Source organism: Sphingopyxis microcysteis, assembly GCF_012274265.1.
Lineage (GTDB): Bacteria > Pseudomonadota > Alphaproteobacteria > Sphingomonadales > Sphingomonadaceae > Sphingopyxis > Sphingopyxis microcysteis.
Genome location: NZ_JAANYY010000005.1, coordinates 170,710 through 226,278, shown reverse-complemented (window position 1 = coordinate 226,278; position 55,569 = coordinate 170,710). Strand labels below are relative to the sequence as shown.

Sequence of the window (55,569 nt, the reverse complement as noted above, 5' to 3'; positions counted from 1 at the left end):
AAATCGGATTCGCGATCCTTGCGAATCGACAGGCGCGCCGCGGTGCCGTCGATCGAATCCACGACGATGTTGCCGCTGTCGAACGCGGCGTTGATGGTGATGGTCATGGGACGCTGATAGTGCGTCCCGATTCGCCGGGGAAGTCCTTGAATAAGGCCTCGGCCAATTTTGCCGCGGCGAGCGAGGGTTGCGCGGCCGGTGCCTTCACCGGAATCGCGGTAAGCGCGCGGCCTTCCCACAAAGCCTGCCCGGTCGCGGCATCGTCGATGCGCACCGAAAGCTGCAGATCGGCCATCCGCTTCGGACCGCCGCCCAGGTTGACCCCGATACCGAGCCCGACGCCCGACCCATAGCTGCCGGTCGAACCGCCAACCCCGACCGATACCGGCGAGCGCCGCGCCGCCATCGGCTGTTCGCTCCGCTCAAAGACGATACGGACAAGCAGCGGCGCGCGTTCGTTGCTGCCCGCAGCGACCAGCCCCAGCCGCTGCAACTGCTGGTCGACAGCGGCGCGGTAGCTGTTCCATTCGAGCGACGGCATGCCCGCCGCGGGACCATCGAGCGGCGCGGTCGCGATCGCGTAACGCGTTCCGGGCGCCCAGCCCGGCGCGGCATTGTGGAAGCGCGTGACCTCGACCGGCGGGACCGCGGTGGCACAGCCGCCGAGCGAAAGCGCCGCTGCGCAAAGCAGGGCGACAGAAATTTGACGCGTCATCCCGTCATCATGCGCCAGCAAATATGGCTTGGCAATGAATGGGATGCCGCCGCGGTGCGGCGGCGTCCGGTTCAGCGATAAAAGATGTGGTTGTCGATCTGCGCGATGCGCGTCTTGCGCCAGCCCGGCGAGACATAGCGGGCGTGAAAGAACAGTGCGCCCGGCGCATGATTCTTCCAGCTGCCGTCGCGCGCGATCTGTGCGATCGCAAGGGCGTTGTTCCACTGGGCGCCTTCGCGGACTGCCGGCATCTTGCCGCCGCGCACAAAGCTGAACTGGCTTTTCTGATGGACGACACCGCACAGGCTCTTGGGAAAGCGGCCCGACTGGGCGCGGTTGATCACGACATGCGCGACCGCAAGCTGGCCGGGAAGCGATTCGCCGCGCGATTCGAAATAGACCGCACCGGCGAGGCAGCGCAGTTCGGGGTCGATGTCGGCGGGGCGCGGGGTCGCGGCGACGAGCGCGGCGAGCGATTCGGCGGTCACCGGGGTCGGCTTCGCTTCCGGCGCGGGGGTCTGTTCGTCGTTCTTGCTGATGTCTGCCACCGGCGCATCGGCCTCGATCGACAGATCCGCCTGATCGGTCGCGACCGGCGCGGGTGCGCTCGGGGCGATCAGGGCGGGAAGATTGGCGTCGGCAGCAAGATCGCTCGCAAAACCGGGTTCCGCCAAAAGCAGCATGGTCGCGACCGTCATGCCGACGGCAGCCACGCTGGCTGTATTCAGGATGCGACTCATATTGTCCGTCAAAAGTGCGGCCGATGAACCGAACCTCTCAAAACAAGCGGGGGACTATGGTCCAGTATCGCCGCTTGCGGTCATCGTCCGACTGCGTGTCCAGCCCGTTCTGCCGGGGCATCGCCTTGACGATGCAACCCGCGGGCCGACCTACGCGTTATCGAATGCGCGCTACCTATTGTGCGCTGCAACAGAGTCAAGTTAACGCGGCCCACTCCGCGACGATTCGTGGCGCATCTGCGATATCCAGTTCGACGATCCACAGATCAGGATCGGCCTTTTGCCGCCGGTTCTGGTAGTTGGCGCGCGATTCACCATCTTTGGGGTCGGCGGGGCCGACCGCCTCCCATATATAGTCGCCAGACGGGGAAAAGCGCCGTTCAAGCAACGGCCCGGGCTGGCCGCGCTCGGCGCATTGGACAAGGATGATCCCCGAATGCTCGTCGCCCTTGACGAGGATCGTCGCAAATCCGCCCGCCGATTCGGTGCGGCGCAGCAGCAGGTCGACAAGGAAGCGGCTGGTCAGCCGCGTCATGCGCCAGTTCGCACCGCGGCGTCAGGCCGCGTCACGCGTTTCGGTATCGGCGAGCAGCGCATAGAGCGCTTCGTCGCTTTTGGCCCCGCGCAGCCGCTCGGCGATCGCTTCGTTGCGCAGCATCCGCGACACCCCGGCCAGCGCCTTGAGGTGATCGGCACCGGCGTCGAGCGGCGACAGCAGCACGAACAACAGATCGACCGGCAGGCCGTCGACCGCGTTGAAGTCGATCGGGCGCGACAATTGCAGAAACAGCCCGCGCACCCCGGTCAGATCGGCCATCTTGGCGTGCGGCAGCGCGATTCCGCGCCCGAAACCGGTCGAACCGAGGCGCTCGCGTTCGAGCAGAGCTTCGCTGACTTCGCCCGCGTCGAGCCCGAGCGAGCGGCTGGCGAGGTCGCCGACAAAGGGAAAAAGCGCCTTTTTCGAATCGAGCTGGACGTGCGCGCGCACGGTCGCGGGATAGAGAAGGGAAGAAAGGTTCATGGTTCTGGTCAAATCTGTGTAGCCGCCGGGCAATTGGGCCGGGCACTCCGCAAGGACGATCGCGGCGAGGTCATACCGGAGCCCCGCCATACCGGCATAGGACGTATTGGGCGCGGCCCTTATGCCGGTTGGCGAAGAAAATCCAGCCCTATCGTGGTTCGACCCAGCCGATCGTCCCGTCGTCGCGGCGATAGACCATATTGTGCGAACCCGTCTTGCTGTTGACGAACAGCAAGGCGTTGGTGTTGCGAAGGTCGAGCATCATCACCGCGTCGGAGACGCTGCTGTTGGGGATGTCGACGCGCGTTTCGGCGATGATCGCGGGCGCGTCGCCGGCATCTTCCTCGCCGCCGCCGTCGAAAACGATGTAGCTGGCATTGTCGTCGATCTCGTCGACCGTCGGTGAAGGCTGCGCCGGACCGTTGTTGCGATCCTTCAATCGTCGCATATAGCGGCGCAGCTGCTTTTCGATGCGCTCGGCCGCCCCCTCGAACGCGACATGCGCGTCCTGCGCCTGGCCATGCCCCTTGAGCACCAGCCCCTGCATCACATGCGCGACGATGTCGCACTGGAAACTGTCGTGCGGCCCTTTGCCAAAGGTCGCGTGCGCCCCGATCGCGCGCGAAAAATATTTGTCGGCAATCGCGTTCATCCGGTCCGACACATGCGCCTGCAGCGCTTCGCCGGTTTCGATCTGGTGGCCAGAGACGCGGATTTCCATTTTTCTTCTCCTTCTTGGCCGGTGCGATGGCTTATGCGATCGCCATCACACCGTATCGAGCCACAGCGGCTGGTTCAGCCCTGCGACAAATTCGGCATGGCGTGCCAGATCGGCGGCCGATGCCATATGGGGTCGGGGTTCGCGGAACGGACGATCGCCACCGCGCGGTACCGCGGGGGCCGCGGCGGCGAGCGTCGGGGCGGTCGTCGCCGACGCCGCGAGTCCCAGCCCGATCTGCCGACCGCCGGTCATTTCGATGTAGAGATGCGCGAGCAGTTCGGCATCGAGCAGCGCGCCATGCTTGACGCGGTGGCTGCGGTCGATGCCGTAGCGCGTGCACAGCGCGTCGAGGCTGTGCTTGGCGCCGGGATGGAGCTTGCGCGCCATCTGGACCGTGCAGCACATCCGCGCCATGTCGAGCGCGGGACGTCCCGCGCGCGCGAGTTCGGCGTTGACGAAACCGAAGTCGAACGCGGCATTGTGCGCGACCAGCGGCGCGTCGCCGAGAAATTCGAGCAGATCGTCGACGCGGGTCGCGAACAGCGGTTTGTCGGACAGGAACTGGATCGACAGGCCGTGCACCGCCTCGGCGGCGGCGGGCATGTCGCGTTCGGGATTGAAATAGGCGTGGAAGGTCTGGCCGGTTTCGCGGCGGTCGACCAGTTCGATGCACCCGATTTCGACCAGCCTGTCCCCGGTCTTGGGATCGAATCCCGTGGTTTCCGTATCGAAGATAATCTCGCGCATTGAGCAGTTAATCTGGACCCTATCGGGTGCGGAAACAAGAGGCGATGGCGCGAATCTGGCGATGCGTCTCGCTTTTCGGTCCGCCCGTTTCGATAATGAAATCGGCGCGCGCGCGCTTGACGCGGTCGGGAACCTGCAGACGGCGAATCGCCTTCAGACGGTCATAAGTCATCCCCGGGCGGCGCATGACGCGCTTGGTCTGCATCCAGGTCGGCGCCGACACCACCGCGATCGCACCGACGCGGCGCCAGCCGCCCTTTTCGAACAAGAGCGGGATGTCGAGGACCACGACGTCGCGCGCGCGGTGGCGGGCCAGGAATTTCTTCTGCGCCCGGAACACCGCAGGATGGACGATCGCCTCGAGCGCGGCGAGTTCATGGCGGTTACCGAGCACCAGCCCCCCCAGTTTCTGGCGATCGACGCCGCCGGGTCCGGTGGTGCCGGGAAAGCGCGCCTCGATCGCGGCGACGAGCGCGCCGCCCGGCCCCTGCAACCGGTGGACTTCGGCGTCGGCGTCGAACACCGGCACGCCTTCATGCTCGAACATCGCCGCCGCGGTCGATTTGCCCATGCCGATCGATCCGGTGAGGCCGAGGATGAAGGGTCGCCGCAGCCGCGAACCGGGGCGCGGATGGTGCCTCATGCGGTGAGCAGCCCGCGCAGTTCGTCGTCACGGCCTTCGGGCGGCGGAGCGCCAAAAAATAGCTCGAAGGCAAGCGCGGCCTGGCCGATCAGCATGTCGAGCCCGTCGACGGTGTCGAGCCCGCGCGCCTCGGCGGCCTTGAGCAACATGGTCTGAAGCGGCGCATAGACGAGGTCATAGACGATCGCATCGTCCGGGAGCGGCGAGAGATCGAGGTCGAGCGGCGGCTGGCCGGTCATCCCGAGGCTGCTCGAATTGACCAGCAGCGATACCGGCGGAAGCGATGAATCGAGCCCGACAACCTCGCCCTTGAGGCCAAAGGTCGCGAGCAGCCCCATGGCTTTCAATGGACTGCGATTGAGGATTGTCACATGTCCAACCCCCGCGCGCGCGAGCGCGAACAGCACGGCCCGCGCCGCGCCGCCCGCGCCCACCACGGCGACCGGCGCACCCTCCAGATCGAGGTCGGCCAGCGGCGCATAAAAACCCGCGGCATCGGTATTGGTACCGATGACCGACCCGTCGGGCTGGCGAACGATCGTGTTCATCGCGCCGATCGTCCCGCGGATATTGCCCGGATCATCGACCAGATCCATGACCGCCACCTTGTGCGGGATCGTGACATTGCAGCCGCGCCAATCGGGGTCGGCGCGGCGCTGTTCGACAAAGGCGGCGAGCGCGTCGGGCGTGACGTGGGAACGGCGATAATCGCCCGCGAGGCCCAAGGCGTCGAGCCAGAATTTGTGGATCAGCGGGGATTTCGATTGCGCGATCGGATCGCCGATCACCTCGGCATAGGATGGCCCGCTCATGACGGTGCCAGCCCGGTCGTGCGGAGCCACGACAAGAGCGGCAGCATCGGCATCCCGACGATGGTCCAGGGATCGCCTTCGACCCGGTCGAACAATTGCACGCCCGCTCCTTCAATCTCGTAACAGCCGACGGTCCAGCGGATGCTGTCCCAATGCTCCGCGACATAGGCGGTGATGAACGCGTCCGACAAGGGACGCATCCACAGCTTCGCCTCGCCCACCGCGCGCCACACCGGCGACCCATCGCGCGCCGCGACCACGGCGCTGAACAGGCGGTGGCGCGTCCCCGCCATACGGCGCAAATGGTCCGCGGCCTCTTCGGGACTGGCGGGTTTGGTCAGCATCGCGCCATCATCGAGGGCGAGCGTCGAGTCGGCGCCGATCACGGTGACGCCGGGCAGGCGCGACGAGATTTTGATCGCCTTGGCCTCGGCGAGCGCGTCGGCGATATTGCGCGCGGTCTGACCGGTGGCGAGCAGCGACGCGGTGAGCGCTTCTTCATCGACATGCGCGGCGGTGGTTTCAAATTCCAGCCCGGCGGCGCGGAGCATCGCCGCGCGGCCGCTGCTTTGCGAGGCGAGCAGCAACGTCATGCGCTCGCCCGATCTTCGACCAGCTTGATCACCGCCGCGGCGGTTTCCTCAATCGAACGCCGCGTGACGTCGATCACCGGCCAGCCGTTGTCGGCGAACATCCGCCGCGCATAGGCGAGCTCGGCCTTCACGCGTTCGTCGTCGACATAGGAGGTTTCGGGCGCCTGGTTGAGCGAGAGCAGCCGGTTGCGTCGGACCTGGACCAGCCGGTCGAGCCCGGTCGTCAGCCCGACGACCATCGGGCGCTTGAGCCGGTACAGGGCGTCGGGGGGCGGCGATTCGGGGACGATCGGGATGTTCGCGGTCTTGAAGCCGCGGTTGGCGAGATAGATGCTGGTCGGCGTCTTTGAAGTGCGCGACACCCCGGCGAGCACAATGTCGGCCTGTTCCCAATTTTCCCAGCCGATGCCATCGTCATGCGCGACGGTGAACTGGATCGCCTCGACCCGCGCGAAATAGGCGGCGTCGAGCTGATGCTGGCGGCCCGGCCGCGCCTTTGCTTCCTGACCCAGCATGCGCGACAAGGCGTCGGTCACCGCGTCGAGCGCGGGGACGAGCGGCAGATTGAGCGCGCCGGCGCGGCGTTCGAGGCTGGCGCGCAGCTCGCCGTTCACCAGCGTGAACAGGATCATCCCCGGACTCGCCTGCACCTCGGCCATGATGCGGTCGAGATGCGATTCCGATCGCACCATCGGCCAGAAATGGCGCACGACCTCGACATCGTCGAACTGCGCAATCGCCGCCTTGGCGATATTTTCGAGTGTCTCACCCGTGGAGTCGGATATGAGATGAAGGTGAAGCCGGCCCATCGCGTCACTTGGGCCAAAGGCGTGGAAAAAGGCAAGCAGGGAGGTGGAGGAGAAGACCGGGGATTTCCAGATCATCCCCATTTCCGTTCGTGTCGAGTGAGGTCGAGACACCCCGAAGCCGTGCGCTCTCCAAGCGTGTCTCGACGTCGCTCGACATGGACGGGATGTGGGGTGCGGCTCGTCGAAAACGCTCCACGGCACCGCCTGTGGATAAGTTTGGGGCAAGCGCCGGGAGCAAATCGGGACGATGGATTCATCCCCGACGCTGCCGATTCCGCTCCACCTGTTTTCCACAAGGGACGAATCTTATCCACAGGCTGTGAATTAGGGGGATCGTGCCTTGCGACTCTGGACGCCGACGTATCGATCGGGGAGTCAAGCTGTTGGCAAAAGGGACGCCCCGGCCTAAAGCCGCGCTTGTCCGGCGACCAACAAACCACCACAATCCTATTTAAATATTTATGAAGAGAGAAAGAGGGGCCGCGTGAAGGCGTCATCGAAAAACCTGCTCGCAACGCTGCGCGGAGCACGGCAGGAACGTCCAGCGCTCTGGCTGATGCGTCAGGCCGGGCGCTATCTGCCCGAATATCGCGCGCTGCGGGAAACCAAGGGCGGTTTTCTCGAGCTTTGCTACGATCCCGAAGCGGCGGCCGAAGTGACGTTGCAACCGATCCGGCGCTTTGGTTTCGACGGCTCGATTCTCTTTTCGGACATCCTCGTCGTCCCGCACGCGCTTGGTCAGCATTTGTGGTTCGAGGCGGGCGAGGGGCCGCGGCTCGCTCCGCCGCTGGTGGACGCAACCTTGGCATCGCTCGAAGCCGCGCCCGAGCGGCTTGATCCCATTTATGCAACCGTCGCGCGCGTCGCGTCGGCGCTTCCTCCCGAAACGACCTTTCTGGGCTTTGCAGGCAGTCCGTGGACGGTCGCTACCTATATGGTGGCGGGGCAGGGGTCGAAGGACCAGGCCGCCGCGCGGCGCATGGCATTCGGCGATCCGGAAGGCTTCCAGACCATCATCGACGCGATCGTCGATGTTACGGTAAATTACCTCGCGGGCCAGATCGAACATGGCGTCGAAGCCGTGCAATTGTTCGACAGCTGGGCGGGCAGCCTCAGCCCGGCGCAGTTCGAACGCTGGGTCATCGCGCCGAATGCCGAAATCGTCCGCCGTCTGAAGGCCATCCATCCCGACACCCCGGTGATCGGCTTTCCGAAGGGGGCGGGCGGGAAACTCCGCGCCTATGCCGACGAAACCCGCGTCGACGCGATCGGGCTCGACGAGACGGTCGATCCGGTGTGGGCCGACGCGGCGCTGCCGCCGCACCTTCCCGTGCAGGGCAATCTCGACCCGCTTGCGCTCGTCGCGGGCGGCGAAGCGCTCGACGCCGCGATCGACCGCATCCTTGTGGCCTTCCCGGCGCGTCCCCATATCTTCAATCTCGGCCACGGGATCGTGCCCGACACGCCGATCGCGCATGTCGAGCATCTGATCAGGCGCGTTCGCGGCGGGTAATTATGGCAGACTGGGCAGGATTTTTGGGGGCGACGATGCTTTGGGTCAAAGCCGCGCATATCATATTCGTGATTTTCCTGATGGCCGGCCTGTTCATGATGCCGCGCTTCTTCGTCTATCACCACCAATGCCCGGTCGGATCGGACGAAGATATAAAGTGGATCGAGCGCGAGGACCGGCTCCGCCGGATCATCCTGAACCCGTCGCTGACGATCGTCTGGCTGCTCGGGCTGCTGCTCGCCTTCAACGGCAATTATTGGGGTGAAACCTGGTTCATCGCCAAATTCATCCTGGTGCTTGCGCTGTCGGGCTATCACGGCTGGATGATCGGTTATTTCAAAAAGCTGCAACAGGGTTTGCGGCCGCTGACCGAAAAGCAGCTCCGGCTGCTCAACGAAGTCCCCGGCGTCGCCGCGGCGATCATCGTGATCCTCGCGGTCATTCGTCCCTGATCGCGCGCCGCTGGCGCGCGGATCGAGGCCAGCCCGATTGACTTGGCATGGCGCGAGGGATAGGGGCCATGGCAATCCCGCCAGTCGGGCGGCGCTTCCCCAGCGTCGGAGCTATCGCAAACGGTCGTCCCCCGGCCGGATAGGCACCCTTGCGGTGCAATGAAAAACAACGGCATTTTTTCCTGAATATCACCCGGAATCCATCCCATGCATCTTAAAGAACTCAAAACCAAAGCGCCCGCCCAGCTCGTCGAAATGGCGGAAGAACTGGGCGTCGAGGGCGCATCGACGCTGCGCAAGCAGGACCTGATGTTCTCGATCCTGAAAGAACTCGCCGAAGAGGGCGAAGAAATCATCGGTTCGGGTACGATCGAGGTTCTCCCCGACTCGTTCGGGTTCCTGCGCTCGTCGGATGCCAATTATCTTGCGGGTCCCGACGACATTTATGTCTCGCCGAACCAGGTCCGCAAATATGGCTTGCGCACCGGTGATACGGTTGAGGGCGAGATCCGCGCCCCGCGCGATGGCGAGCGTTACTTCGCGCTGACCAAGCTGATCAGCGTCAATTTCGACGATCCCGACGTTGTTCGCCACCGCGTCAATTTCGACAATCTGACGCCGCTCTATCCGAACCAGAAGCTGTCGCTCGACACGGTCGATCCGACGGTGAAGGACAAGTCGGCGCGCGTCATCGACCTCGTCAGCCCGCAGGGCAAGGGTCAGCGCGCGCTGATCGTCGCGCCGCCGCGCACGGGTAAGACAGTGCTCTTGCAGAATATCGCCAAGGCGATCACCGACAACCATCCCGAGGTTTACCTCATCGTCCTCCTCGTCGACGAACGTCCCGAGGAAGTCACCGACATGCAGCGCAGCGTGAACGGCGAGGTTGTCTCCTCGACCTTCGACGAGCCCGCGACGCGCCACGTCCAGGTCGCCGAAATGGTGATCGAAAAGGCCAAGCGCCTCGTCGAGCACAAGAAGGATGTCGTCATCCTGCTCGACTCGATCACCCGCCTTGGCCGCGCCTACAACACTGTCGTCCCCTCGTCGGGCAAGGTGCTGACCGGCGGCGTCGACGCCAATGCGCTCCAGCGTCCGAAGCGCTTCTTCGGCGCCGCGCGCAACATCGAGGAGGGCGGTTCGCTGTCGATCATCGCGACTGCGCTGATCGATACCGGCAGCCGCATGGACGAAGTGATCTTCGAAGAATTCAAGGGAACCGGTAACTCGGAAATCGTCCTCGACCGCAAGGTTGCCGACAAGCGCATCTTCCCGTCGCTCGACGTCGGCAAGTCGGGAACCCGCAAGGAAGAATTGCTCGTCGAGAAGGACAAGCTGTCGAAAATGTGGGTGCTGCGCCGCATCCTCATGCAGATGGGCACGATCGACGCGATGGAATTCCTGCTCGACAAGATCAAGGATTCGAAGACCAACGAAGATTTCTTCGATTCGATGAATCAATAGTCGCGCCCCGGCGGGATGATCGTCGAACAGGCCTTGTTGCAGGTTCGGCCCGGGCAGGGCGCCGCTTTCGAACGCGCCCTTGCCTCCGCCCGCCCACTGATCGCCGCCTCGCCCGGTTTTTTGGGCATGGAAGTGCGGCGTGGGTGCGAAGCGATGGAAACCTACTTGCTGATCGTGCATTGGGACCGCATGGAAGACCATCGCGATGGTTTCCGCCGCTCCGAACGATATGAGCAGTGGCGGGCGCTGTTGCATCCCTTTTATGACCCGATGCCGGTCGTGCTTTATTTCGGAGAGCCTGTGTGATTGACCTTTTGTTGACCGCCGCCACCACGGCCGCACAGGGCTTTGGTGGCCCCAGCGAGATCTGGGGCCATATCGTCAATGATTTCTCGAACATCACCGAACCCGCCGCAATGGCGGCGTTTTTGCAGGTGTTGCTGATCGACCTCGTGCTGGCGGGCGACAATGCGATCGTCGTCGGCGCGCTCGCCGCGGGCCTGCCGCCCGAACAGCGCCGCAAGGTGATCCTGATCGGCGTCCTCGCCGCGCTCGTCTTGCGCATCGCCTTTGCGCTGGTCGTCACCCAGCTGCTGCAGATTGTCGGGCTGATCTTCATCGGCGGCCTGCTGCTCGCCTGGGTGGCCTGGAAAATGTGGCGCGAATTGCGCGATGGCGCGCATTCGGCCGGTTCGCCCGAAATTGTCGGCGACGAACATTCGGGGCTGAAGCCTGCCAAGAGCTTCGCCGGTGCCGCCTGGGCAGTCGCCATCGCCGACGTCAGCATGAGCCTCGACAATGTGCTCGCGGTCGCCGGGGCGGCGCGCGATCATCCGGGGATCATGATCGTCGGCCTGATCGTTGCGGTCGCGCTGATGGGCCTCGCGGCGAACATCATCGCCAAATATATCGAGCGTTATCGCTGGATCGCCTACATCGGTCTCGCGGTCATCGTCTATGTCGCGGTCAAGATGATCTACGACGGCTGGGTCGACCCGTCGGTCGGGCTCGGGACGCTGCTTGGCTAAACCAAGCCCGGGTAAATGTTCGCGCGGCCGGCTGCGGCCGGTCGCGCGACAGGCTCTGCCCCAAACGACTTGGTTTTCGCCGTCGCCGCCCCATTTATTGCCGATGGCGTTGCTTCATCTCACCAAGGTTGCGGTCGGCTGTGCGCAGGTCGAAACCTTTGCGCGCCGGGTCGCGGCGCGGGCGAGCGAAGGCGAATTGCGCGTACCGACACGGATGCGGCCGAAGCGGATGGACGAGCTGGTCGGTGGCTATCTGCACTGGATCATCAAGCACCGGATCGTCGCGCGGCAACGGATCTTGCGCTTCGACGATCGCAAGGATGGCCGGGTCGATATCGTCTGTTCGGACGATCTGGAAATCCTGCCGCCGCTGCCCAAGCGCGCGCATCAGGGGTGGCGCTATCTCGCCGATGAGGATGCGCCCAGGGGCATGGCGGATCGGGATGGCGCCGCAGACCTGCCGACGCACCTCTACCGCGAACTCGCCGCGCTGATGCTGATCTAGCGCGTCATCCTTGCGCGGCGAGCATCGCGCCCATCTTCTCCCACACCTTGTTGATCGCCTTGAGCGGACGGACCATCACCTTGAAATCGGATATTTTTCCGTCGCCATTCCAACGGATGATGTCGACGCCGTTGATGTGGATGCCGTCGAGCGTCGTCGCAAACTCCAGCATCGCCTGATCGCCATCGATGATTTCGCGTTCGTAACGGAAGTCGTCACCGCCGAGCACATGGCTCGCCGCATGAAGGTAAGCAAAGACCTTGTCGCGCCCTTCCTGCGCGGTGTGGACGACGGGCGAGTGGAACACGGCATCGGCGGCGAGCATGTCGCGCAGCGCCTGCGGATCGCCGCCGCCATTCATATAGGCGTGCCAGGCCGCCACGCCCGCGTGGGCCGTTCCGCCGCCGTTCATGCCAGATGCTCGGCGAAAAAGGCCTTGGTGCGGCCATCGGCAAGCTGGGCGCCCGCTTCATCGCGGCGGTTCCCGCTCGTCGCGGCAAAGCCGTGGTCGAGCCCGGGATAGTTGTGGAGCGTGACCTTGGGATGCGGGTCGAGCCCTTCGTGCATCTTGGCCTGCGCTTCCGGCCCGACGAGATGATCGCTGGTGGGAATATGCAGCATCAGCGGATGCGCGATCGCGTGGCTTTCGTTCAGCATCTGGTCGATCATCACGCCATAATAGCCGACCGATGCGCTGATGTCGGTGCGCGCCGCCGCCATATAGGCCAGCCGTCCGCCAAGGCAGAAGCCGACGCAGCCGACCTTGGCGGCGCCCTGGGCGTGAAGCCAGCGGATCGCCGCCTCGATGTCCTTGACCCCGTCGTCGGCATCATATTGACCGAAATAGCCGAAAGCTTCCTGCAATTCGGCCTCGACATCGGGGTCCAGCTCGACCCCGGGAGCAAAACGCCAGAACAGGTCGGGGGCGATCGCAAGATAGCCCTGCGCCGCCCAGTCGTCGCATTTTTCGCGGATCCCGGCGTTCACACCGAAGATTTCGGGGATGACGATGATCGCGCGCGACCCGTCGGCGTCGGGACGCGCGACATAGGCGGGAATAGCGTTGGTCCCATCGAGCGCGGGGATGGTGATGTTGGTCGCGGCCATATGGGAGCTCTCCTGTCTCTTGCTTCTTTGCTGTGAAAGCGCGAAGCTAGCGGGGCCGCGAGCATGGCTCAAGCGGCTAACCGGCATTTCGGGGCGGAGACAGGCGATGAAGTTCAATATCGAGATCGATTGCACCCCCGAAGAGGCGCGGCGCCTGTTCGGGCTTCCCGACCTCGAACCGCTGCACGACATCTATCTTTCGCGCGTCAAGGAATTGATGGCGAAGGGGATCACGCCCGACATGGTGCAATCGATGGTCAAGACCTGGGTGCCGATGGGTGGCAGCGGCCTCGAGCTTGTCCAGTCGCTGCTCGGCCAGTTCGGTGGCGGATTGATGGGCGGATCGAAGTCGGCCGGCGAAAGCGGCGACGACAAGCCCGCCAAGGGGCGCAAGAGCTGAACCAAAGCCAGGTGACCAACACGATCTTTGCGCTGTCGAGCGGGATGCCGCCGGCGGCGATCGGTGTCGTGCGCGTCAGCGGGCCCCACGCCGCAGCGGCGCTGCAGGCGCTGGCGGGACGCTTGCCCGCGCCGCGTCGCGCGTCGCTGGTGGAGCTCAGCGACGGGGAAGGTGCCCCGCTCGACCGGGCGCTTGTCCTGTGGTTTCCGGGGCCGGCGACGGCGACGGGCGAGGATCTTGCCGAATTGCATCTGCATGGCGGGCGTGCGGTCGTCGCGGCGGTCGAGGCAGCGCTGGGCGCGATGTCCGGGCTGCGGCGCGCCGAGCCGGGCGAGTTTACCCGGCGCGCCTTCGACAATGGCCGGATCGACCTCGCCGAGGCCGAGGGGCTGGCCGATCTGCTCGCGGCTGAGACCGAAAGCCAGCGGGTGCAGGCTTTGGGCATGGCCAGCGGACATGTGTCGCGGGCCGTCGCGGGGTGGCAGGAGCGGCTGCTGACGCTGATGGCGGGCGCCGAGGCCGAGCTCAATTTTGCCGACGAAGATGATGTCGAAGTTGGCGAAGTTGTTGTGCAGCGCTTGATTGCGGGGATGGCAGCTTTGGCGGGCGAGCTGGACGAATGGCTGGCGCGGCCCGCGGCCGAGGTGATCTCGGAAGGGTTGTCGGTGGTGATCGCGGGGCCACCAAATGCCGGAAAATCAACTTTAATCAATGCCTTGGTGCAAAGGGAACTCGCGATCGTATCGCCCGTGGCGGGAACGACGCGCGATGTGATCGAAACGCCGCTGGCGCTCGACGGCATCGCGATGCGCTTTTCGGATACCGCCGGGATTCGCGGCGAAGGCGCCGATGCGATCGAGACGATCGGAATCGACCGTGCGAAGGCGGCGATCGACGCCGCCGATATATTGCTCTGGCTTGGCTCGCCGAAGGCAGCGCCCGACCATCCGCGCGCGATCCTGATCGCAGCGCAAGCCGATCGCTGGAAGGGTGATGCCGCCGCCGAAGCCGAAGCGGCGCGGTGCGACCTGACGCTGTCGGCGGCGACGGGCGAGGGGATGGACAAGCTGCATCGCATGATCGTCGAGATGGCGCGGACATTGTTGCCGCGCGAAGGCGAAGCGGCGCTGCGCCAGCGTCAGCGTGCGGCACTTTCCGAAGCAAAACAATGTCTTGATATTGAATCCGGGTCGCGCGAGGCGGGCGACCTGATCCTGCTCGCCGAACGGATGCGCCTCGCGGCGACAGCGCTCGACCGGATCACCGGACGCGCGGGGGTCGAGGACATGCTCGACACGCTGTTTGGGCGTTTCTGCATCGGCAAATGATGTTCCACGTGAAACGACAGTTCCGGAGACGGCGGACGTAAGCCCCATTTCGTCTCACACGAACCTACAAAGACGGGGTGTAGGCCTGCTGGCGGACGCGCCATCTTTGTGTCTTTGTGTGAGATATTTCATGACCTACGCGCTGATGGATTCGAGCGGCGGTTTCGGCTATGCGCTCCACAATCATGCAGAATTCAGCGATTTTCGATGTCATCGTCGTTGGCGGCGGGCATGCCGGGACCGAGGCCGCCGCGGCCGCGGCGCGGCTTGGCGCGCGCGTCGCGCTCGTCAGTTTCGATCCGGCGCTGATCGGGACGATGTCGTGCAACCCCGCGATCGGCGGGCTGGGCAAGGGACATCTGATGCGCGAGGTCGACGCGCTCGACGGCTGGATGGCGCGCGCTGCCGACGCGGCGGCGATCCATTATCGGATGCTCAACGCGTCGAAGGGTGCCGCGGTGCAGGGGCCGCGGATCCAGGCCGACCGCAAATTATATCGCGACGCGATCCAGACTTTGCTTGCCGCGGAGAAGGGCATCACGGTGGTTGCCGGCGAAGCGGCAGCGCTGCGATTGTCGAACGCAGGGTGCGTCGAGGGGCTCGAGCTTGCTGATGGCCCGGCGCTGACCGCGAGCGCAGTCGTGCTCGCAACGGGCACATTCCTCGGTGGAAAATTGTTCCGCGGCGAGGAGCGCATGGAGGGGGGGCGCATCGGCGAAGCTGGCGCACACCGGCTTTCCGACCAGTTGCGCGCCGCCGACCTGCCGATGGCGCGGCTCAAGACGGGGACGCCGCCACGGCTCGATGGACGCACGATCGATTGGGCGCGGCTCGGCGAGCAGCCGTCGGACAGCGCCGAACGGGCAAGCTGGACCTGTTCCACGTGGAACAGGAAACGCACGGTACCGCAGATTTTCTGCGCGATCACGCGCACGAACAGCGAGTCGCATGCGATTATCGCGGCGAACCTCGATCGCTCGCCGCTATTCACCGGCGCGATCGGCGCAGCGGGACCGCGCTACTGCCCGTCGATCGAGGACAAGATCCACCGCTTCGCCGACCGCGACGGGCATCAGGTTTTCCTGGAGCCCGAGGGGCTCGACACGCACCTTGTCTATCCGAACGGGATTTCGACCTCGCTGCCGGCCGATGTCCAGCTCGCGATGCTGCGGACGATGGACGGGCTGGAATCGGTCGAGATGGTCGTGCCGGGCTATGCGGTCGAATATGATCATATCGATCCGCGCGCGCTCGACCGGACATTGCAAGTGCGCGCGATGCCCGGCGTCTGGTGCGCGGGCCAAATCAACGGCACGACCGGATATGAGGAAGCTGCGGCACAGGGGCTGGTCGCGGGGGCCAATGCGGCGCTCAGCGTTCAGGGGCGCGATCCGCTGGTCCTCGATCGAAGCGAATCATACATCGGCGTGATGGTCGACGATTTGGTCTTGCAGGGAGTGACGGAGCCGTATCGGATGCTGACCGCGCGCGCCGAATATCGGCTGCGGCTCCGCGCCGACAATGCCGCGACACGGCTGACGCCGAAAGGGATCGAATTGGGGCTGGTGCGTCCGGCGACCGCGGCGCTGTTCGCGGCGCGGATGGCCGAGCGGGCGCGGGCCGAAGCTTTGCTCGATGTCGTGGTGAGCACCGCCGACTATGCCTCGGTCGAGCTGACGCTGCCCGGCGACGGGATCGCGCGCAAGCGGATCGACCTGCTACGCTATCCCGAGATAACGATGGCGCGGCTCGCGCGGCTTGCGCCCGAACTCGATGCTATCGACCCCGCAATTCTGTCGGAGGTCGCCGAGGATGCCCATTATGCACCCTATATCGCGCGGCAGGACGCCGAATTGCGGTCCTTGGCGGCGAATGAGGCGATATTGCTCGACGCGGCGCTCGACTATGCCGCGATCGGCGGACTGTCGCGCGAGATGGTCGAACGGCTGACCAAGGCGCGGCCCGAAACGCTGGGGCAGGCGGGGCGGATCGATGGGGTGACGCCCGCCGCGCTCACCGCGATCCTAGTGCATAGTCGGCGGCGGGCGGCTTGATTTCGAGTCGGCGTGTTTTCGACAATCTCACGCAAAGGCGCGAAGGCGCAAAGAAGGATAAGCCCGCGTTGCGGGGAAGGTGAAAGAACGACAGTGGCGGACGCCGAGCTATTGCATGATGAAGGCGCTGCGCGCGACTGGCTGGATCGGGCGTTCGCGCCCACGGCGGAGCAATGGGCGCGGCTGGAGCGTTTTGCGGCGCTGCTGGTGGCCGAGAATGATCGGCAGAATCTGATCGCCGCGTCGACGATTCCGACGCTCTGGGTGCGGCACATCGCCGACAGCGCGCAATTGTTGACGCTCGACAGGGGCGGTCAGGGGCTTTGGATCGACCTGGGGAGCGGGCCGGGGTTGCCCGGGCTGGTCGTCGCGATCCTGTCGGAGCGGCCGATGCTGCTCGTCGAATCGCGTCGGCGGCGCTGCGATTTCCTGCGTGCGGTGGTCACCGAGCTGGGGCTGGATCATGTCGAGGTCGCCGAAGCGCCGCTCGAGCGGGTCGCAACGCGGCCCGCGGAGACGATCAGCGCGCGGGCGTTCGCGCCGCTTGATCGGCTCATCGACTTATCCGCGCGTTTTTCCACCGAATCGACGCACTGGCTGCTGCCAAAGGGGCGAAACGCAGTTAAGGAACTGGCGTTGTTGCCGCAGCCGTGGCAGAATCTGTTTCACGTGGAACAAAGCCGTACTGACGCCGACAGCCAGATTCTGGTCGGTGTCGGGAAAATCCCGGCAAAACAGCGAGGAAAAGCATGATCCGCATTGCCGTGGCGAACCAGAAGGGCGGGGTTGGCAAGACGACGACGGCGATCAACCTGGCGACCGCGCTTGCGGCGACGGGCTGGCGAACGCTGATCATCGACCTCGATCCGCAAGGCAATGCTTCGACCGGGCTCGGGATCAAGCAGGCGCAGCGCGAATATTCGAGCTATGAATTGCTGCGCGGCGATGCGCCGCTCGCCGATTGCGCGGTGCCGACGGCGGTGCCGCGGCTGGACATCGTTCCGGCAACGGTCGACCTGTCGGGCGCCGAGATCGAGCTCATTGAATTTGCCGATCGGCTCCACCGGCTCGAACAGGCGCTGACCGGTGCCGAGGCGGGCCAATGGGACATCTGCCTGATCGATTGCCCGCCATCGCTGGGCATGTTGACGCTCAACGCGCTGATCGCTGCCGAATCGCTGATCGTGCCGCTGCAGTGCGAGTTTTTTGCGCTCGAGGGGCTGAGCCAGCTGCTCACCACGGTCGAGCGGGTGCGCGAGCGCTTCAACCAGAAGCTGTCGATTTTGGGGGTCGCGCTGACGATGTTCGATCGCCGCAACCGGTTGACCGACCAGGTTTCGGACGACGTTCGCGAAGTGCTGGGGCCGGTGGTGTTTCAAACCGTCATTCCGCGCAACGTCCGCCTGTCCGAAGCGCCGAGTCACGGCCTTCCGGCGCTGATCTATGATCATCGCTGCGCCGGGTCGGCGGCGTATATCGCGCTGGCGCGCGAGCTGATCGATCGCCTGCCCAACGTCCGCAAGGCTGCATAAATGTCTGATTATAAAGATGAAAATCCTTCTTCTCCGGCGCGCAAGCGCCCCTCGGGGCTGGGGCGCGGGCTGAACGCGCTGTTCGGCGATGTCGCCGCCGAAGCGCCGGTGCTGGCGACGGCGGGGAGTGCCGCAAAGGCCGCGCCGACGGCTTCGGGCGATGCGGTACAGCATGTCCCGCTGGGGTCGATTCGCCCGTTGCCCGGCCAGCCGCGGCGCCATTTCGACGAGGCGGCGATCGCCGAACTCGCCGATTCGATCGGGCTCCGCGGATTGCTCCAGCCGATCATCGTCCGCCGGTCACCCGATGGCGAGGGATATCAGCTCGTTGCGGGTGAGCGCCGCTGGCGCGCGGCGCAGCGCGCCGGACTGCACCAGATACCCGCGCTGATCCGCGAGCTCGACGACGCCGCGACCTATGAGATTGCGCTGGTCGAGAATATTCAGCGGCAGGACCTGAACGCGATCGAAGAGGCTGGCGCCTATCGCCGCCTGATCGACGATTTCGGACATAATCAGGAGGCGCTGGCAAAGCTGGTCGGCAAGTCGCGCAGCCATGTCGCCAATCTGATGCGGCTGCTCGACCTGCCCGACGTGGTGCAGGCGCTGGTCGGTGACGGATCGCTGGCGATGGGGCATGCGCGCGCGCTGATCGGCGCTGCCGATGCCGAAGCGATCGCGCGGCGGATCGTCAAGGAAGGGCTGTCGGTGCGCGCGGTCGAGGCGCTGGTGCGCGACGGCAAGGGCGGCGGACGGAAGGCGCCGCTGGAATATAAGAGCATGGACGGGGTCGGGCGCGATCCTGATATCGTCGCGGTCGAGCGTCACTTGTCCGAGCTGCTCGGGATCGGGGTTGCGATCCAATATGGTGGCGGCGGCAAGGGTCATCTGACCCTGAAATTCGCCTCGCTCGATCAGCTTGACATGATTTGCCAGCGGCTGAGCGGCGAGGGGATCTGAAGCTTGCCCGTCATCCCGGCCTTTGCCGGGATGACGAATAGGTGGTGCGAATCAGGCGCGGTCTTGTCCCGATATTCGATTCTCTCCACCGCGCTAAATTTGTGCCACTCCGGGCCGTTAAAGCAGGGCGGAAGGTTCCGATGACCCGCTCGATATCAGGATAAGCCCCTGATTTATCTCGCTTACCAAGGGTAAGGCGAGCCAATTCCTACTGCGCTGTTAACCAAGCTTGCTGGCAAAAGCTGAACCTGTCGCCCGCTAAAGAGGTCGGCGAATGGGGTGGGATATCCATTCGCGTTTCGACAATCAGTTTTCGAATTAAGGGACCAAACATATGCGCAAATTTGGAATGAAGCGCGCCGTCGTCGGCGCCGCGATTGCTGCCCTCGCCCTGAACGCCCCGGCGGCGCATGCGGCTTCGGCAACGGCAACGGCCACCGCCAAGATCCTGCGTCAGATCACGCTGACCAACACCAGCGCCCTGCAATATGCCACGATCATCAGCGGCGCCACCGCTTCGACCGTTCAGGTCAGCACGGCGGGCGCCCGCACCTGCGGCGCGGGCCTGACCTGCACCGGCACCACGACCGCTGCCAACTTTGACGTGCAGGGCACCGACGGCGCGGTCGTGCTCGTCGGCGGCGACCCGAGCGTCACGCTCAACGGGTCGCTGGGCGGCACGATGACGTCGTCGCTGACCTATTCGGTCCCGAACATCACGCTCGGCGCGACCGGCGGCAATTTCCAGGTCGGCGGCACGCTGAGCGTCGGCGCCAACCAGACCGCGGGCGACTATACCGGGACGTTCAACGTCACCGCCAACTATCAATAAGGTGGGGGGTATGGCGGGCTTAATGGCCCGCCAGCCAGACAAGGGGTCGCCGGGCGCAGGTCCGGCGACCCCTTTTTCATGCGCGATGCGCAAGCAACGGACATGGTTAGCGAAATATCAACCATGTTGGCGCAGGCAGGGTGCGACCAGCGGAGAGGTGTGGGCCTTTCCGGACAAACGATTGTGGGGATCGTATCGATGTTGCGCTTTTTCAAGGGCTTCGGCCTGCTTTCCGTATTTTTGCTTGGCTCGGTCGCGACGCCCGCCCAGGCGGCGGGGGACCTGCTCGTCGCGCCGACGCGCGTCGTCCTCGACGGTTCGCGCGGCACCGAGGTGGTGCTGAACAATATCGGTTCCGAACCGGCGACCTATCGTATCAGTCTCGAGATCAAGCGGATGACCGCCGCGGGCGGGCTCGACGAGATTGCCGAGGCGGACGTCACCCCCGCCGAGCGGCTGGCGCTCGACATGATCGCCTTCAGCCCGCGCCGCGTCACGCTGCCGCCCAACCAGCCGCAAGTGATCCGCGTCGGGGTGCGCATTCCCGAAGGCACGCCGCCGGGCGAATATCGCGCGCACATGCTGTTCCGCGCGGTTCCCGATGCGGCGCCCGCGGTCGCCGCCGATCCGGCCAAGCCCGCGGGCAACGGCGTCTCGATCGCGCTCATCCCGATCTATGGTATTACGATCCCGGTCATCATCCGCGTCGGTAACCTTGGCGCCGAAGCGACGATCGGCGAGGCGTGGGTGGGCGACACGCCCGACGGCCCCGCGTTCAATTTCGGACTGACGCGTACGGGCAACCGGTCGGTCTATGGCGATATCGAAGTGACGCGGCCGGGGGTCAGCGAGCCATTGCTGGTGGCGCGCGGCATCGCCGTCTATCCCGAGGTGGGCGCGCGCGAGGTCTCGCTGCGCGTGCCGCCCGAACTCGCCGCCCGGCTCAAGGGGCCGGTGCGCATCCGCTACAGCGAGGACCGCGACATTGGCGGCGGGACGATCGACGAGGCCGAACGGGTGGTGAAGTGACGGCGTAAGGGCGGGGCGAAAGCCGAACAGCCGTGATCCGCGCGGCGCTGACCCGATGGAAACCGGCGATCCTGGCCGGGCTCGCGCTGGTGGGACTGGTTCCCACCGGCGCTGAGGCCGTTGATAAAGCGCCGGTTTCCTTGGCGAGCGACGGGTGGGCGCCGAACGAGGACGACAGCTGGCTATTTGACATGCGGTCGGGCCAATATCGGCTGGGCGACGGGGTGCGCGGCTATCAGACGCCGCAGGGGGTGTGCGTCGATCTCGCCGATGTCGTGCTTGCGCTCGACCTGGCGGTACGCGTTGACAAGAAGTTGCGCCGCGCAACCGGCTGGGTGTTCGACGAACGACGCAGCCTGACGATCGACCGCGAGGCGGGCGAAGTGCGCGCGGGTAGCCAGAGTTTCCGGCTTTCCGCAACGATGATCCGCGATACCCCCGCAGGCTGGTGCGTCGATCTCGACAGTCTCAACGCATGGTTGGGGGTGCCGATTGTCGCCGACCTGTCGAACGCCGTGCTGCGCATCGACAGCAAGGACAAATTGCCGTTCCAGCTCGCCGCCGAACGGCGCGCGCGCGCGGCGGCCATCCGGCCCGCGGCGCGGTTCGACCTCGCCAGCCTGCCGCAGGCGTCGCGGCCCTATCAGGGCTGGGCGACACCCTCGGTCGATGTCGTCGCATCGGCGGGGTTCGTGTCCGACAAGCGCGGCGGCTCCTACGTCCAGGGCCGGTACGAGGTTTTCGCCGCGGGCGAAGTGCTGAAACAGAGCTTCGACGCGCGGCTGTCGTCGGACAATGAGGGCGTGCCCGACAGCTTGCGGATGCGGCTCTATCGCACCGATCCCGAGGGACGGCTGCTCGGGCCGCTCAAGGCGACGCATTATGCGGCGGGCGATGTCAGCCTGTTGTCGACCGGGATCGTCGCGTCGTCGGCGCCGGGGCGGGGCGCGGTGGTCACCAACCGTCCGATCGAGCGCCCCGACAGCTTCGACAAGACGAATTTTCGCGGCGACCTGCCCGCCGGGTGGGATGCCGAATTGTATCGCAACGGCCAGTTGCTGGCGTTCACCAGCCCCAATGGCGACGGCCGCTACGAATTTCTCGACGTGCCGCTGCAATATGGCGCGAACCGTTTCGAGATTGTGCTCTATGGTCCGCAGGGGCAAATCCGGCGCGAAATCAAGCAAGTGCAGGTGGGGATGGATTCGATTCCGCCCCAGCAGACCTGGTATTGGGCCGGATTTGCGCAGGAAAACGCCGACCTGATCGAATTTGGCGGGCGCGGGCGTGGGCCGTTCCGGCGTGGCTGGCGCGGGACGCTGGGCATCGAGCGCGGGCTCGATGCGCGCACGTCGGTCGCCGCTTATGCGCACAGCCTGTTGATAGAGAATGTGCGGCGCAATTATGCCGAGGCCGCGCTGCGCCGCTCGATCGGGCCGACCTTGCTCGAGGTCGGCGCCAGCTATGCGGATGCTCCTAAAGGCTTTGGGGGCGGCGGCGCGGTGCGCGCGAGCTGGCTCGCGGCGTTTGGCGAAACCTATGTTCGCGCCGATGCGATGCGCGGCTGGAACGGCTTTGTTTCCGACCGTTTTCTCAGCAATATCAATGGCCTCTATTCGATCTCGATCGACCAGTCGGTCAAGCTGGGGCGGACCGTACTGCCGCTTCATTTCGACGTTCGCCAGATCGATCGGCGCGCCGGAATTTCCAGCCTGGAGGCCAGCGCGCGGGCGTCGGCGAGTTTCCGGGCGCTGACCTTTACCGGCCAGCTCGACTGGAGCCGCACCAAGGTACCGGTCGGCCCCGACCCGCCCGACAATCTGACCGCCACCCTGCTCGCCAATGCCCGCATCGGGCGTGTGCGTCTCCGCGGCGAGGCGCGCTTTGCGCTGTCCGGCGACAGCAGCGATACCCGGGTGGCGTTGATCGGCGAATGGGCCGGGAAGGGTGACGCCGAATGGCGCGCCGAGCTCGGCTATGACCGCGGACTGGAGCGAGCGCGCGTCGGTGCCGGATATACGCGCCGTTTCAACCGCTTACAGCTGAGCGGTTTTGGCGAAGTGGCAAGCGACGGATCGGTCGCCGCGTCGCTGTCGCTCGCCTTCAGCTTCGGACCGAAGCCGAACGGCGGCTGGCGCGTGTCGAGCGAAAAGCTGGCGAGCCGCGGCCAGGTGATCGCCGACGTCTGGATGGACGATAATGGCGACGGCATCCACCAGCCGAGCGAGGCGGCGCTGGCGGGCGTGCCGCTGACCGCAGGCCACGCCTATGTCGAGCAGGCGACCGGCAAGGATGGTCAGGGGACGATCGACGGGCTTGAGCCGTTCCGCCCGGTGCTGATCGGCATCGACGCGGGCAGCCTGCCCGATCCTTATGTGCAACCTGCGCTGCCGGGCGTCGTGGTGACGCCGCGGCCCGGCGTCGCAACGCGGGTGGGCTTGCCGATGGTCGCCGCAGGCGAAATCGAGGGGGCGCTGCGCCGCGACGGCGGCAATGCGATCGAGGGGCTGGCGCTCGAACTCGTCGATGCCGAAGGCCGGGTACGCGCGACGACGCTGACCGAATTCGACGGATATTTCCTGTTCGAAGGCGTCGCTTACGGCCGTTACACGGTGCGGCCGGGCAAGGCGTCGGCGGCGGCACTTCGGATCGACGGCGGTTTTGCGGTTGCCGCCGTGCCGGGCAAGGGGACGCCGCGGGTGCGGCTGGGCACGCTGGCGCTGAAGCCGCTGATGCGCGATGTGGCGGCGCAGGAAGAAGCGGTGACGGGCGAGGGCAATGGCGCGCGGGGGCCGCCCGATGCGGGGGATGGGGGGGTGTAAAGGGTCATTGTCGGCTTTGGGGTGGATTCCCGACCGTCTCCTACCTCCGTTCGTGTCGAGCGAAGTCGAGACACGCCGAAGGCTCACGCCAAGCCACGCGTATCTCGACTTCGCTCGACACGAACGGGGACTTGGATTGACCGGCTGCTTCCGGTCGCAAACGGCCGTTCGCATCTCTCAACTCAAAAGCGGCTCCAACGCGTCCCATTCGCGATCGACGGCGCGGCGGCCCGCGTCGATAGCGGCGCGGATCTTTGCCGGGTCGAATTCGAGCGTTTCGGAAACTTCTTCCTCGGGCTCGATGATGCGGATCGGCGCGAAACGGTAGCGCGCGATCTGGACGTCGAGCGGGCGGAGGATCCGCGCCGCCTGCGCGCCGCCGATGCCTTCGTTTTGCAGCGCGCGCAGCTGCGCTTCGCGCGCGGCGATCAGGTCGTTGATCAAGGCGGCGTTCGCCACGTCATTTGTCGAGACTTCGGACTGGAGGATGTCGACGGCGCGCAGCCCGATCTTGATCAAATTGGGGAAGGTGCGCACCGGTCCGGGGCGCGGCGCGGGTGACGCGCGCACCGCGATTACCCCGCGCGGATTCATGTCAAGCGCGGCGCTGAGCGGGGTCACGTCGCGCACCCCGCCGTCGACCCATTGCTCCTCGGTCCCGTCGCTCGCGCGCGTCTTGAGCGGATCGAAGAACAAGGGCATCGCGCAGCTGGCATAGACCCAATTGTGGATGCCGGGGACGGTCTCGTCGATGCTGCGATAGGTGCCGGTCCCGAGATTGACGACGCCGAGCAGCAATTTGCGCCCGCTCGCGCGCAGCCTGGCATCGTCGGCGAAATTCTTGAGCAGGCGCTTGAGCGGCGCGGTGTCGTAGATCGCGTCTTCGCCGAGCAGCCCGCCGACGACGCCGAGCGGACGCGACTTGTAGATCGAGCCGTTGCCGCGGATGGCGAGCCAGGCGTCGAGCAGCCCCGGCACATCATCCTGCGCGACCCCCAGCGCCTGGATCGCGCCGGTCGACACCCCCGCCACGATATCGAGCCGGACGCCGCGATTAACGACAAGTTCGTGGACGACACCGACCTGAAACGCCCCCTTGGCGCCGCCGCCGCTCAAAACGATTGCCAGACCGCCTGCCATGCCGTGGGCCTCCTTGATGTCCCCGACGTTACCGCAAGACCGGCGGCGCCCCAAGCCGCGAACGTCCGTTTCGGAGGGAAACGCGCTGCGAAATTAACCGGTCTTTAGCCATGTTTGGTCACAGCGGAATGCAGTCTTTGGCCTGCGAAGTTCAAGCGGGTGGTTGCCGATGGATGGGGTGATGCGGGCAATGCAGCGGATTGGCATGGCGCGGCAGCTTTTGGCGGATATCGGGACCGATGGTTTCGCGGCGCTGCTGTGGCTCGTCCTCGTCGCGTTCAGCCTGCTTGGCCTGCAGGATGCCGTCCTTCAATTTCACTATCCGGACCCTGACGATGCGATGCGGTTGGCGCAGGTGCGCGACCTGATCGGCGGGCAGAGCTGGTTCGACGTTACGCAATATCGCGTAAACCCAAGCGAGGGTGGCGGATTGATGCATTGGTCGCGTTTCGTCGACGCGTCGATCGCTGGCCCCATCCTGTTGTTGCAACCGCTAATGGGGGAGGTCGCGGGCGAGCGCTGGGCGCTGGCGCTTCAGCCTTTGCTGCTGATCCTGCCGCTATTCATGCTCCTTGGCAGGATCCTGACCTTGCTGGGCGGTCGGCAAGTGGTTGTTGTTGGGCTGTTGATCGCTTTCACCGGCGTGACCTTTCTGCAGTTTTTTGCCCCGATGCGTATCGACCACCATGGCTGGCAGCTGCTCCTGTCGGTTGCCTTGCTCTGGATTGCGTTGCGGCCCGCGACATTTGCCAACGGCTTGGCAGCGGCAGTGATCGTCACGCTGCACGTCGAAATTTCGCTGGAGGGACTACCTTATCTTGCGATCTTCGGCGGGCTGTTTGCTTACGACTGGCTGCGCGATTCGGCGGCAGGGCGGCGGTTTGCCGGTTTTACGCTTGGCTTAGCGGTATTGCCGATCGCTTGGCTATTGGCGATGCGCGGGACGATATCGACGCTCACAGTGTTTTGCGACAGTTTTTCATTGCCTTATGCGGCCGCGGTTGCAGTCGCCGCGACGATTTCGTGCATTTGGGTCCACGCATCCGCGGTGCTGTCACGGTCGGTGCTACACCGCGTAACGGGTTTGGTGGTGGCGGCAATCGGGGGCGGCGCAGCTTTTGTCCTGATCGGCAAGCCCTGTCTTTCCGGGCCTTTCAGTATGCTCGATCCGCTGGTGCAACATTATTGGTACGACCTAGTGTACGAGGGGCGACCGATCTGGACCCAGAAATTACCCTATGCGATGCTCTATCTCGCCCCGACGCTGGTCGGCCTTGCCGCGCTAGCGTGGGCGTGGCGCAAGAGTCGCGGCGATATCACTGAAGAGAATTGGACGCGCGTCGCAGTCATTATATTGCCCAGTGCGCTGATGTCCCTTTTTGTGACCCGGATGGGCGCGACGACCCACGCGTTTCTGATCCCTGCCTTTGCGGCAATGGCGATCGGATTGTGGCGCTGGAGCCGGCAACGGCGATCGCTTGCGGCCCGGGTCGCGTCGATCTTGCTGATCTTTGCAGCTTTGCCCGGGGTCGATGCCGCGGTGGGCGCGAAGCTGGCATTTGCGATCGCCGGCGCGCCGGCGAGTGAGGGGCAAGATATGGGAAAATGTCCCACTGAGGCCGCTCTCACTGCGTTGAACCAGGTGCCGCCGACCCACTTGTTCGCGCCGATCGATATTGGTCCCGCGTTGCTCGTCCGCACCCGGCACAGCGTCGTGGCGACCGGGCATCATCGCAATGCACCCGCGATGCGCCGGGTCATCGCCGCCTATACTGCGGATCCCGCGGCGGCTGAGCCGATCGTTCGCAGCGAGCGTGTCCATTATCTCATCGCCTGCCTCGGCCTGCCCGAAATGCAGCGCTTTGCGAAGGAGGCACCCCGCGGCCTCGCTGCGCAGCTGGTGCAGGGAAAGCGGGTGGACTGGCTGACCCTTGACCCGCGGCTCTCTTCAGGAGCGTTGAGTGTTTATCAGATCCTGCCGCCGCGCTCCCGTCCTTAACCGCTGAATTCCGCGGTAGAGCATCATTTCCTACCGTCACGTTAACCATTTTTTAGCGCGTTCTACGCCAGTTAGAGCCCAATCTGTCTGTGGGGGAATATTCAGTGACCGACGCCCGTATTTCGAAAAGCCGTCCGACCAGCGCCGATGTTGCCATCATTGGTGCGGGGCCGGCGGGGCTCACCGCTGCCTATCAGCTGACCCAACAGGGTTATAAGGTGACGGTGATCGAGAAGGATCCGGTTTATGTCGGCGGGATCAGCCGGACGGTCGAGCATGAGGGTTTTCGCTTCGACATTGGCGGCCACCGCTTTTTTTCGAAGAGCCAGGAAGTCGTCGATCTGTGGAACGAGATTCTGCCCGACGACTTCATCCAGCGCCCGCGGATGAGCCGCATTTATTATGAGGGCAAATTCTATTCCTACCCGCTGCGCGCGTTCGAAGCGCTGTGGAATCTCGGCGTCGTGCGCTCGACCTTGTGCATGATCAGCTATGCGCAGGCCAAGCTGCTGCCGAACAGGAATGTCCGCAGTTTCGAGGACTGGACGATCAACCAGTTCGGGCGGAAGCTCTATTCGATCTTCTTCAAAACCTATACCGAGAAGGTGTGGGGCATGCCGTGCGACGAGATGTCGGCAGACTGGGCGGCGCAGCGGATCAAGGGGCTGAGCCTCGGTGCCGCGGTGCTCGACGGGCTGAAGCGCAGCCTCGGGCTCAACAAGAAGCCCAATGACGGCATGGCGACCAAGACCTTGCTCGAAACCTTTCGTTATCCGCGGCTTGGCCCCGGCATGATGTGGGATGCGGCGCGCGACAAGGTGGTCGCGGGCGGCAACCATGTGCTGATGGCGCACAGCTTCAAGCAGCTGACGCAGGACCAGGTCAGCGGACGCTGGCGGCTGACCGCCAATGGTCCCGATGGCGATGTCGTGATCGACGCAGCGCATGTCATCAGCTCGGCGCCGATGCGCGAGCTGGCGGCGCGTATCCATCCGCTGCCTGCCTGCGCGCTGTCCGCGGCGCCGTCGCTGAAATATCGCGATTTTCTGACCGTCGCGCTGAAAATCCGGTCGGAGGACCTGTTCCCCGACAACTGGATCTATATCCACGATAGCAAGGTGCAGGTCGGCCGGGTGCAGAATTTCCGCAGCTGGTCGCCCGAAATGGTGCCCGACCCGGCGATCGCATGCGTCGGCCTCGAATATTTCTGTTTCGAAGGCGATGGCCTTTGGGCGTCGAGCGACGATGATCTGATTGCGCTGGCGACGAGGGAAATGGCGATCCTGGGCCTTTGCGATCCCAAGGATGTCGTTGGCGGCGCGGTGGTGCGGCAGGAAAAGGCCTATCCGGTCTATGACGATGATTATGCCGCGCATGTCGAAACGATGCGCAGCGAGCTCGAGGCGCGTTATCCGACGCTGCATATGGTCGGGCGCAACGGCATGCACCGCTACAACAACCAGGATCATGCGATGATGACCGCGATGCTGACGGTGCGCAACATCGTCGCGGGCGAACGGGTGTACGACATCTGGGGCGTCAACGAGGACGCCGAATATCATGAGAGCGGCACCGAGGGCGAACAGGCCGCGCTGGCGTCGGTGCGCGACGTTCCCGCGCGCGTGACCAAGGCCGCCTGACGTCTTGGCCGGAGGGGTTCTTGCCATGCTTCCCGTCACCAAACTGGTTGGAGCGGTTCGCCGCGGCGAGATTCGCTGGCTGAACTATCTGCTCGCCAGCGTGCTCGCGCTGGGCAGCGATGCCGCGCTGTTCCTGTTGCTGCTCGATTCGGGACTGTCGCCGATGGCGGCGTCGGCGGTCGGCTATTGCGCCGGGATCTTGGTCCATTGGCTGGTCTCGAGCCGCCTCGTCTTTGCCGACGGCGCCGCGGCGCGCGGTACCGGTGAGCGACATCGCCAAAAAATGCTGTTCGTCGGGTCGGCGCTGGTCGGTCTTGCCGTCACGACGGCGATCGTCGGCACCGGCAGCGCGCTGGGGCTCGATCCGCGGCTGGCCAAACTGGCGGCGATCGTCGTCAGTTTCCAGACCACCTATCTGCTCCGCCGGCATATCGTTTTCCGGACCGCCGCGGCGTGACCGATGCGGCGGTGCTGTCCGCGACCGGTGCGCCGCCGCGTGCAATCGGCTTCGGGGCGCGGCTTACGCCGCTGCGTATCGCGCTGCTCATATGGGGCGCGATGAGCCTGATCGCGATCATGGCCAACTGGCCGTCGATCGTTGCGCTCGACCTTGGTGACACTGACGATGCAATGCGCATGGCGCAGGTCCGCGACCTGCTGGCGGGGCAAAGCTGGTGGGATCTGACGCAATATCGTGTCAATCCGGCGGGCGGCGGGGTGCTCATGCACTGGTCCCGAATCGTCGACGCACCGCTGGCAGCCGCTATAGCGTTGCTGACGCCGCTGTTCGGGCAGGCGATGGCCGAGCGCATTGTGATGACCTTGTGGCCCCCGATGCTCGGCGCTGCGCTGAGTGCCGCCTGCGCGCTTGGCTATCGAGGCCTGTCCGATCGGCGGATCGCCTATGTGGTGCCGCTGTTCCTGATCATGTCGGGTTTCATCGTGATGCAGTTCCGACCGCTGCGGGTCGATCACCACGGCTGGCAAATATTGCTGGCGATGCTGATCATGGCACAGGCGCTGCGGCCAGCGAGCTGGCGCGCGGGGCTATGGGGCGGTTTCTTCGCCGCAGCTTTGCTCGCGGTATCGATCGAAGGGCTACCGATCGTTGCGCTATTCGCTGCGCTTGCGGCGCTACGCTGGTCAATCCATGCGCGCCCTGCCGATCGCGATCGGCTGTGCGGATATCTCGGCGCGCTTGCGGGGGGCGCGATTCTGCTTCAGTTCGTCACGCGCGGTCCGGTCGGCCTGACGGGCACTTGGTGCGATTCGTTGTCGGCGCCCTATATGGCAGCGTTCGTGGCAGCAGCGGCGGCGACCTTCGCGGTCGTCCGAGCCAATCCGGCGGCGGTGTGGCTGCGGCTCGGGCTGCTGGGCGGCGCGGGGCTGGCGGCGGCGGCTGCGCTGGTAGGAACCGAACCACTTTGCGCGAAAGGTCCGTTCGCCTCGCTCGATCCGATTGTCGTCGAATATTGGTATCGCAACGTCCTTGAAGGCCAGCCCTTGTGGGCGTCGCGCGGTTATGACGCAATTTTTGTTTTGGCACCGTCGATCGCTGGCTTGGCGGGGTCTTTTTTGGCGTGGCGTGGCTGCGCCGACGCCGACGATCGCAAGGCTTGGACGACGGTGTTCGTCGCGCTGGCGGGCGCGACCTTACTGTCGCTGCTCGTGCTGCGGAGCGTGTCAACCGCCCATATCTTTGCTTTGCCCGGTTGCGCTTGGATCGGCCTGCGCGTTTGGGGCTGGGCGCGGAGCATCCAAGCGACGATCCCGCGCGTGCTGGCGTCGGCAATGGCGTCGCTGACCCTGCCGCTGCTTGGCAGCATCGCGGTGGCCGCGGTACTTGGTCTGGTATTCCCGGGCTTGCAGGCTGACGCAAAAGACGAAGTAGCGAAAGCGCGCTACGCGGGCACCTGTCTCGATCCGGCGGCTGTCGCGGCACTCGATCGCTTGGAGACGACAACGATCCTGACCCCGATCGACCTCGGCGCGCCGGTCATCTTCTGGACGCGTCATCGCCTGGTCGCGACCCCGCACCATCGTAACAAGGAAGCGATGGCTGACAGTATCCGTGTCTTTGCGGGCGACCCCGCAAGGGCTGAGGCTCTGGTTCGCAAACATGGCGCGACATTGATCGTCTTTTGCCGGACCGCCAATGACTTCGCGCAATATCGCGGGGCGCGCAAGGACGCGCTGGCCGCGCAACTATACGCGCAGAAAGCGCCCGCGTGGCTCGAACCGGTGCCGATTGCCTCGCGCGCTGGATTGTCGGTGTGGCGGGTGAAGCCCGTAGCCAATTGACGCTACGACGCCATTCGAGCGGCGTCAGGCGGGGCGGAAACTCAGCGCGGTACCGTTCATGCAGTAACGCTTGCCGGTCGGTTTCGGGCCGTCGTTGAAGACATGGCCAAGATGGCCACCGCAGCGCTTGCAATGCACTTCGGTGCGCGCATAGCCCAGGTCATAGTCGGTCGATGTCGCGATTCCGCCCTTCAGCGGCGCCCAGAAGCTCGGCCAGCCGGTCTTGCTGTCATATTTGGTCGTGCTGGAATAGAGCGGCAGCGCGCAGCCCGCGCAGACGAAGGTGCCGGTGCGCTTTTCCTTGTCGAGCGGATGGCTGAACGGGCGTTCGGTTCCCGCCTCGCGCAGCACATAATATTGCTGGGCGGTCAGCCGCTTTTTCCATTCAGCTTCGGAAAGTCGCCAGCCGGGCGCAGCCTGCGGGCGCGACGATTTGGCCATGAGCATCGGCGCGGCGATGATGCCGCCGCCGAGGGCGAGGCCAGCAAGGACATAACGACGGTCGATCATGGCGGACTCCTGACCCGGGCGCCGGGCCTTCACGTCAGATACGTGATCTTGTGGCGCCAGGTTTCATCGCGCGTCAATATTTCTCCAGCTCGACCTGCATATGGCGATAGCCGTGGACGAAGCTGGCATGCACCCGGTCAGGTTCGGCGAGCACATTGACGCGCAGGCGGCGCTTCTGCATTTCGGAAATCAGCGTCGTCAGCTGCAATTCGGCGACACGCGCGCCGACGCAGCGGTGGATGCCATAACCAAAGGCGAGGTGGCGGCGCGCGTTCTCGCGATCGACGATGATCCGGTCGCCATCGGGGAACACGCTCTCGTCGCGGTTGGCCGAGGCATACCAGAGCGCGATCTTGTCGCGTTTTTTGATCTGGTGGCCGAACAGCTCGGTATCTTCCATCGCAGTGCGGCGCATGTGCGCGAGCGGGGTCTGCCAGCGGATGATTTCGTGCATCGCGTTGACCGCGAGCTCGGGATCGTGGTTCGCCTCCAGCTTGGCGCGTTCCTCGGGGAAACAGTGCAGGCCATAGGCATAGGCTGACATCGAATTGCGCGTCGTGTCGTTGCCGCCGACGATGAGCAGGATGAGGTTCCCCATAAACTCATGCTCGCTCATATGCTTCATCGCGTCGGATTGCAGCATGATCGATATGAGGTCGTGTTCGCCGGGGTTCAGCGCCTTGCGGTCCCACAATTCCTTGAACGCGGCGCCCATCTCAAACGCCTTGGCGGTGCGCGCCTGCCGCTGTTCGGTGGTGTCGAACGATTCGATGTCGCCCAGCGCGTCGGACCAGGCGGTCAGCCGGTGGCGTTCCTCCCAGGGAAAATCGAACAGGATGGCGAGCATGTCGGTGGTGAGTTCGATCGACAGCTTTTCGACCCAGTCGAAGGGCTCGCCGATCGGCAGCGTATCGATCAGCGCTGCGGTGCGCGCGACGGTGTCGGCGCGCATCCGCTCGATTTCGGACGGGCCAAAGGCCGGGGCGACGGTGCGGCGCTGCGCGGTGTGCTGCGGCGGATCCATCGCGATGAACATCGGCAGCGGGATCTCGCCCTCTTTCAGATGCTCGACGCCGTCGCCAGCGACGGTGATCCCGCCATATTCCCACGATGAGGAGAAAATCTTCGGCAGCGCCTCGATATGCTGGATCGGCTTGTAGGTGGTCACCGACCAATAGGGGCCGAATTTCGAATCCTCGCAATAATAGATGGGCGATTCGGCGCGCAGCTGGCGCATCGGTTCCTGCCAGCGGTCCTCGCTCCACAGCTCGGCGCGGCTGACGTCGAGCGGGTTGGCGATTTCGGGAGCGGTGCGAATTTGGGTGGCCATGGCTATCCTCCGTCCAGCCGTCATCGCGCGGCCGATTCAGTTGCAGAATGCCACTATTTACAGCTTTGTCAATGAGCGGTGAGGCGGTCGGCGTTTGGCGCGGGGAGCTGATGTACCCACCACGTCGCCCCCGCGAAGGCGGGGGCCGCTGGCGGCCGTTTCGTGCCGCGCTGCGTAAGCCGCAGGCGGCCCCCGCCTTCGCGGGGGCGACGACTGGTTTTGATCACCCGCGCGTCGTCTTCCGCCAGAATTTCCAGCTGCTGCCGCCGCTGAGCACCCCGGCGCGGAAAAGGCGGACCGAGATGAAGATCACGAGCGCGACCCAGATCGCCTGCCAGCCGAGCGCGAGGAGATGGACCACCTTGCTGTCGTCGGTCGCGGCGCGGGCGGCCATGGCGAGCGGCGAGGAGAGGGGGAAGATCTGCGCGATCGTCGACAGGCTGCTCCCCGGCGCGCTGGCGGCGGCGGTCGACAGGCTGAACATGCCGACCTGGAAGATGGTGATCGGCAGGCTGAGCATCTGGATTTCGCGCACCGTCGCCGCCTGCGCCCCGACGCCGAGGAACACCGCGCCGAGCAGCAGGAAGGAGAGGATGAAATAGACAAAGCCGATGCCAAGGAAGAAGGGCCAGCCGGTTGCGGGCGCCGCGGTCAGGGCGGCCGCCGCCTTGCTGGCGCTTTGCATCGACGCGAGCGCCGCGGGATCGACCTGCAAGGCCGCGATCAGCCCGCCGGCGAGCGCCATGACCAGCCAGAAGGCGATGAACAGCACGGCGACGCCCAGGAAACCGAGCAGCTTGCCGAGGAAGACGCTTTCGAGCGGGACCGCGGCGGCGAGGATTTCGATGACCTTGTTGCCCTTTTCCTCGGCGAGCGAGCTGACCGTCTGTCCGGCGAGCAGCAGGGTGAGCAGGAAGATGATGAACACCGCGCCAAAGCCCAGCGATTGCTGGAGCGCGATGCTGGTGCCGCCGCTCGACAAGGCTTCATATTTGGGTGCGATCGGGGGGAGCGGCCCGGCAGCCTTTGACCGCAGCACATCGTCGGCGAGCAGGGCGAGATAACGGCCTGCGTTGCTGTCCGGCTCGCGCTCGACGATGCGCGGGGTGGCGAGCGGACCGCTGAGCACGGCATAGGTGTCGCTGCCCTTTTCGCGCGCGATGGCGACCGGATCGGTGTTGGCGGCGCTGGCGATGCGGACCTCGAGCACCGGGACGCGGCGCGCGATGCTCGCGCGCAACCGCGCATCGGCGGCGCGCAGCGCTTCGACGTCGCTGGCGTCGACCACCGCGACGATGCGCCCGGCGCCGCGCGCGCTGTCGGCAAGTTGCGAGGCGCCCATGCCGCCCGCAAGGCCCATGCCGACCATGAACAAGGGTGCGAGGAGAAAGAGGAGGAAGGTCGGGGTAGCGACGATGGCGAGAAAATCGCGTCGCGCGACGACGAGCATATTCTTGAGGAAGGGAGTCATGCCAGCGCCTCCTCGACTGCGTCGGTTCCCGCATCGGCGTCGAAACTCGCGTCGACCTGGCGCACGATATGGACAAACGCGTCGTGGAGCGCGGGGCGGGTGATCGACAGGCCGGCGACGCCGAGGCCGCTGCCGGTGATCCGCGCCAGCAGCGGTTCGACGTCGGCATCCTCGATCGGGAAGAACCAGCTGTCGCCGCGCGGCTCGGCCCCAGCGGGCAGGAGCGCGGCGATCGACGCCGGGCTGGCGTCGGCGCGCGCCGTATAGCGGACCTGCATCGGCAGCAGGCTGCGCGCGTCGTCGACCGTTCCTTCGAAGCGGCGCTGCGAGCGTGCGATGATCGCCAGCCGGTCGCAGAGGCGCTCGGCGTGCGCCATGACATGGGTCGAAAACAGCACGGTGGCGCCGCGGTCGCGTTCGCGGCGGACGAGCATTTCGAGCCGTTCCTGGTTGACCGGATCGAGCCCCGAAAAGGGTTCGTCGAGGACGATGAGGTCGGGGGCGTGGACGATCGAGCCGATCAGCTGGATCATCTGTGCCATGCCCTTCGACATCTTGCGGATTTTCTCATCGATCACGCGTTCGAGCCCGAGTTCGGTCATGAAGGTCGCGGCGCGGCGACGGCCTTCGGACCAGTCGAGCCCGCGCAGTGCGCCCATGAAGGCGATCGCCTCGCGCGCCTTCATCCCGGGATAGAGCCCGCGTTCTTCAGGGAGATAGCCGATGCGGTGGCGCACCGATTGGGGGCGCGCACCAAAGATGCGGCTCGACCCTTCGTCGGGGTCGATGATGCCCAGCGTCATGCGCAGGCTGGTGGTCTTGCCCGCGCCATTGGGGCCGAGCACGCCATAGATGCTGCCGGTCGGCACGGTCAGGCTGACATTGTCGACCGCCTTGAAATCGCCGAAATATTTGGTGAGGCCGATCGCCTCGACGCTGAAATCGTTCAAGCTGCGGTCCCTGATAAGATCATCCACACGCTATGGCACGGGCGGGCGGCTCGCGTATAGAGCGGCAATGGTTGCCGAAGCCTTGCCTGCTGAAACCTCATCGCTCGAACACCGCCTGGAGGCGGTGGCGCGCGCGCAAGGATTCGTCGCGTTCGGGATCGCCGATGCCGATGCCGCGCCGCAGACCGCCGCGCGGTTGAACCAGTGGCTTGCCGAAGGACGCCACGGCGACATGATCTGGATGGAAAGCCGCGCGGCGCAGCGCGGATCGCCGAAAGGGCTGTGGCCCGAGGTGAATTCGGTAATCGCGCTGGGGATGAGCTATGCCCCGGCGCATGACCCGCTGGCGCTCGCCGATCATCCGGGTCGCGGGCGAATTTCGGTCTATGCGCAGGGCGGCGACTATCATGACGTCGTCAAAAAGGCGCTGAAGGCGGTGGCGCGCTGGCTGGTCGCCGAAGTCCCCGGAACCGAGCTCAAGGTGTTCGTCGATACCGCGCCGGTGATGGAAAAGCCGCTGGCGGCGGCGGCGGGGCTGGGCTGGCAGGGAAAGCATAGCAATCTGGTCAGCCGCGAGCATGGCAGCTGGCTGTTTCTGGGCGCGATTTACACCACGCTGGCGCTGGCGCCGAATGTGCCGGGGCGCGACCGCTGCGGCAGTTGTTCGGCGTGTCAGGATGCGTGTCCGACGCAGGCGTTTCCCGCGCCCTATCGGGTCGATGCGCGGCGATGCATCTCGTACCTCACGATCGAGCATGACGGGCCGATCCCGCTCGACCTGCGGCGAGGGATCGGCAACCGCGTCTATGGCTGCGACGATTGCCTCGCGGTATGCCCGTGGAACAAATTTGCCGAGACGGCGCACGCGCACCGGGCCTTTTTGCCGCGCGGCGAACTTGTCGCGCCGTCGCTCGCCGACTTGCTCGCGCTCGACGACGCCGGGTTTCGGCAGGTGTTTGCGGGGTCGCCGATCAAGCGCATCGGGCGCGGGCGGATGGTGCGCAACGCCGTGATTGCGGCGGGGAACAGCGGCGATCCCGGTTTTCGGCCGGTGCTGGAGCGGCTCGCGGAAGACGAAACGCCGATGGTGGCGGATGCGGCGCGGTGGGCGCTGAATGAATTGACGTCGTGACGTCAATATCGATTTCATTACCGTAGCCCTGAGCTTGTCGAAGGGCGCTTCTCGGCGATAGTCGCCCTTCGACAAGCTCAGGGCTACGGTTGGTCTGGTCGGCGCCTGTTCTAGCGGCGCAGCGCTTCGATACAGCTCGGCACATTGGCATCACGGCCGTCGGGAGTGCGCGCATCGACATGGGTGGCGAGCGGATCGGCGCCTTGGCGCGGCGCGTAATAATAGATGTCGAGGATGCAGGTGGTGCCAGCGAACTGCAATTTGCGCGCCACACCCTCGGCGACGTCGAGGCGCGGCTTGCCGAACATTCCGAGCGCGGCGTTGGCGGGGCGCCCGATCAGGCTGTTGTTCTGCGTCGGGCGCGGCGCGGTGATCGGACCTGCCGCGGACGGCGCCTTGGGCGGGGTGGCGCGCGGAATCGCGTTTCCGGCGCAGCCGCCGAGCAGCATGGCCAGCCCGGTGAGAATCGCCAGGCGATTGTTTTTGATCATCTGTTCGGGTCCCCGCTCGCCAAATGGAGCATGTGGACGGCCATAGCGGCGCTGACGATCGGCGCCAACAAATTGGCGACAGGCACCACAAAGCTTGCGGCGGACAGCAGCCCGAGCGACCAGCGGGCGGGCCGATCGAACCGCGGGCGGCCCGGGTGGCGCGCCAGCACCATTGCTTCGAGATCGCGGCCGAGCAGCAGTCCGTTGACGAACAGCGCAAAGATCGGAGTGCCGATGCCGGTGACGAGCAGCACGACATAGATCGGCAGCGCGAGCAGATTGCCGCCGATCAGCCGCACCAGCGACGCAAGCGCGAGGCCGATGTTCTGCCGCCAGCCGACGTCGACGGCGCGCGCGGCGGCGGCGGGATAATGGCGCCCCTCGACATCGGCGACAATCGCGTCGGCGAACAGCCCGACGACGACGATCGCGACGACGCGGAACAGCAGCCAGCTGCCCGCGACGATCAGGAGGACAACCAAGAGGCCCGCCATGTCCTGTTCGGCGGCACCCAGCCACCCCCAATAGCCCATCGCCCAGCGCGCTGCGAAATAGAGTGCGGCGCCCACGACGATCAGCAGGAACAAGGTCAGCGCGAGGCTTTGCAGCAGGATGCGCAGCACGCGCGGGTTCGGCAGATCGCGAAGCGCGAGGAAAAAGGCGTGGACGGCGCGGGTCATGGCCCGGGGATGCGGGGCGGCGGGGCGTGCGTCAAGCGTCGCGCTTGCCTTGACCCGCCCGCATCCCTAAAGCGCGGCAGTTTTTCCCACGCATCACAGGATCTTTCATGGCCGCCACCGCCCGTTTTGACGTTGTTGCCATCGGCAACGCGATTGTTGACGTCCTTGCCCGCGCCGACGACGCGCTGATCGAGAGCGAAAATCTGGTCAAGGGATCGATGCGGCTGATCGACGCCGACGAGGCCGAGCGGCTTTATGCGGCGATGGGCCCGGCGATCGAGATGTCGGGCGGCAGCGCGGCGAACACGCTCGCCGGAATGGCGGCGCTCGGACGGCGCTGCGGCTTCATCGGCCAGGTCGCGCAGGACCAGCTCGGGCAGGTGTTCACGCACGACCTGACCTCGCTCGGCGTCGCGTTCGACACGCCGCCGTCGGACGGCGGCGCGCCGACCGCGCGCTGTCTGATCCTGGTGACCCCCGACGGCCAGCGGACGATGAACACTTTTCTGGGCGCGTCGCAGAATCTGGGGCGTGAATCGCTCGATGCGGCGCTGATCGCCGACGCCGATATCCTGTACCTCGAAGGCTATTTGTGGAACGCCGACGCCTCGCGCGCGGCGATGGCCGAAGCGATCGGGATGGCCAAGGCGGCGGGTCGCCGCGTCGCGTTCACCTTGTCGGACACCTTCGTCGTCGCCGGCCATGGCGAGGATTTCCGTCGCATGATGGCGGCGGGCGAGATCGACATCCTGTTCGCGAACGAGGCCGAGCTGCTCGAACTGGCGCAGGAAGGCGATTTCGAAACTGCGCTCGCCAAGGTGGCCGCCGATGTTCCGTTGCTCGTCGCGACGCGCGGCGAGCATGGAGCGGTCGCCATTCAGCAGGGTGAACGCACCGAAGTCGCCGCCGAGCCGATCGACGAGGTGGTCGACACGACCGGCGCGGGCGACCTGTTCGCCGCTGGTTTCCTGGCGGCACTGGCCGAGGGTCGCTCGGTCGCCGACTGTCTGACGATGGGCGCGGTGTGCGCGCGCGAAATCATCGCGCAAGTCGGCCCGCGTGCCCAGACCGACCTTCGCGCGAAGGTCGCCGCGCGGATCGGATAGGAACTTTCGGCCAGCCAACGCGTCCTATGCGCCAGACAAATGGCACAGGAGGATGGCATGGCCGACGAGATTCACGAAACCCGCGCCCCCGACGGGACGACCCACACGACGACGATCATCGATCGCGAACCGCGGCGTGGCGGCGGATTGGGCATGGGCCTGATCCTGCTGGTGGTGCTGGCGGTCGCGGGCTTTTTTGCGTTCCAGTTCCTCGCCAATGACAGCGCCGAAACGGGCGCGATCACCGAAGCGGCGCAGAAGGTCGGCGATGCGGCGCAGGATGTCGGCGATGCCGCGCAGGAAGCGGTGAAGTAATCGACGCCAGACGCTAGGTGGCGGCGGGCTCTGACCCCGCCGCCTCAGGGTGTTTCTTGAACAGCGCGCGGTCGGCGGGGCCGAAGCCGCGGGTCCAGATCAGCCATGAATAGATGCCGAGGATCACCGGCACGCCGATCAGCAGTTCGGCCCATTCGGGCAGCTGCGTCGCGCCCCAGCCCAGAATCGCGGCGCCCGCGGTGGCCCACACCAGCGCCCAGCGCAGGCTGTTGACAGGTGCGCCAAGGACGCGCGCGAGCAGCCGGGCCTTGACCACCGAAGCAAAGCCCAGCGCGAGCATCAGCGCGAGCGCGACCGCGGCGGCGTAGGTGATCGGGGGCAGGCCCATCGACTGTGCGACCAGGATCAGCGTGACGCTGAGCACCGCCTGCAACGCCAGCGTCGCGATGCTGATCAAAAGGTTACGGTGGCGCGCGACATAGACCAGCGCGGCTTCGCTGACGACCGCGGTCGCGGCAACGACTTCGGCGGCGAGCAGGAAGGCGAGCGCGGCGGTGCCGCTGACGAATTCGGGGCCGACGAGGCCCATGACGGCCTCACCCGGGATGCCAAGCGCGAGCGCCACCCCGGCCTGCGCAGCGATGATCCAGAAACCGACCTGGCTGACCTGTGCCGCCACGGCGGCAAGCTTTTTTTCGGCAAGATTGCGGGTGATCACCGGGCCAAGGATCGGCTCGAAGCTGGTTTTCAGCTTTTGCGGCAGCGATGCAACCTGCTGCGCCATGTAATAGATGCCGTAGATGGTCGGCGAGGTGAACTGGCCGAGGATGAACAGGTCGAGGCGGCGCGTGCCCCATTCGATCGCATCGGCGGCGGCGAGCGGCGCGTTGCGCCGCGCAACTGCGATCAGCGTGGCCGGATGCGGTTGCCAGCCGCGCGGCCCGCCATAGTGGCGCAGCATCGGGATCAGCGCCGTCAGGAACGCCCCGACCATCGCGGCGGCGTAGGATAGCATCAACCCGTCGCGGACCGATACGAACCAGAATCCCGCCGCTGCGGCGCTGATCACCCAGGGTTCGACGATCGCGCGCGCGCGCACCGTTGTGCCGATGTCAAAGCGATAGGCGCAGGCGGCGAGTGCGATGTCAGTTCCCGCAATCGCGAAGACGAGCAATGCCATCCAGCGATCGCTGCCGCCGACATCGCCGGCGGGAAACATGAGCTGCGGGAGCAGGAATAGCAGCGCCGACCCCGCCGCCGACGCGAGAAAGGCGACGAACATGCCGTCCCAGACGACCGTGCGATGATCGGCGCCGGGAACGCTGAGCTGTTCGGCGAGCCCGCGCTTCAGGCCGAGGGTCGCGAGCTGAGCGACCAGCTCGATGACGAGCACGGCAAAGGCGAAGCGCCCAACGGCTTCGGGGCCGTACCAGCGCCCCGCGACATAGAGGAAAGGCAGGCGCGCGACCAAGCGCAGGATGAAGCCGAAGAAGTTGGTGCGCCCGCCCTTGGCAAGCGCGGCGGTGTCGGCATCGCCCGATGGGGCTGCGGCCGATGCGGGCGCGGCTGCGCTATCCGTCTGGCTCAAGCCCGCCGCCCCTTCTGCTGATCCCCGGCGCGCAGTCTAGCGCGGTGCGGGGGCGCAGGCAAATCCGTACACTCGATCACCGGCCCTCGGATCGCAGCGGGCGGCTGAGCAGGGCGTGAATGGCATCGGCGACGCGCGTTTCACCCGCGACCAGCCGCGCGACGGTGTCGCAGATTGGCATGTCGATACCGTCGGCGCGCGCCGCGGCGGCGACGACCGGGGCGCTGAATGCGCCCTCTGCGACGGTGCGGCGGTCGGCCATCAGCGTGGCGGCATCCTCGCCGCGTCCGAGCCCCTGGCCGAGCGCGAAGTTGCGCGAATTGGACGAGGTGCAGGTGAGGACGAGGTCGCCGAGCCCGGCGAGCCCCGCGAGCGTTTCAGCCTGCGCGCCGCGCGCGAGGCCGAAGCGCGTCATTTCGGCAAAGCCGCGGCTGATCAACGCAGCGCGCGCGTTGAGCCCGAGCCCGGCGCCGTCGACGATACCGCAGGCGATGGCGAGGATATTCTTGATCGCGCCGCCAATTTCGGCACCGATGACGTCGGTCGACACATAGGGGCGGAAATGCGGGCGCGCGATCGCTCCGGCAATCGCGGCGGCGAGGTCGGGATCGGCGGCGGCGAGGGTGATGGCGGTCGGCAGCCCGGCGGCGACTTCGTTGGCAAAGGTTGGCCCCGACAGCACCGCGTGCGGACGCTGCGGCGCGAGGTCGCGCGCCATGTCGATCGGGAAGGCAAAGCTGCCCGCCTCCATCCCCTTGCTGCAAAAGATAAGCGGCGCGTCGCCCGCGGGCAGATCGGCGAGCACGGCGCGCAGGAATGGCACCGGTACGACGATGAGTAGCGCGTCAAGCTCAGCCATGTCGACGAGGGAGCCGGTCGCGGTCAGCGAGGCCGACAGCGCGGCGCCAGGCAGGAAGCCCGGGTTGCGATGCTCGGCATTGATCGCTGTCACGACCTCGGCTTCGCGCGCCCACAGGCGCACCGGGGCACCGTCAGCGGCGAGCAGCTGGGCGAGCGCCGTTCCCCAGGCGCCGCCACCAACGACGCCGAAATTCTTGTATGACGTCATGCTTTCACTCCGGCGCCGCGCACGGTTTCTGCGGCCGGATCGAGCGGCCAGCGCGGGCGGGCGGCGACCGAGAGGTCATCGAACAGGCCCGCGGCGAAGCGCTCGGCCCCCGCCCAGGCGATCATCGCGCCATTGTCGGTGCACAGCCACAGCGGCGGCGCCACAAAGGGGCGATCGAAGCGCGCGGCGAGATCGGTCAGCGCGGTGCGGATCGCGCCATTGGCGGCGACTCCGCCCGCGACGACGAACGCGGTCGCGCCGGGACAGGCGGTGAGCGCAATGCGGCTGCGGTCGACAAGGCAGTCGACGACCGCCTGCTGGAACGAGGCGGCGAGGTCGGCGACGCTGTGCGCGCCGCTGGCGGCGGCACGCGCGACCGCGCTTTTGAGCCCAGCAAAAGAGAAATGCGGCTCGGCGCTGCCGACGAGCGGGCGCGGCAGTGGCACCGCATGGGGGTTTCCCTCGCGCGCGATGCGCTCGACTGCCGGGCCGCCCGGATAACCGAGGCCGAGCAGTTTGGCGGTCTTGTCGAATGCTTCGCCTGCGGCGTCGTCGATCGTGGTGGCGAGGCGGCGATAGTCGCCGACTCCCTTAACGAGCAGCAATTGGCAATGGCCGCCCGAGACGAGCAGCAGCAGATAGGGGAATTTCAGATCGGGGTCGGCGAGGCGCGGGCTCAGCGCATGGCCTTCAAGGTGATTGACCGCGATCAGCGGCTTGCCTGCGGCGTGGGCAAGCGCCTTACCGGTGACCAGTCCGACCATCACCCCGCCGATCAGCCCCGGTCCGGCGGTCGCGGCGATGGCATCGACATCGGCGAGCGACACGCCCGCATCGCCCAGCACGCCTGCGACGATCGGCGCGAGCCGGTCGACATGCGCGCGCGCGGCAATTTCGGGAACGACGCCGCCGAACGGGCCGTGCTCGGCCTCTTGCCCCGCGACCCGATGCGCCAAAATGCGCCGGTCGCTGTCGACGAGCGCTGCCGCGGTTTCGTCGCAGCTCGATTCAAGGCCGAGGATCAGAGTCATTATCTTGCGCGTTCCTTTACCCGCCCCTTTATCGGCAGGGCAAGCCGCGCTAGCAGCTTTGCGATGATCGACCTTCCGACCCCCGAAAACCCGCTTCGCATCGGTACCCGCGCATCGCCGCTGGCGATGGCGCAGGCGCATATGACGGTTGCGGCGCTAATCGTGGCGCACGGCCTTGCGCCCGAGGCGCTCACCATCGTGCCGATGACCGCCACCGGCGACCGGATCCAGGACCGTGCGCTGGCCGAGGTGGGCGGCAAGGAACTTTGGACGCGCGAGCTCGACGCGGCGCTTGATGCCAAGGTGATCGATATTGCGGTCCATTCGCTGAAAGACGTCGAAACCATCCGCGATGCGCGCTTTGCCCTCGGCGCGATGCTCGAACGCGCCGATCCGCGCGACCGGCTGGTCGTGCGCGAAGGGATGGCGGCAACGACGATCGCCGATCTGCCGCACGGCGCGCGGCTAGGCACGAGCAGTCCGCGCCGCGCGGCGCAGGTCCGGCGAATCCGGCCCGATCTGGAGCCTGTGCTGCTGCGCGGCAACGTCGCGACGCGGCTGGCGAAGCTCGCGGCGGGCGAGGCCGACGCAACCTTGCTCGCGGCGGCGGGGCTCGACCGGCTGGGGATGCACGCGGTCGGCACGGCGCAGGACATCGCGGTGCTCCTCCCGGCGGCATCGCAGGGCGCGATCGGGGTCGAATGCCGCGCCGCCGATGGTGATACGCTGGCCTTGCTCCTGGCGATCGACCATGCGCCGACCCATCGCGCGGTCGCGGCAGAGCGCAGCTTTCTGGCGGCGCTGGGCGGCGATTGTCGCTCGCCGGTTGCCGCGCATGCGCATTGGCGCGATGACGGCATGTTGCAAATGGACGCCGAAATTTACTCCGACGACGGCGCCGATCATGCCGCGGGGCATGCGCTGATCGATCATGACGATGCGGCAGCGGCGCTGGCGCGGCGATTGCTCGACGACGCTCCCGATACGGTGCGGCGGCTGTTCGCCGCATGAGCGGCGGCCTGCCGCTCGTCGTCACCCGCCCCGAACCGGGCAACAGCGCCACGATCGCGCGCGCCGCCGCGCTTGGCCTCGACGCGCGTGCGATGCCTCTGTTTGCCGCGCACCCGATCGACTGGGCGCTCCCGGCGCCTGCCAACTACGACGCGCTGCTGCTGACCAGCGCACAAGCGGTGCGGCTTGCGGGCGCGCAGCTTGCCGAGCTGGCGGCGCTGCCCGTGCACGCGGTGGGAGAGGCAACCGCCGACGCGGCGCGGGCGGCGGGGTTGACCGTGGTGCAGACCGGCACGGCCGATGGCCAGGCTTTGCTTGACGCCATGGCGTCCGAAAAAATCGCCCGGATATTATGGCTTTGCGGCCGCGAACGGTCCGAATTCGATCCGCGTGGTGCGCTGCTGGACCCGCGCGCCTGCTATGGTGTCGAGCCGGCAGAACCGCCGGGCGACTGGGCCGAGGTCATCGCCGCGCCTGCCGTGCTGCTCGCCCATTCTGTGCGCGCGGCGCGGCGGATCGGCGACCTCGTCGGCGCATCGCGCGCGCATCTGGCGCTCGTCGCGATCAGCCCTGCCGTCGCCGCGGCGGCGGGCGCGGGATGGGGCGAACGGGTCGCGGCGCCAGCGCCCACCGACGCGGCAATGTTGGCACTGGCGCATGCTTTGTGCCACAAGGGCGGAAAATAGGGTCGTTCGAAAGAGACATATGGCAATCGATAGCATCGACACCCCCTCGCCTGCGGTCGAGGCGGTCCCGGCCAGGGGACCATCGTTTCGGCTGCTCGCCATCGCTGCCCTGCTCCTGCTGCTGATCGGTATTGCCGGAGGGGGCTGGGCGGTGAATCGCTGGCTGACCACTACCGACACCGCCCCTGCGGCGAACGTCATCGCGCCGCCAGCGGTTCGCGATATGGCCGATCCGGTGCGGATCGCCGATGCGGTGCCGAAGGGCGCGCCGCTGGTCGTCGCGCCCGTCGATGGCGCCAATGCGCTGGCGGCGCGCGTGGCGGAGCTCGAACAGCGGCTGTCGCGGATTACGCTGGAGGCCGAATCGGCGTCGGGCAACGCATCGCGGTCGGAAGGATTGCTCGTCGCCTTTGCGGTGCGCCGCGCGCTCGATCGCGGCCTGTCGCTCGGCTATCTCGACGCGCAATTGCGGCTGCGTTTCGGCGACGACCAGCCCAATGCGGTCAAGACGATCATCGAAACGTCGCGCGATCCGGTGACGCTCGAACAATTGCGCGCCGAACTCGACACGCTGGCGCCGCAGCTCGTCGGGCGAGGCGGTGATGACAGTGGCAGCCTGTGGACCGGCTTTCGCCGCGAGCTGAGCGAATTGTTCGTCGTCCGCGCGGCGGGAACGCAGTCGCCGCGCGCTTCCGAACGCCTCGATCGCGCCCGACGTTATCTGGGGGCTGGGCAGGCCGATCTGGCGATTGCCGAGGTCGAGGCGCTGCCGGGGGCCGCCGCGGCCAATGACTGGCTGATCGATGCGCGGCGCTATCATGAGGCGCGGCGTGCGCTTGACCTGATCGAGACCGCCGCGATATTGGAGCCGCGCGACAGTCCCGCTGCCGCAATCGCCCGCAGCACCGCGGCCCCGACCCCCTAGCGCGCGTCCCGAAAGGGCTGCTCGCCATATAGAGAAAGCCCCTTTCCATGGCCCTCGCCGATCCGCAGCGCATCGAAGCGCTCGACCCGCTCGACCCGCTTCAGCTTGACGCCGAACTCAGCGAAGAGGAGCGGATGGTCCGCGACACCGCGCGCGCCTATGCCACCGATGCGTTGCTGCCGCGCGTCACCTCGGCGTTTCTCGACGAGCGCTTCGACCGCGAGATCATGTCGGAAATGGGCGCGCTCGGCCTGCTCGGCGCGACGATCGACCCCGAATATGGCGGCGCCGGGCTGAACTATGTCAGCTACGGGCTGATCGCGCGCGAAGTCGAGCGCATCGATTCGGGCTATCGTTCGGCCTGTTCGGTGCAGAGCAGCCTCGTGATTCACCCGATCAACGCCTATGGCAGCGAGGAGCAGAAGCGCAAATATCTGCCCGGGCTGATCTCGGGCGAGCTGGTCGGCTGTTTCGGGCTGACCGAACCCGACGCGGGCAGCGACCCCGGCGGCATGCGCACCCGCGCCGAAAAGATCGAGGGCGGCTACCGCCTCAAGGGCGCCAAGATGTGGATCACCAACTCGCCGATCGCCGATGTCTTCGTCGTGTGGGCGAAATCGGAAGCGCATGGCGGCGCGATCCGCGGATTCATTCTCGAAAGGGGCATGAAAGGCCTCTCGGCGCCGAAGATCGAGGGCAAGGTGTCCTTGCGCGCTTCGGTCACCGGCGAAATCGTGATGGACAGCGTCGAGGTCGGTGAAGACGCGCTGCTGCCGAATGTGTCGGGGCTCAAAGGTCCCTTCGGCTGCCTCAACCGGGCGCGCTACGGCATTGGCTGGGGCGCGATGGGTGCGGCGGAATTCTGCTACGAAGCGGCGCGGGGTTACACGCTCGAACGCCAGCAGTTCGGGCGGCCGCTCGCGGCGAACCAGATCGTCCAGCTGAAGCTCGCCAATATGCTCACCGAAATCACGCTCGGGCTGCACGCGGCGCTGCGTGTCGGGCGATTGATCGACGAAGGGCGCCTGATTCCCGATGCGATCAGCTTCCTGAAGCGCAACAATTGCGGCAAGGCGCTCGATATCGCCCGCGTCGCGCGCGACATGCACGGCGGCAACGGGATTTCGGCCGACTATCATGTCATCCGCCACGCGGTGAACCTGGAAACGGTGAACACCTATGAAGGGACGCACGACGTCCATGCGCTGATCCTGGGCCGCGCGATCACCGGCATCTCCGCCTTTGGTGGCTGACAGCGCGAAACCGCTCGCAGGCATCCGCGTCGTCGAACTGGCGCGGGTGCTGGCGGGCCCGTGGTGCGGGCAATTGCTCGCCGATCTGGGCGCCGAGGTGATCAAGGTCGAGCGGCCGGGGGTTGGCGACGACACGCGGAGCTGGGGACCGCCCTTCATTATGGGCGAAGGCGGCGAAAATCTCGGCGCAGCTTATTATCACAGCACCAATCGCGGCAAATCGGGGGTGGCGATCGATATTGCCACCGGTGCGGGGCAGGCCGCGGTGCGCGACCTGATCGCCGATGCCGATGTCGTCATTGAAAACTACAAGGTCGGCGGGCTCGCCAAATATGGCCTCGACCCCGCGACGCTGATCGCCGCTTATCCGCGGCTGATCGTCTGTTCGATCACCGGGTTCGGTCAGACCGGCCCCTATGCCCACCGCGCGGGCTATGACTTCATCATTCAGGCGATGGGCGGCGCGATGGCGCTGACCGGCGAGCCCGACGGCGCGCCGCAAAAGGCGGGGATTGCCTATGCCGATATCTTTACCGGCATGTATTCGGCGGTCGCGATCCTGGCGGCGTTGCGCCGCCGTGACGTCAGCGGGACGGGCGCGCATATCGACATGGCGCTGCTCGATTGCCAGGTCGGGGTGCTCGCCAATCAGGCGGCCAATTATCTGGCGAGCGGCGCCGTGCCGCGCCGCATGGGCAACGGCCACGCCAATGTCGTCCCCTATCAGGCGTTCGCGACCGCCGATGGCCAACTGGTAATTGCAGTCGGCAACGACGGCCAGTTCCGTAAATTATGCGTGATTTTGGGCGAGGCGGGCTGGGCCGATGACGCGCGGTTCGCGACCAACGCCGCGCGGCTGGCAAATCGCAGCGCGCTGATCCCCCTGCTCGCGGCGAAGATCGCGGGCTGGGACGCGCAGCCGCTGGCCCTCGCGCTGGAGGAGCAGGGGGTTCCGGCAGGGCCGATCAACGATATGGCCGCGGTATTCGCCGACCCGCAAGTGACGGCGCGCGGGATGCGATTCCGGCCCGAGGGTGCTTTCGTCGATGGGCTGGCGAGTCCGATCGTCATCGACGGCGAGCGGATGGTGGCTGCGGGCGCGGCGCCGGAGCTAGGTCATTAGGGGAAGAGCTGCGGATGGTTGCACCAAGCTACAGCGTACCACGACCTCGTCATCCCGGCGAAGGCCGGGATCTCGCCGGTGCGGTAATGCGACAGGGTGAGATCCCGGCCTTCGCCGGGACGACGGAAAGGGAAACGTAAGCCCTCCATCTCACCGCCCGCATCGCCGCCGATCCATCACAACAACGAGAAAGGGGCGCCGCTTCGGACGCCCCTTTCCCCTTTAGCCGATCGCCGCTGGCTCAGAACTTGACCGTGCCGGTGACGAAAATCTGCCGCGGGTTGCCGTAAAAGGCGGTCAGCGTGCCTTCGGTGCCGAGCGCCGAGGTCGGCAGGCCGTTGCCGCCGAGGATCGGGGCGCCGGTCGTCGGGTTGACGTTGATGAAGGTATAGCCTGAGGTCTTATATTCCTTGTTCGTCAAATTCTTGCCGAACAGCCCGATGCTCCAGCGATCGTCGGGGGCGGTATAGACGACGCTCGCGTCGAGCAGCGCAAAACCCTTTTGATCGATGTAGGGGTTCGGGATTTCGAACTGATAGGTCTTGCTGCGGTACGACAGCGTGGTGCCAAAGCTGAGGTCGCCGTCGCCGATCGGGGTGGCGTAGGCGAGGGTGCCGCTGGCGGTCCATTTGGGGGTGTTCTGCACCTCGCGGAATTCGGCGACGTCGGTCGGGCGACCGCCGATGTTCGACACATATTCCTTATATTGCGCATCGATGTAGCCGAGCGCGGTCGACAGCGTCAGCCGGTCGCCCGCCGCGGCCAGATCCTCGCCCAGCCGGACCCGACCTTCGAATTCGACGCCCTTGAAGGTTGCCTTGCCGGCGTTCGACACGATGCCGCAGAAGCTGGGCAGGCCGCTGACGGTGCAGGCGACCGAGCCCGGGATCTGGACGTCGGTATAGTCGGCATAGAAGCCGGCGAGCGCGACATTGACCGCGCCGTCCATCAGACTGCCCTTGTAACCGACTTCATAGCTTTCGACCTTTTCGGGACGGAAGCTCAGGAAAGCGGCGATTTCGGCGTCGCTGCGGATGCCATTGCCATCGGTATCGGGGGCGTTGACGCCGACGCCGCGCGGATCGAAGCCGCCGCCCTTGAAGCCCTGCGAATAGCTGGCGTAGAGCGTATGGTCGGGGGTCGGCTTGAAGGTGAGTGAGGCGCGCGGGGTGAATTTCTTGAAGCTGCGCTTGCCGTCGAAATCGGTACCGGGGGCGCCAAAAGCGACTCCCGCCCCGCCAAACACCGGCGACCCGCCGCCGAGATAGTTCTGGCGCAGGATCGACGCTTCGCGCGTGTCCCAGGTGTAACGACCACCGAGCGACAGGCTGAGCTGGTCGCTGAAATCGAAGGTCGCGTCACCGAACACGGCATAGGTCGTGGTATCGACATCGGCCTCGGTAAAGGCGGTCAGCCCGGCGAGGGTGTTGAAGATGCGGACGTCGAACAGGGTGTCGGCGGTCGCGTCGAGATAGTAGAAGCCGAGCAGACCCTTCAGCCGGTCGCCTTCGTAGAGCAGCTGGAATTCCTGGCTGATCTGTTCGTTGAAGTAGAAGCCGGGAACGTCGACATCGACCGCGGGCAGCGCGTCGAAATCGATCGGGGTCGCCGATGTATCCTTGCGCCAGGCGCTGATCGACCGCAGCGTCACCGTGTCGGTCAATTCGGCGGTGACATTGAACGCCAGACCATAGGATTCGATCTCTTGCTTCGGATCGTTGAGGCCGCCGCGGCTATCGAACACATTGTCGAGCACCGGCGCGTTGGTGCGCAGCGAGGGGATCAGGCGGTGGCCGCCGCGCGGCGCGCTCTTGTCCTTGGTATAGTCGCCCGAAATGCGGATCAGCACCGGCGCGCCATAGCCGCCGAGTTCGACCGTGCCGCGCCCCGCCCAGACGTCCTTGTTGTAATTTTCAAGGCCGGTGGTGAGATTGTCGCCGAAGCCGCCGCGCGATAGCCGCGCGATCGAACCGCCGACGCGGACGATGTCGCCGATCGGGGCACTGGCGGTGACGACCAGGTCGGCCTGGTCATAGGTGCCGAGCGTGCCCTTGAGCTTGAGCGAAAATTCTTCTGGCAGCTGTTTGGTCACATATTTGACCGCGCCGCCGATGGTGTTGCGGCCATAGAGCGTGCCCTGCGGCCCGCGCAGGATTTCGATGCGTTCGACGTCATAGATGTCGAGCACCGCGGCCTGCGGACGATTGAGATAGACGTCGTCGAGATAGAGGCCGACCCCCTGTTCGAAACCCGACACCGGATCCTGCTGGCCGACGCCGCGGATGAAGGCGCTGAGCGTCGAATTGGTGCCGCGCGACACTTCGAGCGTGGTGTTCGGCGTCGTCTGCCCGACATCGGTGATGTCGATCGCGCCCGCCTTGGTCAGCGCCTCGCCCGAATAGGCGGTGATCGCGACCGGGACGTCGATCAGGCGTTCGTCGCGGCGGCGGGCGGTCACGATGATCTCGTCGTCTCCGGCGTCGGTGCTCGCCTCATCGGCGGGTGCGGCGGCCTCCTGGGCAAAGACGGCCGGGGTGAAGGCGAGCATGGACAGCGCGCTCGAAGCAAGGACGGCGCGGCGCAGCGGACGAGCGAAAGGACGCATGTAGGACTCTCCCATGTAAGGAGCGACCGCTTGCCGCCCCTGTCGTTTTTTTGGGCCCGGTGCTTGCCAAGCCGCGACGCACCCAATAATGAAACATGAACCAAGTTTCAACTTGGAATATGACTTCGTCGTTTTTTGCTTGCCAGTGGTGCGAAAAAGCCACGATGCAGCGGGGGGCGTGCGGAGGGGAGACGGAAGATAGCCATGGATCAGCCGCAAGACGCAGCACCGATCGCCGCGGGAGAGGCGCGCGACAAGACCCCGCGCACCGATCGCGGGCGCCGCACCTTGCGCAAACTGCTCGACGCCGCGGCGGTGGAATTTGGCGAGCGCGGCTTTCACGAAGCATCGATCAGCGGCATCACCCGCCGCGCCGGGACCGCGCTCGGCAGTTTTTACACCTATTTCGATTCGAAAGAGGAAATCTTCCAGGCGCTGGTCCGCTATATGAGCGAGCAGCTACGCGACCATGTCACGCCGCTGGTGCAGGCGGCGCCCGACGAGATCAGCGCCGAGCGCATCGGGCTTGAATCCTTCCTGGGGTTCGTGCGCGAGCATAAGGAAATCTACCGGATTATCGACGAGGCCGAGTTCGTCGATTACGCCAGCTACCGGCGTCACTATGAAACCACCGTTGCGCGCGTGCGCCAGCGGCTCGAGGATGGCGCGGCGCGCGGCGAGATTCGCGCCGACGTCGGCGAGATTCACGCCTGGGCGATCGGCGGGATGAACGTGTTTCTCGGCATGCGTTACGGCCTGTGGGACGCCGACGCCGACATTTCGGAAATCGCGCGGATCGCGAATGATTTTGTCGCCAACGGGCTGAAAAAGCGCGATTAGAACCGGTCGTGTAAAGTAGCGATACGCGATTCGGCCGGCGCGGAAGCTAGCGCCGAAGCCACGACGGCAACAGGTGCGACGTCGCCTTTTCGATCTGCTGGACGCGATCGATCAACGCGCGGGCCTTGGGGGTTTCCGCCGGAAGCTCGCAGAAAAATGAACGATGAAATGCGTCGGGGTATCGTGCGTAGAACGCCGCGTCATTCGCGACGGGATAGCCCGTGCGGTCGCGAATAAGGTCGGGGTGGACCCCAAATTTCGGCTTCTCCAGCTGCGCGGCCCGCGCGGCAAGGTCCACATAGTCCTTCTTTGTCCAAGTGTCGGGTGCATAAGCGATCTTCGATCGCGAATAACCGCCCTCGCCGATGCGCGTCGCGATATAGGCGCACATGTGTTTGTTGAGGTACGAAAAACCGTTTGGTTTGTCCGCCAACCGCGATCCGTCCGCGATCCAGTACCCCGGCTCGCCCTTCCAGAAAATCGTCAGGGCCGTCGCGACGTCGCATTCGGCGCGCCGAACGATCCAGTCGAGCAAATATAGCGGCTCGCTCCAGTTGAAATCCAACGCGACGCGATGCCAGTCATCGGGGTCCGTACGTTCAAGCCAGGCAATGTTCGCCGACAGGCAATCCCGCTCTTCGTCGCTCAAGTCATCCATTGCGGCAAGACCTTCCATAAAGTCGGTCGCCAATAACCAGACAATGTTAAGTTTCAGTGTTGTTGAAGCGTCGGGCCTTGATCTTGCCGGATAGAAAAAGGCGGACCGCCATTTAGTGCGATACTAGAAAAATCGCATGTTCGGCGCGCCAGCTTGCCGCCGCATCGCTCGTCGGCCTGTCGCCCGACAAGTGCCACACGCGTTCGACCCGGATGCCTTTCGCGCGGACGAGATCGCGAAAATCGCTGACCGTGACATGGTGGATGTTCGGGGTTTCATACCAGGCGACGGGGAGCAGCCGCGTTACCGGCATCCGGCCGTTCCAGAGCAGCGCGAGCCGGACGCGCCAGTGCGCGAAATTGGGGAAGCTGACGAAGGCGCGGGGCGCGATGCGCAGCAGTTCGTCGACCACCCGGTCGGGGCGTTCGGTGGTTTGCAGCGTCTGCGACAGGATCGCATAGTCGAAAGCGTCATCGGGATAGTCGGCAAGGTCGCGGTTTGCATCGCCCTGCACCACCGACTGGCCGCGCGCGATCGCCGCGGTCACGTTTGCCGGGTCGATCTCGAGCCCGCGCGCATCGACGCCCTTGGCGCGCAGCGCCGCGATCAGCTCGCCATCGCCGCAACCCACGTCAAGGACGCGCGCGCCGGGCGGCACGGCGTCGGCGATGATCGCAAGATCGGGGCGGAGAGCCATCAGAACCCGGAACCCAGGGCGCCCGCAACCAGGCGGTCGAGCGCCGGGACGTCGAGCAAAAAGGAATCATGGCCGAAGGGCGCCGACAGCTCGACAAAGCTCGCCGCCGCACCGACGCTTTGCAGCGCCTGCACGATGCGGCGCGACTCCGAGGTCGGGTACAGCCAGTCGGTGTCGAAACTGACGAGGGTGAAACGCACGTCCTTTGCGCGGGCAAAGGCTCCGGCGAGCCGCCCGTCGTGCGGGTCGGCAAGGTCGAAATAATCCATCGCGCGGGTGATATAGAGATAGGCGTTGGCATCGAAACGGTCGGTGAAGGCCAGCCCCTGATGGCGGAGATAGGATTCGACCTGGAAATCGGCGTCGAAACCAAAGCTCTTGATGTCGCGCGCCTGCAGGCGGCGGCCGAATTTCTCGGTCAGCCCCTCCTCGGACAAATAGGTGATGTGCGCCGCCATGCGCGCGACCGCGAGCCCCTTGGTGGGCGCGCGCGTGCTGCCATAATATTGGCCGTCCTGCCAATCGGGGTCAGCCATGATCGCCTGCCGTCCGACTTCGTGGAACGCGATATTCTGCGCCGAATGGCGCGCCGCACTGGCGATGACGAGCGCCGAGCCGAGGCGCTGCGGATAGGTCGCCGCCCAGGCGAGCGCCTGCATCCCGCCCATCGACCCGCCGACGACGGCGTGAAGCCGCGCGATCCCCAGATGGTCGAGCAGCAGCGCCTGCGCGCGCACCATGTCGGTGATCGTGATAACCGGAAAGGCCATGCCCAGCGGCGCGCCGGTCGCGACGTCGGGGGTCGCAGGGCCGCTCGACCCCATGCAGCTACCGAGTACATTGGCGCAGATGACGTGAAAGCGGTCGGTGTCGATCGGCTTTCCGGGACCGACCATGCGCGCCCACCAGCCGGGCTTGCCGGTCGCCGGATGGTCGCTCGCGACATATTGGTCGCCGGTCAGCGCGTGGCAGATCAGCACCGCGTTCGACTTGTCGGCGTTGAGCGCGCCATAGCTTTGATAGGCGATCGTCGTCGCGGGCAGGCTCTGGCCGCTGTCGAGCGCGAGCGGCGCCGCGATCGTCACGCTCTGGTGCTGAATCTGGTGGAGCAGGCTCGCCATGATGGGCGCGGGGCTAAGCGGGTGCAGCCACCCTGTCAACGTACTGGACTCAGACGGCTGACGCGCTAAACGGCGCGGCATGACCGACACGACGCAAACCCTTGAGCCCAAGCCGTGGATCAGCGGCATCGCCCCCTATGTTCCCGGCAAATCGGCGGGAGCCGATGGTCGCCCGCTGATCAAGCTGAGCGCCAACGAAAATCCGCTCGGGACGGGTGCCAAGGCGCGCGCGGCCTTTGCGGCGGCGCAGGGCGCGGCCGACGCGCTGTCGCGCTACCCCGATCCGGGCTCGAACGAGCTGCGCGCCACGATCGCGGCGAAGTTCGGGCTCGATCCGGCGCGGATCATCTGCGGCAACGGGTCGGACGAGCTGCTGCATCTGGCGGCGGGCACCTATGCCGGCGCGGGCGACGAGATCCTGTATGTTCGCTACGGTTTCGCGGTTTACGAGATTGCGGCGCGGCGTGTCGGGGCGACCCCGGTCGAGGCCGATGACCGCGACTATGCGACCGACGTCGATGCGCTGCTCGCAGCAGTGACCGACAAGACGCGCGTCGTCTATCTCGCCAATCCGAACAATCCGACCGGCACGCTGGCGTCGCGCGACGAGGTTGCGCGCTTGTACGCGGGCCTGCCCAAGAATGTGCTGTTCGTCATCGACCAGGCCTATTCCGAATATCTGTCGGATGCCGAGGATGACGGCGGGCTCGAGCTCGCGAAGACGCAGCCCAATGTGTTTATCACCCGCACCTTTTCCAAGATCCACGGGCTCGCAGCCGAACGCATCGGCTGGGGCTATGCGGCGGCAGAGGTGATTTCGGCATTGCACCGCATCCGCCTGCCGTTCAACGTCACGCGCGCGGGGCAGGCGGCGGCGATCGCGGCGATCGGCGATGAGGAATTTGTGACTGCCAGCCGCGCGCATAACGCCAAATGGCGCGCCTGGCTGGCGCGGGAGATCGAGAGCCTGGGCAATCACGGGCTGCGCGTCGTGCCGTCGGCGTGCAATTTCCTGCTCGTGCTGTTCGAGGGCGATGTCAGCGCCGAGACGGTGTATAACCGGCTGATGGAGGCGGGCTATATCGTCCGCTGGCTGCCGGGGCAGGGATTGCCGCACGCGCTGCGCATGACCATCGGCACCGAGGACGAGACGCGCGGGCTCGCGGCGGCAATCCGCGCGGCGCTGAACGGCTGATCGATGGGGCGTCCGGTCGAGCGATTGGCGATCATCGGCCTGGGCCTGATAGGATCGTCGATTGCCCGCGCGATCAAGGCGCGGCTGCCGGGCGTCAGCGTGACGGGCTATGACGCCGACGCCGACGTGCGCGACGTCGCGCAGCAACTCGCACTGTGCGACATCATCGCCGACCGCGCCGACGCGGCGGTCGCGGGCGCCGATCTTGTCATCTTGGCGGTGCCGGTTGGCGGCATGGCCGCCGCGGCGCGCGCGATCGCACCCGGTTTGGCGGTGGATACAATCATCTCCGACGTCGGATCGTCGAAGGCGAGTGTGGCCGAAGCGCTGGCGCATGCCTTGCCCGGGCATATCGTCATCCCCGCGCATCCGGTTGCCGGCACCGAAAACAGCGGTCCCGCCGCGGGCTTTGCCAGCCTGTTCGAGGGGCGCTGGTGCATCATCACCCCGCGTGCGGGCGCGCCCGAGGATGCAGTGGCTGCGCTCACGACCTTCTGGGAAGCGCTGGGGGCCAAGGTAGACGTCATGGACGCCGCGCACCACGACATGGTGCTCGCGGTAACCAGCCACCTGCCGCACCTCATTGCCTATACGATCGTCGGGACCGCAAGCGAGCTGGAGGAGGTCACCGAAAGCGAGGTGATCAAATATTCGGCCGGCGGTTTCCGCGACTTCACGCGCATCGCGGCGAGCGACCCGGTGATGTGGCGCGACGTGTTTCTGGCGAACAAGGACGCGGTGCTGGCGACGCTCCAGCGGTTCAACGAAGATCTGACGGTGCTGCAACAGGCGATCCGCCGCGGCGACGCCGCCAAGCTGGAAGACTGGTTCACGCGCACCCGCGCGATCCGCCGGTCGATCATCGAACAGGGGCAGGATGACGCAGCGCCCGATTTCGGGCGGAAGCACTAAAC

58 protein-coding genes (1 of these 58 only partly in view) are annotated in these 55,569 nt (G+C 65.9%); 30 read left to right on the top strand and 28 right to left on the bottom strand.

Annotated elements, in window-relative coordinates; all coding sequences use genetic code 11:
- The 11 genes from G9408_RS14965 to G9408_RS14915 all read right to left on the bottom strand — a co-directional run.
- Positions 1-107, bottom strand: partial view of a M14 family metallopeptidase gene (locus G9408_RS14965; RefSeq protein WP_168454757.1) — the 5' end (the start) only. It extends 1,003 nt beyond the left edge of the window; 107 of the gene's 1,110 nt are visible here — the first part of the coding sequence; the start codon lies at positions 105-107; the stop codon falls past the left edge of the window.
- Complete coding sequence (locus G9408_RS14960; RefSeq protein WP_168454756.1) at positions 104-715, bottom strand: DUF4136 domain-containing protein; 612 nt, start codon at positions 713-715, stop codon at positions 104-106. The genes G9408_RS14965 and G9408_RS14960 overlap by 4 nt, the downstream gene beginning before the upstream one ends.
- A gap of 71 nt (positions 716-786) precedes the next feature.
- Positions 787-1,455, bottom strand: coding sequence for a cell wall hydrolase (locus G9408_RS14955; RefSeq protein ID WP_168454755.1), 669 nt, complete (start codon positions 1,453-1,455; stop codon positions 787-789).
- Positions 1,456-1,651: 196 nt separating this feature from the next.
- Positions 1,652-1,990: a DUF1491 family protein gene (locus G9408_RS14950; protein WP_168454754.1), complete on the bottom strand. Its 339-nt coding sequence runs from the start codon at positions 1,988-1,990 to the stop codon at positions 1,652-1,654.
- 21 nt (positions 1,991-2,011) lie between these two features.
- Entirely contained in the window at positions 2,012-2,476 is a 465-nt protein-coding gene (locus tag G9408_RS14945; RefSeq protein WP_088439859.1) for a PTS sugar transporter subunit IIA, read from the bottom strand.
- 148 nt (positions 2,477-2,624) lie between these two features.
- A complete protein-coding gene (hpf, locus tag G9408_RS14940) occupies positions 2,625-3,197 on the bottom strand; it encodes a ribosome hibernation-promoting factor, HPF/YfiA family (protein WP_168454753.1) in 573 nt (190 codons plus the stop codon).
- 45 nt (positions 3,198-3,242) lie between these two features.
- A complete protein-coding gene (gene dnaQ, locus G9408_RS14935; RefSeq protein ID WP_168454752.1) occupies positions 3,243-3,944 on the bottom strand; it encodes a DNA polymerase III subunit epsilon in 702 nt (233 codons plus the stop codon).
- Positions 3,945-3,963: 19 nt separating this feature from the next.
- Positions 3,964-4,587 (bottom strand): dephospho-CoA kinase, encoded by a 624-nt coding sequence (gene coaE / locus G9408_RS14930; RefSeq protein WP_168454751.1) that lies wholly within the window; start codon positions 4,585-4,587, stop codon positions 3,964-3,966.
- Positions 4,584-5,399 carry a shikimate dehydrogenase gene (gene aroE, locus G9408_RS14925; protein WP_168454750.1) on the bottom strand — a complete coding sequence of 272 codons (816 nt, stop codon included), beginning with the start codon at positions 5,397-5,399 and terminating at the stop codon, positions 4,584-4,586. The genes coaE and aroE overlap by 4 nt, the downstream gene beginning before the upstream one ends.
- Positions 5,396-5,992: a Maf family protein gene (locus G9408_RS14920; protein WP_168454749.1), complete on the bottom strand. Its 597-nt coding sequence runs from the start codon at positions 5,990-5,992 to the stop codon at positions 5,396-5,398. The genes aroE and G9408_RS14920 overlap by 4 nt, the downstream gene beginning before the upstream one ends.
- Entirely contained in the window at positions 5,989-6,801 is an 813-nt protein-coding gene (locus tag G9408_RS14915) for a pyruvate, water dikinase regulatory protein (protein ID WP_120217677.1), read from the bottom strand. The genes G9408_RS14920 and G9408_RS14915 overlap by 4 nt, the downstream gene beginning before the upstream one ends.
- A 484-nt stretch (positions 6,802-7,285) precedes the next feature.
- Between G9408_RS14915 and hemE the strand changes: the two genes are divergently transcribed.
- The 6 genes from hemE (at position 7,286) to G9408_RS14885 (ending at position 11,763) form a co-directional block, all read left to right on the top strand.
- Positions 7,286-8,314, top strand: a complete 1,029-nt coding sequence (gene hemE, locus G9408_RS14910) for a uroporphyrinogen decarboxylase (RefSeq protein WP_168454748.1) — start codon at positions 7,286-7,288, stop codon at positions 8,312-8,314.
- 2 nt (positions 8,315-8,316) lie between these two features.
- Complete coding sequence (locus G9408_RS14905) at positions 8,317-8,766, top strand: CopD family protein (RefSeq protein ID WP_168454747.1); 450 nt, start codon at positions 8,317-8,319, stop codon at positions 8,764-8,766.
- 207 nt (positions 8,767-8,973) lie between these two features.
- Positions 8,974-10,230: a transcription termination factor Rho gene (gene rho / locus G9408_RS14900; protein ID WP_168454746.1), complete on the top strand. Its 1,257-nt coding sequence runs from the start codon at positions 8,974-8,976 to the stop codon at positions 10,228-10,230.
- A 15-nt stretch (positions 10,231-10,245) separates the two neighbouring features.
- Complete coding sequence (locus tag G9408_RS14895; protein ID WP_168454745.1) at positions 10,246-10,536, top strand: antibiotic biosynthesis monooxygenase family protein; 291 nt, start codon at positions 10,246-10,248, stop codon at positions 10,534-10,536.
- Positions 10,533-11,258: a TerC family protein gene (locus tag G9408_RS14890; protein ID WP_120217672.1), complete on the top strand. Its 726-nt coding sequence runs from the start codon at positions 10,533-10,535 to the stop codon at positions 11,256-11,258. The genes G9408_RS14895 and G9408_RS14890 overlap by 4 nt, the downstream gene beginning before the upstream one ends.
- Positions 11,259-11,361: 103 nt before the next feature.
- A complete protein-coding gene (locus tag G9408_RS14885; protein ID WP_168454744.1) occupies positions 11,362-11,763 on the top strand; it encodes a DUF1489 family protein in 402 nt (133 codons plus the stop codon).
- Between the two features lie 4 nt (positions 11,764-11,767).
- On the opposite strand, the gene G9408_RS14880 is transcribed toward G9408_RS14885, so the two are convergent.
- Positions 11,768-12,175, bottom strand: coding sequence for a nuclear transport factor 2 family protein (locus tag G9408_RS14880; protein WP_168454743.1), 408 nt, complete (start codon positions 12,173-12,175; stop codon positions 11,768-11,770).
- Positions 12,172-12,870 carry a dienelactone hydrolase family protein gene (locus G9408_RS14875; protein WP_168454742.1) on the bottom strand — a complete coding sequence of 233 codons (699 nt, stop codon included), beginning with the start codon at positions 12,868-12,870 and terminating at the stop codon, positions 12,172-12,174. Before G9408_RS14875 ends, G9408_RS14880 begins: the two co-directional genes overlap by 4 nt.
- 106 nt (positions 12,871-12,976) lie before the next feature.
- Here G9408_RS14875 and G9408_RS14870 point away from each other — a divergent pair, with 106 nt between their 5' ends.
- The 9 genes from G9408_RS14870 to G9408_RS14830 all read left to right on the top strand — a co-directional run bounded on the left by G9408_RS14870 (position 12,977) and on the right by G9408_RS14830 (position 23,827).
- The gene (locus G9408_RS14870; protein WP_168454741.1) at positions 12,977-13,270 is read left to right on the top strand and encodes a DUF6489 family protein; all 294 of its coding nucleotides are present in this window, start codon (positions 12,977-12,979) and stop codon (positions 13,268-13,270) included.
- An 11-nt stretch (positions 13,271-13,281) separates the two neighbouring features.
- The gene (gene mnmE, locus G9408_RS14865; RefSeq protein ID WP_168454740.1) at positions 13,282-14,598 is read left to right on the top strand and encodes a tRNA uridine-5-carboxymethylaminomethyl(34) synthesis GTPase MnmE; all 1,317 of its coding nucleotides are present in this window, start codon (positions 13,282-13,284) and stop codon (positions 14,596-14,598) included.
- Positions 14,599-14,783: 185 nt separating this feature from the next.
- A complete protein-coding gene (gene mnmG, locus G9408_RS14860) occupies positions 14,784-16,652 on the top strand; it encodes a tRNA uridine-5-carboxymethylaminomethyl(34) synthesis enzyme MnmG (protein WP_168454739.1) in 1,869 nt (622 codons plus the stop codon).
- Positions 16,653-16,745: 93 nt separating this feature from the next.
- On the top strand, positions 16,746-17,405 hold the full coding sequence (rsmG, locus tag G9408_RS14855; protein WP_328804479.1) for a 16S rRNA (guanine(527)-N(7))-methyltransferase RsmG: 660 nt from the start codon (positions 16,746-16,748) through the stop codon (positions 17,403-17,405).
- Positions 17,402-18,184: a ParA family protein gene (locus tag G9408_RS14850; protein ID WP_120217666.1), complete on the top strand. Its 783-nt coding sequence runs from the start codon at positions 17,402-17,404 to the stop codon at positions 18,182-18,184. The genes rsmG and G9408_RS14850 overlap by 4 nt, the downstream gene beginning before the upstream one ends.
- Entirely contained in the window at positions 18,185-19,144 is a 960-nt protein-coding gene (locus G9408_RS14845) for a ParB/RepB/Spo0J family partition protein (RefSeq protein ID WP_168454738.1), read from the top strand. It begins immediately after the preceding gene.
- 334 nt (positions 19,145-19,478) lie between these two features.
- Positions 19,479-19,976, top strand: a complete 498-nt coding sequence (locus G9408_RS14840) for a DUF4402 domain-containing protein (protein WP_120217664.1) — start codon at positions 19,479-19,481, stop codon at positions 19,974-19,976.
- Positions 19,977-20,174: 198 nt separating this feature from the next.
- On the top strand, positions 20,175-21,005 hold the full coding sequence (locus tag G9408_RS14835; protein ID WP_168454737.1) for a molecular chaperone: 831 nt from the start codon (positions 20,175-20,177) through the stop codon (positions 21,003-21,005).
- 32 nt (positions 21,006-21,037) lie between these two features.
- Positions 21,038-23,827: a carboxypeptidase-like regulatory domain-containing protein gene (locus tag G9408_RS14830; protein ID WP_168454736.1), complete on the top strand. Its 2,790-nt coding sequence runs from the start codon at positions 21,038-21,040 to the stop codon at positions 23,825-23,827.
- 177 nt (positions 23,828-24,004) lie between these two features.
- Here the strand turns inward: G9408_RS14830 and G9408_RS14825 are convergent, their stop codons facing one another.
- Positions 24,005-24,967 (bottom strand): patatin-like phospholipase family protein, encoded by a 963-nt coding sequence (locus G9408_RS14825; protein WP_168454735.1) that lies wholly within the window; start codon positions 24,965-24,967, stop codon positions 24,005-24,007.
- A gap of 151 nt (positions 24,968-25,118) precedes the next feature.
- Positions 25,119-25,406, bottom strand: a complete 288-nt coding sequence (locus G9408_RS14820) for a hypothetical protein (RefSeq protein ID WP_168454734.1) — start codon at positions 25,404-25,406, stop codon at positions 25,119-25,121.
- A 102-nt stretch (positions 25,407-25,508) separates the two neighbouring features.
- Here G9408_RS14820 and G9408_RS14815 point away from each other — a divergent pair, with 102 nt between their 5' ends.
- From G9408_RS14815 to G9408_RS14800, 4 genes are all read left to right on the top strand, one after another.
- Positions 25,509-26,966, top strand: coding sequence for a hypothetical protein (locus tag G9408_RS14815; RefSeq protein ID WP_168454733.1), 1,458 nt, complete (start codon positions 25,509-25,511; stop codon positions 26,964-26,966).
- A gap of 104 nt (positions 26,967-27,070) precedes the next feature.
- Positions 27,071-28,606 (top strand): NAD(P)/FAD-dependent oxidoreductase, encoded by a 1,536-nt coding sequence (locus tag G9408_RS14810; protein WP_328804478.1) that lies wholly within the window; start codon positions 27,071-27,073, stop codon positions 28,604-28,606.
- A gap of 25 nt (positions 28,607-28,631) precedes the next feature.
- Positions 28,632-29,063, top strand: a complete 432-nt coding sequence (locus G9408_RS14805) for a GtrA family protein (protein WP_168454732.1) — start codon at positions 28,632-28,634, stop codon at positions 29,061-29,063.
- Entirely contained in the window at positions 29,060-30,907 is a 1,848-nt protein-coding gene (locus G9408_RS14800; protein ID WP_168454731.1) for a hypothetical protein, read from the top strand. The genes G9408_RS14805 and G9408_RS14800 overlap by 4 nt, the downstream gene beginning before the upstream one ends.
- 24 nt (positions 30,908-30,931) lie before the next feature.
- On the opposite strand, the gene msrB is transcribed toward G9408_RS14800, so the two are convergent.
- From msrB to G9408_RS14780, 4 genes are all read right to left on the bottom strand, one after another.
- Positions 30,932-31,417, bottom strand: coding sequence for a peptide-methionine (R)-S-oxide reductase MsrB (gene msrB / locus G9408_RS14795; protein WP_168454730.1), 486 nt, complete (start codon positions 31,415-31,417; stop codon positions 30,932-30,934).
- 73 nt (positions 31,418-31,490) lie between these two features.
- A complete protein-coding gene (locus G9408_RS14790; RefSeq protein ID WP_168454729.1) occupies positions 31,491-32,747 on the bottom strand; it encodes a cytochrome P450 in 1,257 nt (418 codons plus the stop codon).
- A gap of 223 nt (positions 32,748-32,970) precedes the next feature.
- Positions 32,971-34,218: an ABC transporter permease gene (locus G9408_RS14785; protein ID WP_168454728.1), complete on the bottom strand. Its 1,248-nt coding sequence runs from the start codon at positions 34,216-34,218 to the stop codon at positions 32,971-32,973.
- A complete protein-coding gene (locus G9408_RS14780) occupies positions 34,215-35,168 on the bottom strand; it encodes an ABC transporter ATP-binding protein (RefSeq protein ID WP_168454727.1) in 954 nt (317 codons plus the stop codon). Before G9408_RS14780 ends, G9408_RS14785 begins: the two co-directional genes overlap by 4 nt.
- Before the next feature lie 67 nt (positions 35,169-35,235).
- On the opposite strand from G9408_RS14780, the gene queG reads away from it, so the two are divergent.
- Positions 35,236-36,300, top strand: a complete 1,065-nt coding sequence (queG, locus tag G9408_RS14775) for a tRNA epoxyqueuosine(34) reductase QueG (protein ID WP_168454726.1) — start codon at positions 35,236-35,238, stop codon at positions 36,298-36,300.
- 110 nt (positions 36,301-36,410) lie between these two features.
- On the opposite strand, the gene G9408_RS14770 is transcribed toward queG, so the two are convergent.
- Together G9408_RS14770 and G9408_RS14765 are read right to left on the bottom strand one after the other, a co-directional pair.
- Positions 36,411-36,791, bottom strand: coding sequence for a hypothetical protein (locus tag G9408_RS14770; protein WP_168454725.1), 381 nt, complete (start codon positions 36,789-36,791; stop codon positions 36,411-36,413).
- Positions 36,788-37,471, bottom strand: a complete 684-nt coding sequence (locus tag G9408_RS14765) for an EI24 domain-containing protein (protein ID WP_168454724.1) — start codon at positions 37,469-37,471, stop codon at positions 36,788-36,790. The genes G9408_RS14770 and G9408_RS14765 overlap by 4 nt, the downstream gene beginning before the upstream one ends.
- Positions 37,472-37,578: 107 nt before the next feature.
- Between G9408_RS14765 and G9408_RS14760 the strand changes: the two genes are divergently transcribed.
- Both G9408_RS14760 and G9408_RS14755 read left to right on the top strand, forming a co-directional pair.
- The gene (locus tag G9408_RS14760) at positions 37,579-38,577 is read left to right on the top strand and encodes an adenosine kinase (protein ID WP_168454723.1); all 999 of its coding nucleotides are present in this window, start codon (positions 37,579-37,581) and stop codon (positions 38,575-38,577) included.
- A gap of 57 nt (positions 38,578-38,634) precedes the next feature.
- Positions 38,635-38,892, top strand: coding sequence for a hypothetical protein (locus G9408_RS14755; RefSeq protein WP_168454722.1), 258 nt, complete (start codon positions 38,635-38,637; stop codon positions 38,890-38,892).
- Positions 38,893-38,905: 13 nt separating this feature from the next.
- Here the strand turns inward: G9408_RS14755 and G9408_RS14750 are convergent, their stop codons facing one another.
- The 3 genes from G9408_RS14750 to tsaD form a co-directional block, all read right to left on the bottom strand.
- Positions 38,906-40,441: a lipopolysaccharide biosynthesis protein gene (locus G9408_RS14750; protein ID WP_168454721.1), complete on the bottom strand. Its 1,536-nt coding sequence runs from the start codon at positions 40,439-40,441 to the stop codon at positions 38,906-38,908.
- A 76-nt stretch (positions 40,442-40,517) separates the two neighbouring features.
- Positions 40,518-41,510, bottom strand: coding sequence for an NAD(P)H-dependent glycerol-3-phosphate dehydrogenase (locus tag G9408_RS14745; RefSeq protein ID WP_137869786.1), 993 nt, complete (start codon positions 41,508-41,510; stop codon positions 40,518-40,520).
- The gene (gene tsaD / locus G9408_RS14740; RefSeq protein WP_168454720.1) at positions 41,507-42,541 is read right to left on the bottom strand and encodes a tRNA (adenosine(37)-N6)-threonylcarbamoyltransferase complex transferase subunit TsaD; all 1,035 of its coding nucleotides are present in this window, start codon (positions 42,539-42,541) and stop codon (positions 41,507-41,509) included. The genes G9408_RS14745 and tsaD overlap by 4 nt, the downstream gene beginning before the upstream one ends.
- 63 nt (positions 42,542-42,604) lie before the next feature.
- Between tsaD and hemC the strand changes: the two genes are divergently transcribed.
- The 5 genes from hemC to G9408_RS14715 are packed head-to-tail and all read left to right on the top strand — an operon-like array spanning position 42,605 to position 47,539.
- Positions 42,605-43,552 carry a hydroxymethylbilane synthase gene (gene hemC / locus G9408_RS14735; RefSeq protein ID WP_168454719.1) on the top strand — a complete coding sequence of 316 codons (948 nt, stop codon included), beginning with the start codon at positions 42,605-42,607 and terminating at the stop codon, positions 43,550-43,552.
- Positions 43,549-44,238, top strand: a complete 690-nt coding sequence (locus G9408_RS14730) for a uroporphyrinogen-III synthase (protein ID WP_168454718.1) — start codon at positions 43,549-43,551, stop codon at positions 44,236-44,238. The genes hemC and G9408_RS14730 overlap by 4 nt, the downstream gene beginning before the upstream one ends.
- A 19-nt stretch (positions 44,239-44,257) precedes the next feature.
- Positions 44,258-45,163, top strand: coding sequence for a mitofilin family membrane protein (locus G9408_RS14725; protein ID WP_168454717.1), 906 nt, complete (start codon positions 44,258-44,260; stop codon positions 45,161-45,163).
- A 47-nt stretch (positions 45,164-45,210) separates the two neighbouring features.
- Positions 45,211-46,416 carry an acyl-CoA dehydrogenase gene (locus G9408_RS14720; protein ID WP_168454716.1) on the top strand — a complete coding sequence of 402 codons (1,206 nt, stop codon included), beginning with the start codon at positions 45,211-45,213 and terminating at the stop codon, positions 46,414-46,416.
- Positions 46,409-47,539: a CaiB/BaiF CoA transferase family protein gene (locus G9408_RS14715; RefSeq protein ID WP_168454715.1), complete on the top strand. Its 1,131-nt coding sequence runs from the start codon at positions 46,409-46,411 to the stop codon at positions 47,537-47,539. The genes G9408_RS14720 and G9408_RS14715 overlap by 8 nt, the downstream gene beginning before the upstream one ends.
- 241 nt (positions 47,540-47,780) lie before the next feature.
- On the opposite strand, the gene G9408_RS14710 is transcribed toward G9408_RS14715, so the two are convergent.
- Positions 47,781-50,144: a TonB-dependent receptor gene (locus G9408_RS14710; protein WP_168454714.1), complete on the bottom strand. Its 2,364-nt coding sequence runs from the start codon at positions 50,142-50,144 to the stop codon at positions 47,781-47,783.
- 204 nt (positions 50,145-50,348) lie between these two features.
- Here G9408_RS14710 and G9408_RS14705 point away from each other — a divergent pair, with 204 nt between their 5' ends.
- Complete coding sequence (locus tag G9408_RS14705; RefSeq protein ID WP_168454713.1) at positions 50,349-50,984, top strand: TetR/AcrR family transcriptional regulator; 636 nt, start codon at positions 50,349-50,351, stop codon at positions 50,982-50,984.
- Positions 50,985-51,030: 46 nt separating this feature from the next.
- Here the strand turns inward: G9408_RS14705 and G9408_RS14700 are convergent, their stop codons facing one another.
- From G9408_RS14700 to metX, 3 genes are all read right to left on the bottom strand, one after another.
- On the bottom strand, positions 51,031-51,642 hold the full coding sequence (locus tag G9408_RS14700; protein ID WP_168454712.1) for a DUF4274 domain-containing protein: 612 nt from the start codon (positions 51,640-51,642) through the stop codon (positions 51,031-51,033).
- A gap of 112 nt (positions 51,643-51,754) precedes the next feature.
- A complete protein-coding gene (metW, locus tag G9408_RS14695) occupies positions 51,755-52,339 on the bottom strand; it encodes a methionine biosynthesis protein MetW (RefSeq protein ID WP_168454711.1) in 585 nt (194 codons plus the stop codon).
- Positions 52,339-53,460, bottom strand: coding sequence for a homoserine O-acetyltransferase MetX (gene metX, locus G9408_RS14690; protein ID WP_168454710.1), 1,122 nt, complete (start codon positions 53,458-53,460; stop codon positions 52,339-52,341). The genes metW and metX overlap by 1 nt, the downstream gene beginning before the upstream one ends.
- 79 nt (positions 53,461-53,539) lie before the next feature.
- Between metX and hisC the strand changes: the two genes are divergently transcribed.
- Positions 53,540-54,655: a histidinol-phosphate transaminase gene (gene hisC / locus G9408_RS14685; protein WP_168454709.1), complete on the top strand. Its 1,116-nt coding sequence runs from the start codon at positions 53,540-53,542 to the stop codon at positions 54,653-54,655.
- Positions 54,656-54,658: 3 nt separating this feature from the next.
- Positions 54,659-55,567 carry a prephenate/arogenate dehydrogenase family protein gene (locus G9408_RS14680; RefSeq protein WP_168454708.1) on the top strand — a complete coding sequence of 303 codons (909 nt, stop codon included), beginning with the start codon at positions 54,659-54,661 and terminating at the stop codon, positions 55,565-55,567.
- Positions 55,568-55,569 lie beyond the last annotated feature (2 nt).

What these genes read in the sequence shown, in the direction of transcription:
- G9408_RS14920 (WP_168454749.1), bottom strand. Translation starts at nt 5,992, where the DNA reads ATGACGTTGCTGCTCGCCTCGCAAAGCAGCGGCCGCGCGGCGATGCTC.
- G9408_RS14825 (WP_168454735.1), bottom strand. Translation starts at nt 24,967, where the DNA reads ATGGCAGGCGGTCTGGCAATCGTTTTGAGCGGCGGCGGCGCCAAGGGG.
- dnaQ (WP_168454752.1), bottom strand. Translation starts at nt 3,944, where the DNA reads ATGCGCGAGATTATCTTCGATACGGAAACCACGGGATTCGATCCCAAG.
- hpf (WP_168454753.1), bottom strand. Translation starts at nt 3,197, where the DNA reads ATGGAAATCCGCGTCTCTGGCCACCAGATCGAAACCGGCGAAGCGCTG.
- G9408_RS14945 (WP_088439859.1), bottom strand. Translation starts at nt 2,476, where the DNA reads ATGAACCTTTCTTCCCTTCTCTATCCCGCGACCGTGCGCGCGCACGTC.
- G9408_RS14720 (WP_168454716.1), top strand. Translation starts at nt 45,211, where the DNA reads ATGGCCCTCGCCGATCCGCAGCGCATCGAAGCGCTCGACCCGCTCGAC.
- mnmG (WP_168454739.1), top strand. Translation starts at nt 14,784, where the DNA reads ATGCAGAATTCAGCGATTTTCGATGTCATCGTCGTTGGCGGCGGGCAT.
- G9408_RS14745 (WP_137869786.1), bottom strand. Translation starts at nt 41,510, where the DNA reads ATGACGTCATACAAGAATTTCGGCGTCGTTGGTGGCGGCGCCTGGGGA.
- G9408_RS14680 (WP_168454708.1), top strand. Translation starts at nt 54,659, where the DNA reads ATGGGGCGTCCGGTCGAGCGATTGGCGATCATCGGCCTGGGCCTGATA.
- G9408_RS14725 (WP_168454717.1), top strand. Translation starts at nt 44,258, where the DNA reads ATGGCAATCGATAGCATCGACACCCCCTCGCCTGCGGTCGAGGCGGTC.
- G9408_RS14870 (WP_168454741.1), top strand. Translation starts at nt 12,977, where the DNA reads ATGAAGTTCAATATCGAGATCGATTGCACCCCCGAAGAGGCGCGGCGC.
- G9408_RS14835 (WP_168454737.1), top strand. Translation starts at nt 20,175, where the DNA reads ATGTTGCGCTTTTTCAAGGGCTTCGGCCTGCTTTCCGTATTTTTGCTT.
- G9408_RS14885 (WP_168454744.1), top strand. Translation starts at nt 11,362, where the DNA reads ATGGCGTTGCTTCATCTCACCAAGGTTGCGGTCGGCTGTGCGCAGGTC.
- metX (WP_168454710.1), bottom strand. Translation starts at nt 53,460, where the DNA reads ATGGCGAGCCTGCTCCACCAGATTCAGCACCAGAGCGTGACGATCGCG.
- tsaD (WP_168454720.1), bottom strand. Translation starts at nt 42,541, where the DNA reads ATGACTCTGATCCTCGGCCTTGAATCGAGCTGCGACGAAACCGCGGCA.
- G9408_RS14960 (WP_168454756.1), bottom strand. Translation starts at nt 715, where the DNA reads ATGACGCGTCAAATTTCTGTCGCCCTGCTTTGCGCAGCGGCGCTTTCG.
- G9408_RS14765 (WP_168454724.1), bottom strand. Translation starts at nt 37,471, where the DNA reads ATGACCCGCGCCGTCCACGCCTTTTTCCTCGCGCTTCGCGATCTGCCG.
- G9408_RS14755 (WP_168454722.1), top strand. Translation starts at nt 38,635, where the DNA reads ATGGCCGACGAGATTCACGAAACCCGCGCCCCCGACGGGACGACCCAC.
- queG (WP_168454726.1), top strand. Translation starts at nt 35,236, where the DNA reads ATGGTTGCCGAAGCCTTGCCTGCTGAAACCTCATCGCTCGAACACCGC.
- G9408_RS14705 (WP_168454713.1), top strand. Translation starts at nt 50,349, where the DNA reads ATGGATCAGCCGCAAGACGCAGCACCGATCGCCGCGGGAGAGGCGCGC.
- G9408_RS14805 (WP_168454732.1), top strand. Translation starts at nt 28,632, where the DNA reads ATGCTTCCCGTCACCAAACTGGTTGGAGCGGTTCGCCGCGGCGAGATT.
- G9408_RS14770 (WP_168454725.1), bottom strand. Translation starts at nt 36,791, where the DNA reads ATGATCAAAAACAATCGCCTGGCGATTCTCACCGGGCTGGCCATGCTG.
- msrB (WP_168454730.1), bottom strand. Translation starts at nt 31,417, where the DNA reads ATGATCGACCGTCGTTATGTCCTTGCTGGCCTCGCCCTCGGCGGCGGC.
- coaE (WP_168454751.1), bottom strand. Translation starts at nt 4,587, where the DNA reads ATGAGGCACCATCCGCGCCCCGGTTCGCGGCTGCGGCGACCCTTCATC.
- G9408_RS14845 (WP_168454738.1), top strand. Translation starts at nt 18,185, where the DNA reads ATGTCTGATTATAAAGATGAAAATCCTTCTTCTCCGGCGCGCAAGCGC.
- G9408_RS14915 (WP_120217677.1), bottom strand. Translation starts at nt 6,801, where the DNA reads ATGGGCCGGCTTCACCTTCATCTCATATCCGACTCCACGGGTGAGACA.
- aroE (WP_168454750.1), bottom strand. Translation starts at nt 5,399, where the DNA reads ATGAGCGGGCCATCCTATGCCGAGGTGATCGGCGATCCGATCGCGCAA.
- G9408_RS14880 (WP_168454743.1), bottom strand. Translation starts at nt 12,175, where the DNA reads ATGAACGGCGGCGGAACGGCCCACGCGGGCGTGGCGGCCTGGCACGCC.
- G9408_RS14955 (WP_168454755.1), bottom strand. Translation starts at nt 1,455, where the DNA reads ATGAGTCGCATCCTGAATACAGCCAGCGTGGCTGCCGTCGGCATGACG.
- G9408_RS14840 (WP_120217664.1), top strand. Translation starts at nt 19,479, where the DNA reads ATGCGCAAATTTGGAATGAAGCGCGCCGTCGTCGGCGCCGCGATTGCT.
- G9408_RS14950 (WP_168454754.1), bottom strand. Translation starts at nt 1,990, where the DNA reads ATGACGCGGCTGACCAGCCGCTTCCTTGTCGACCTGCTGCTGCGCCGC.
- G9408_RS14710 (WP_168454714.1), bottom strand. Translation starts at nt 50,144, where the DNA reads ATGCGTCCTTTCGCTCGTCCGCTGCGCCGCGCCGTCCTTGCTTCGAGC.
- G9408_RS14730 (WP_168454718.1), top strand. Translation starts at nt 43,549, where the DNA reads ATGAGCGGCGGCCTGCCGCTCGTCGTCACCCGCCCCGAACCGGGCAAC.
- G9408_RS14785 (WP_168454728.1), bottom strand. Translation starts at nt 34,218, where the DNA reads ATGACTCCCTTCCTCAAGAATATGCTCGTCGTCGCGCGACGCGATTTT.
- metW (WP_168454711.1), bottom strand. Translation starts at nt 52,339, where the DNA reads ATGGCTCTCCGCCCCGATCTTGCGATCATCGCCGACGCCGTGCCGCCC.
- G9408_RS14700 (WP_168454712.1), bottom strand. Translation starts at nt 51,642, where the DNA reads ATGGATGACTTGAGCGACGAAGAGCGGGATTGCCTGTCGGCGAACATT.
- G9408_RS14790 (WP_168454729.1), bottom strand. Translation starts at nt 32,747, where the DNA reads ATGGCCACCCAAATTCGCACCGCTCCCGAAATCGCCAACCCGCTCGAC.
- G9408_RS14895 (WP_168454745.1), top strand. Translation starts at nt 10,246, where the DNA reads ATGATCGTCGAACAGGCCTTGTTGCAGGTTCGGCCCGGGCAGGGCGCC.
- G9408_RS14905 (WP_168454747.1), top strand. Translation starts at nt 8,317, where the DNA reads ATGGCAGACTGGGCAGGATTTTTGGGGGCGACGATGCTTTGGGTCAAA.
- G9408_RS14850 (WP_120217666.1), top strand. Translation starts at nt 17,402, where the DNA reads ATGATCCGCATTGCCGTGGCGAACCAGAAGGGCGGGGTTGGCAAGACG.
- G9408_RS14760 (WP_168454723.1), top strand. Translation starts at nt 37,579, where the DNA reads ATGGCCGCCACCGCCCGTTTTGACGTTGTTGCCATCGGCAACGCGATT.
- G9408_RS14820 (WP_168454734.1), bottom strand. Translation starts at nt 25,406, where the DNA reads ATGCATCAATCCGCCACCCTCGCTTGGGTTTACGCGATATTGCGTAAC.
- rho (WP_168454746.1), top strand. Translation starts at nt 8,974, where the DNA reads ATGCATCTTAAAGAACTCAAAACCAAAGCGCCCGCCCAGCTCGTCGAA.
- hemC (WP_168454719.1), top strand. Translation starts at nt 42,605, where the DNA reads ATGATCGACCTTCCGACCCCCGAAAACCCGCTTCGCATCGGTACCCGC.
- G9408_RS14875 (WP_168454742.1), bottom strand. Translation starts at nt 12,870, where the DNA reads ATGGCCGCGACCAACATCACCATCCCCGCGCTCGATGGGACCAACGCT.
- hisC (WP_168454709.1), top strand. Translation starts at nt 53,540, where the DNA reads ATGACCGACACGACGCAAACCCTTGAGCCCAAGCCGTGGATCAGCGGC.